Below are 57,044 nucleotides of genomic sequence, written 5' to 3' on the forward strand. Positions count from 1 at the left end.
GCGCTACGCCGACGCCAAGGTGAAGTCGCCGCTGGAATTCGTCGCCGGTGCGCTGCGGGCGACCGGGGCGGACGTGGGCCCCTCGCGCGGGGTGCTGCAGGCGTTGCGGGAGATGGGCGAGATGCCGTACGCCGCCTCGCCGCCGACGGGCTACGCCAGCTCGTCCGCCGAGTGGACCAACAGCGGGGCGATGCTGAACCGGATGAACTTCGGCCTTGCACTCGCCGCGGGACGGATCGACGGCGTGCGATTGGACCCGGCGCGATTCGTGTCAGGCGATGCGCAGCGTCAGGTGGCCGCCCTCGCCGCCGCGGTGATGCCGGGGACGACGGATGCGGGCCTGTTCCGCACCATCGCCGACGACGTGGCCGCGCAGGCGCAGCTCGACGAGCGGCAGCGCGCCGCGCGGGCGCTGGGGCTGCTGATCGGCTCGCCGGCGTTCCAGCGGAGATAAAAGCGGTGCGAAAGTGCGACAGTGCGAGAGTGCGAGAGTGCGAGAGTGCGAAAGTAAACCGGCGCGGAATCCCGGAATTCGCACGCAAACGAAACGCACTCACGCACTTTCGCACCCTCGCACTTTCGCACTTTCGCACTTTCGATCCGGCGCAGGAGCCTCGAAATGGACCCGATCAACCGGCGCGTGTTCCTGAAGGGCGGCGCCATGGCACTGCTGGCGCTGGCCCGGCCGCCCGAATTCCTGGCGCGCTCGCTGCTGGCCGAGTCGCGCGCCGCCGCGCGGAAGAAGACGCTGATCTGCATCTTCCAGCGCGGCGCGGCCGACGGGCTCAGCATGGTCGTCCCCTTCGGCGATCCGGCGTACTACGCGGCGCGGCGCTCCATCGCCATCGCCGACCCGGCGCGGCGGGGGGCGCGGGGCGCGCTGGACCTGGACGGCCACTTCGGGCTCCATCCCTCGCTCGAGCCGCTGCTGGAGCTGTATCGCCGCCGCGAGCTGGCCATCGTCCACGCGGCCGGATCGCCCAACCCCTCGCGCTCGCACTTCGAGGCGCAGGACATCATGGAGACGGCGTCGCCCGACCGACGTTCGAGCGACGGGTGGCTGAACCGCGTGCTGCGCGAGACCGACTGCGCCGAATGTGCAGGCCGCACGCTGGCCGATCCGCACGCGCACGCGGCCGACCACGCCGCGGGACAGGCGGCGCTCCGCGGCGTGGCGATGGGGGCCGAGCTCCCGCTCTCGCTGCGCGGCACGGCGCCGGCGCTGGCCATCGCCGACCTGGACCGCTTCGGCGTGGCCGGCGGGCACGACCCGTCGCTGGCCGGCACCTTCGCGCGGATGTACGGCAACGAGCACGGCGACCGGGTGAGCGGCGCCGCGGGCGAGGGGCTGGACGCGGCCGAGCTGCTGAAGCGCATCGACCCCGCACGCTACGAGCCCGCGGCCGGCGCGCGCTATCCGGGCACGGACTTCGGCCGCTCGCTGCGCCAGATCGCCCAGCTGGTGAAGGCGGAGGTGGGCGTCGAGGTGGCCTTCGCGGACTTGGGGGGATGGGACACGCACGTGGCGCAGGGCGGCGCCGACGGGCAGCTCGCCCGGCGCTTGGCCGAGCTGGCGCAGGGCCTCCGCGCGCTGCACGACGACCTGGGCGAGCGCATGCGCGACGTGGTGATCCTGACCATGAGCGAGTTCGGCCGCACGGTCGCGGAGAACGGCTCCGGCGGCACCGACCACGGCCACGCCAACTGCATGTTCGTGATCGGTGGCGACGTGCGCGGCGGCCGCGTGCTGGGCGACTGGCCCGGCCTGGCGCCCGGCCAGCTGCACGAGGGGCGCGACCTGAAGGTGACGACGGACTTCCGCGACGTGTTCGCCGAGGTGGCGGGGAAGCACCTGGGCGCCACGCACCTGGAGCGCGTGTTCCCCGGCTTCGAGGCCAGCCCCGCGCGCTTTCGCGGCGTCCTGGGCTGATCCGTAGAGAAAAGAAGGGGTTCACACGGAGGGAACGGAGGTAACGGAGGAACTCACCGTTCGCGCGGCTTCCTCCGTTCCCTCCGTTTCCTCCGTGTGAGACCCCGGTCTGCTGGAGATCACCCCCCGCCTTCGGCCTGCGCGCGCAGCTGCCTGCGCAGCACCTCCACCCACGCGGGGCGGGGGACGCCGCACTGCTCGTAGATCCCCTCCAGCTTGTCGAGCATCTCCACGCCGGCGGCGGGGCGCAGGTAGGCGGGTACCGCGCCCAGCATCTGGTCCACCAGGAAGCGCGCGGCGTCCACCGTCAGCCCCGAGCCGCCGCGCGCGGACTGCTCCACGTACCACGCGCGCAGCTTGGCCAGCGTCTTCCCGTACGGCACCACGTTGCCGGTGACCAGGTTGTACACTCCGCCGTGGCTCATCTTCACCTCGGCGGCCACCTGCCGCACGGAAGTCAGTTCCACGCGCCTGCGCAGCGCTTCGCGCAGGAGCTCGATCTCGGCGTCTCGGTCCACCTGGGCCGTCCCGGCAAGGTTTGGCGGTCCTGTCCAGTCGGCAGAGAGTTGCCAAATTGGACGTGAACGGGACCTACCTTACGCGCATCGGGCCGTCGGAACAAGGGCATTTTGCACATGAAAGTCTCCGCAGCGCACGGTTCTGGGGCAAACATGGACACCTTTGCGCATCATCTGTCGGAAACGAGAGGGGGCGCCCCCTTCGGAGCGCCCCCCTCGCATCACCCAATCTCCCTTGCTCAGGGTCGGGCGCCGGCGCGCGCGGAGAGGTGCTGGCGGATCATCTCCTGCAGCTCGGGCATGTGCTCGCGCACCGCACGCTCGCCCAGCGCGGCGCCCTGCTGCATCAGCGAGGGCGTAGCGCGCGCCAGCTTCTGGCCCACGGGGGTGCGGTAGAACTCCGCCATCTCGCGCAGCTCGGCCTCGCTGAAGGTGTTGGCGTACATGTCCGCGTAGTCGGCCTTCAGGTTGTCCCAGCTCATGTAGCGCGCGAAGAACTCGCGCAGCACCGACTCCATCCCCCGCAGCCGCGGGTCGCCCTGCAGCTGCACCTGCAGCGCGGTGTTCAGCGACGCCTCCAGCGCCTGCGGCACGCGCATGGCCACCAGCACGTCCATCGCCGCCATGCGGTGGCTGGGCGAGCGCTGCGCCGCCGCCCCGCCCGCCGCCAGCGCGACGAGGGCGAGCGCCAGCAGGATCTTCTTCATGCGGAACTCCGTCGTTTGCAGGGAGATGGCGATGCCGTCCGCGCGAAAGAACGCCTCCCGCCGCGCGGCGCGCAAGCGGGAGGCGTCGTCACGCCAGGAGCGCGACGAGTCGTGCCGGGGATCCTGAAACGTCGTTGGGGTTTCCGGGATCCATGATTTCACACGGAGGACACGGAGCCCGCATCCGCAGTGCGTCAGATGCAGCCGGCGTAGCAGGTGAACTGCTCCACCCGGGTGTCGATCTCGCAGACACACCCGTCCTCGGACATGCTCTCGCACCCCCCGGCGCAGTTCGAGTAGATCGAGCCCTGCCCGCGTACGGTCCCACGCTGTCTCGCCTCGATGCCTTCGGTGGCGAACTCCTCGACCTTCAGCGCGTCGACGTCCAGCTTCAGCTTGTGCATCGAACCTCCAGTGCGTGGATGGGAACGCACCGCGCCAACCGCCCCGGGACGGTCGTTTCTGCGTACGGTTACGTCCTGAAAGATGCGCAATTATCCGAATTTCGCAAGATCACGCGCACATTGTGGCGGAACAAGCGCAGGGAACAGCATTCGGGTGGCGCCCTGATCAGCCCTGTTCCGCCAACCAGTCCAGCGCCTGCTCGCGGGTGTCGAACGCGGGGATCTTGCGGCGGGTGAACAGGAGCACGGCCTGGTAGGCGATGCGGTGCAGCCCGCCCATCCCCACGATGGCGCTGGCCCTGACGTACGGCCCGTTGTGCGCCGCCAGCTCCTTCATCGCCTGCAGCACCGCCGAGTTGTAGCGCGCGTCCTTCACATCCGTCAGCACCAGCAGCGAGTGCGGGGGATGCTGCGCCACCACCGACTTCGAGTGCTCGATGGTGGCGATGGCCTGCTCGGGGTTCTGGATGCCGGAGTAGTCGAGCAGGAGAATGCGTTTCCCGCGGTGGTCGATGAACCGGGTGCGCTCCATGGGGTGTGTCTCCGAACCGGATGGGTCTGGCTGAAACTGCAGAGGAGATCTGCGGAGGTGATGGAATGTTGCGCCCGGCCCGCGTCGGGCGCCAGCCCTCGCGATGAAGCGGCCATGGAGATGGGAGACAACAGAAAGAGTCTCACGCGGAGACGCGGAGGCGCGGAGAACTCACCGCCGGACTGAGTTCCTCCGCGCCTCCGCGTCTCCGCGTGAGAACGATTCCGTTATCTCGTGATGGTGTCGCTGCGCCGCTCGACGGGCGCGTTCTCGGGCCAGAGGCGGTGCCGTCCCTTGAGCATGGGCGCCAGCGCTGCCAGCATCCCGCTCACCGTCTGGAAGCGCTTGGAGGGGTCGCGCAGCAGCGCGCGCAGGATCAGCTTCTCCAGCTCGGGGGTGACCTGCGAGTTGCGCTGCCGCGGCGGCACCACGTCGTGCGAGAGCTGGGGATAGCGCGTGTTCAGCTCGCGCGTGGTCAGGTTGCGCGGCGCGCCGTCGGGGTCCACGGGGGCGAGCGCCGTCTTCGGCTCGAAGTCGTCGTCCTCGTCGTCGTACCAGAAGTCCTCGTCCTCGTCTTCCTCGATCTCCTCCGTGGGCCACTTGCCCGTCAGCAGCTCGTAGAGGAGCGCGCCCAGCCCGTATACGTCCGTCGCTGTGGTCAGCGGCTCGCGCAGCACCTGCTCGGGGGCCATGTACGGCGCCGTTCCCAGCCGGTCGCCGGGGCGGCGCGCCTCCTTCCCCAGCGGCCACACCACGTCGAAGTCCAGGAGAACGGGGATGCCCTCGCGGAGATGCACGTTGCCGGGCTTCAGGTCGCGGTACAGCCAGCCGCAGCGGTGGAGATAGTGGATCGCCGCGCCCACGTGCATGGTGGCGCGGATGGCGTCGGGAACATGCAGGCGGCGCTTGGGGAGGCTCTCCAGCACGTCGAAGAGCGAAGGACCGGCAAGATATTCCATCAGGAGATAATGCCGCCCGTCCGAGTCGCCCGTGCCGAACACCTGCACGATGTTGGGGTGGCGAACCCGGCCCAGCACGCGCTCCTCCTTGCGCAGCGAGGTGGGGAGGCGGCGGTTCCGGATGTGCTCGGGGGCCACCATCTTGGCGGTCAGCGCGCACCAGTGGCGGTTGCTCCACACCTGGTAGAGCTCGGTCATGCGGCCACGTGCCAGGTGGCCGATCACCGTCAGCTCGCCCACGCGGTCGCCGACGGCCAGCGAGAACTCGGCCTTGGGCCGCGCCGGGTCGTGCTCCCACCGGCGCGCGGCCACCAGTCCCTGGTACCGCGGCTTTGCCACTGCCGCCATTCGGTTGCCTCCCAACAGGTTGCGCCTCCGGTGAGCCCGGACGCGTGAAAAGCCGCGCCAATCCTCTACATCCCTACGCAACGGGCGTACCCCGCGCGGAACCCTGGCGTTTCCGGAGGGTAGCGGATTATGCTGGAAACCGGTCCCCTCCATCCTCCGCGCGCCCGGTCCCGGGTCGTGACGTTCGCCCTTCCGCCTTCGTCCACCCCCGGGATCCCTCGCGATCCGCGCGAGGAGCAGGGACCCGATCTTCATGAGGTGCCAGATGCAGCGCATCCACGCGGCCGGATGCCTGGTGCTGTCGGTGCTCGCGCTGGGCGCGGCGCCGCTCCGTGCCGGGCAGGAGTGGACCCCGCCGTCGCGGCAGATGCCGCAGATGCCCTCGGCGGGGGAGCTGGACGGGGGGTGGAAGGGATCGCTGGGGGGATGGTTCAACGGCGTGGGGGTGCCGCTCGACCAGGTGCGGGCGAGCGGCGAGGGCGGCGGCGCGCGGCCGCGCTTCGTGCGCTTCACCGGGCAGATGCGGCCGGTGGAGGCGTGGAGCGACCGCAACGGCGACGGGCGCGCCGACATGATCGAGGTGTTCCGCGACGGTACACGGGTGTACCAGCTCGTGGACGCCGACTACGACGGCACGGCCAACGTGCTGCGCGTCTACGAGAGCAGCGGCGCGCTGGCCCGCGAGCAGCGCTACTAGCCCCCGCCCGCCGGGGCGGCCGGACCCGTCCGCCCCGCGCCCCGTGAGCGACTCCGACCTCCTGGCCGCATACCTCGCCACCGTCTGGTCCGTGGATGGACCGGACGGCGCGCTCGAGGTGCGGCCGGGCCGCATCGCGCCGCCCCCGCTTCGTCCGTCGGCGATCGTCACCGCCTACAACCCGGCCTCGCAGCCGCGCCCCGCGGAGGAGAATGACCGCGCGGACGCCGATCTGCGCGCCCGCATCGCCGCGGCGGGGGCGGAGCCGTGGCGCACCCTCGCGCGCGGGACGGGGGACGACGCCGGCGCGTGGGACGAGCCGGGGTGGCTGATCCGCGGCGACGTGCGCGGCCTCGCCGTCGCGCTGGGCGCGGAGTTCGGCCAGAACGCGATCGTGTGGATCGACGCCGCGGGAGACGTCGCCATCGTGGTCACGCGAGACGGGTTTTGCCGGACGGCGGTGGGCGAGGTGGTTCGGTAGATTGTTTGCCCTCGCGCGGCTCACCGGCACGCCCGCTCCATCGCGCCCTCCCCGGCTCGCCTGAGGCTCGCCACCCCTCCCGTACCGGGCGGGGTAGGGGGAGGACATCGGCGTGGGTGGCAGGGATTCGCGCGGCCGCAGGCGGGCCCCCTCCCCCGGCCCCTCCCCCGCTGCGCAGGGGAGGGGAGAACTCAGTGCGGGGGCGGGACTTCGCGTGAGGGATGCGCGCCCGAAGGGCCGGGACGCCGCCGCGCGTGACGAGATGCCGATGATCCGCGCGGATGCTCGGCGCGGCGGTGGCCCGGCGCGGTTGGGCACAGTTGTTTCGTGCCCTACCGCGCGCGCAGCCCGTTTTGGCGTCTCCGCGCCAAACACGCCCAGATCCTGCAGTTCAAGTCAGTTCGCCGTAATCGACCGAAATCGGATCGACATAGAGAGATGCTGGTCAAGAACCGCATGACCGCGGAACCCGTGACCGTGACGCCGGAGGACTCGCTGGCGCACGCGCTGCGGCTCACGCGCGAGCACCGCGTCCGCCACCTGCCCGTCGTCCTGAACGGCGAGCTGGTGGGGATCCTGTCGGACCGCGACATCCGCACGGCCATGCCGTCGCCCATCGAGGTGCCGGACCCCGAGCGCGCCACCATGCTCGAGCGCACGCCGGTGGAGCGGGTGATGACGCGCGAGGTGATCACCGCCGGCCCGTTCGACGCGGTGGAGGACGCGGCCGAGCAGATCTGCCGCCACCGCATCGGCTGCCTGCCGGTGGTCGACGCGCACAATCGCCTCCTGGGGTTGATCACCGAGACCGACGTGGTCACCGCGTTCGCCGAGGTGCTGGCGGCGGGCGGGCCGTCGTCTCGCCTCGAAGTCTCCGTCGCCGACCGGCCGGGAGAGCTGGCGCGGCTGCTGGCCATCATCGGCGGCGAGCTGAAGCTGAATGTGACCTCGCTGATGGTGCTTCCCGACGGCGAGGACGGGCGCAAGACGGCCATCCTCCACATCGCCACCATCGACCCGCGCGAGGCCATCGAGGCGCTGGAGCGCGCGGGCGCGAAAGTGGGCTGGCCCTCGCTGGAGGCGGATCTCAGGAAGGGGATGGAGGCGTGACCGGGCACCGCACCGCGCTGATCTGGGACCCGGAGGTCACCCGCTACTTCTTCCGCCCCGACCACCCGTTCAACCCGAAGCGGCTGGAGCTCACCGTCTCACTGATCGAGGCGATGGGGCTCGCCGGCGGCGACCAGACGCCCATCGTCGCGCCCCGCCCGGCGACGGACGAGGAGCTGCTGCGCGTCCACTCGCGCGAGTACGTCGACGCGGTGAAGCGCTTCAGCGCGGAGGGCGCGGACACCTCCGACGCGTGGCAGTGGGGGCTGGGGACGGACGACACGCCGGTCTTCCCGGGGATGCACGACGTGACCGCGCTGGTCTGCGGGGGGACGATCCTGGCGGCGGAGATGGTGATGAGCGGCGAGGTCACCCGCGCGTTCAACGTCTGCGGGGGACTGCACCACGCACATCGCTCGCGCGGCAGCGGGTTCTGCGTCTACAGCGACCTGTCCGCCGCCATCGCCTGGATCCGCGAGGCGCACGGTGCGCGGGTGATGTACATCGACTACGACGCCCACCACGGCGACGGGGTGCAGGGGATCTTCTACCGCGACCCCGAGGTACTGACCCTCTCCGTGCACGAGTCGGGGCGATACCTCTTCCCCGGCACCGGCTTCGTGGACGAGCTGGGCGACGGCGACGGCTACGGCTACTCGCTGAACCTGCCGCTGGAGGCGTTCACCGAGGACGGCTCCTGGATCTCCATCCAGCAGAAGCTCATCCCCGAGGTCGCCGAGGCCTTCCGCCCCGACGTGATCGTGCTGCAGAACGGCTGCGACGGCCACGTGCTCGACCCGCTCACCCATCTCCGCGCCACCACGAAGCTGTACGAGGAGACGGTGAGGCTGGTCTGCGAGGTGGCGGACCGCGTCTGTGAGGGCCGCGTGGTGGCCACGGGCGGCGGGGGATACGCGGTGTGGAGCGTGGTCCCCCGCGCTTGGACCCTGGTCTGGGCGGGATTGAGCGGGCAGCCGGCACCGGACGCGATTCCCCGCGAATGGCTGGAGCGCTGGCAGGGGGAGAGCCCGGAGCTCCTCCCCGAGCGCCTGCGCGACGGCGAGGGCGCGTACCCGCCCGTCCCCCGGCGCGAGGAGATCGAGGCCACGAACCGCCGCACCTTCGAGTCGCTGCGCCGGCAGGCGTATCCGCTGCTGCGCGGCTGGGGGCTGGGGTTCTGACCATGCAGGCCGCCCTCGCCGCCCACCCCGTGCCCGCCCTGTTTCCCCTTCTCCCCGCCACCCTGCGCGACAAGGAAGGCCGCGTGTTCACCGTACGGGAGCTGCGCCCCGAAGACCGCGCCGCGCTCGCCCAGTTCTACGACGCGTTCGACCCCAAGCGCGCCGCGCAGGGGCTGCCGCCGGAAGGCGAGGTGCGGATCGCGCGCTGGCTGGACCAGGTGCTGCCGAACGGGACGCACCTGGCCGTCGAGCGCGACGGCCACCTCGTGGGCCACGCCATGCTCCTGCCGACGGAGAAGGAGGGGGTGCACGAGTACGCCATCTTCCTGGCGCGCGAGGTCCGCGGCCAGGGCGTGGGCACGCAGGTGAACCACCTTTCCGTGGAGGTCGCGCGGGCGATGGAGCTGCGCGGGCTCTGGCTCTCCGTGGAGCCGCACAACCGCCCCGCGCTGCGCAGCTACGAGAAGGCGGGGTTCCGCTTCGTCCCCGGCACCGTCTACTCGCCCGAGGTGGAGATGGAGCTGGCGCTGTAGGGCCGTTCCCCTTCCGTCCATCTCCGGACACATGCGCCCGCCACTTCCCGATTGCGGAAGGGCGGGCGCTGCGCTTATGCTGGCCCGCGTTTTGATTTGCCCCGTGCGAGCGTTGTTTCCGCAGTCCGGTCCCTAACGCGGAGCCCCACCTTGAAGCGAATCGTCCACTTCGCGGCGCTGCTCGGCGCCGTCCTCGTTTCGGCGTGCGCGCCCGTGGCCGAGCCGATCGTGGCGCCGGTGCCGCGCGGCGCGGCGGGCGACACGGCCGCGCGCCCGCTGCTGCAGCCGGTGCCGGTGATCCCCGAGTTCTCGGCGGCCGTGCAGCGCGGCACCCGCAGCACCACCGGCGCGCCCGGGCCGCGCTACTGGCAGCAGCGCCAGCGCTACAGCATCGAGGCGCGGGTGTCGCCCGACTCGCTCAGGGTCAGCGGGCGCGAGCGGGTGGTGTACATCAACCGCTCGCCCGACGCCATGCGCTTCGTGGTGCTGAACCTCTACCAGAACCTGTTCCGCAGCATCACCGGCGGGCTGAACATGACCCGGGTGGCGGCGCAGGGGCAGGAGATGGCGAAGCTCACCGCCGCGCAGAAGGAGCAGAACCTGGCGGGGGTGAACGTCTCCACCGGCTGGTACGAGGATGGGACGCTGGGGCGCATCTACCTCCCGCGCCCGCTGGCCTCGGGCGACAGCGCGGTGTTCGAGTTCGAGTGGAGCTTCCGCGTGCCGCCGCTGACGGCGCCGCGCACCGGCTTCGAGGACGCGCTGGGCGGGCGGGTGCTGCAGGTGGCGCAGTGGTATCCCCAGATCGCCGTGTACGACGACGTGATGGGCCCCGACGTGACGGGGTACACCGGGAACGCCGAGTTCTACCTGGACTACGGCGACTTCGACTACTCCATCACCGCGCCCACGGGATGGCTGGTGGCGGCCACGGGGGTGCTGCAGAACCCCGAGCAGGTGCTGACGCCCGAGGTGCGGCAGCGGCTCGCGCAGGCCATGCAGCAGGACTCTCCCGTGCGCGTGGTCGGCCAGCAGAACATCGGGCGGGGGACGGTGCAGGGGACCAACGGGATGGTGACCTGGCGCTTCCGCGCGGAGAACGTGCGCGACGTGGCGTGGGCCACCAGCAACCGCTACTTCTGGGACGCCACCCGCGGCGCCATCCCGCAGGCGGGCGGGGCGACGAAGTTCATCCCCGTGTACTGCTTCTACCGCCCCGGCGCGCCGTTCTGGGACCGCGGCGTGCGCCACGGCGACCACGCCATCGAGTTCCTCTCGCGCGAGCAGGTGCCGTACCTCTATCCGCAGATCACGGTCACCGAGGGGCCGATCTACGGGATGGAGTACCCGATGATCGTGTTCGTCGGACGCCCCACGCAGGGCGAGAAGGACCTGTACGCGGTGATCGCGCACGAGGTGGGGCACGAGTGGTTCCCGATGATGGTGGGGGGCGACGAGGCGGTGGCGGTGTGGATGGACGAGGGGATCAACACCTACCAGGAATCGCTGGCCTTCAACGACTACTGGCGCGGCACCGACCACTTCAACGAGCAGCGCGGCTTCTACATTCCCGTGGCCGGCAAGCGCGGCGACGCGCCGCTGATGCGCAACGGCGAGTCGCTCGACAACGAGACGCTGGGGATCGCGGGCTACTACAAGCCCGGGCTGGTGATGCGCGCGCTCCGTGCCGCCCTGGGCGACGACGTGTTCCACCGCGCCATGCGCACCTACATGGACGAGTGGATGCTGAAGCACCCGTATCCGTGGGACTTCTTCAACACCTTCGAGCGGGTGTCGGGGCGCGACCTGGACTGGTTCTGGTATCCGTGGTTCTTCACCAACGCCACGCTCGACCTGGCGCTGGGCACGGTGACGCCGGCCGCGGGGAACGTGACGGTGACGGTGCGCGACATGGGCCAGGTGCCGGCCCCCGCCTTCATCGTGGTGACGACGGACGCGGGCGTGGTGCGGCAGACCATCCCCGTGGAGCGCTTCCTGAACCCGCCCAACCAGCGCTCGGTGACGGTGACCATCCCGGTGCAGGGGCGGGTGACGCGGGTGGAGATCGACCCCGAGCAGCAGTTCCCGGACGTGAACCGACGCAACAACACCTGGGTCGGGCAGTGACGCGTTTTCGGTAGATGGCGATCGTGCGGAAGGGCGGCTTCCAGCGCGGGGCCGCCCTTCCTTTGATCTCACGCGGAGACGCGGAGACGCGGAGGTCACGGGGATGCTCCTCCGCGTCTCCGCGGCTCCGCGTGAGTCCAGATGTATGCTTCGGACGGAGATGTAGCGTGTTGAGGAAGACGATGATGCTCTGCGCGCTGGCCACCGCCGCGTGCTCTCCGGCGACGCGCCCTGCCGAGCCGGCGCCCGCAACGGTAGTGATGGATTCGGCGCAGCGATGGAATCTCCGCCCGGTGCCGATGAGCGACGCGTACCGGCGCGGGCTGCGTGCGGGCACGCGCTCCGCGACGGGCGAGCCCGGCGCGCGCTACTGGCAGCAGTCCGTCTCGTACCGCATCCGCGCGGAGCTGGACCCGCGGACGACGGAGCTGCGCGGGTCGGAGCGCATCGTCTACCGCAACCGCTCGCCCGACACGCTGGCCACCGTCGTCCTCAACCTCTACCAGAACATCTACACCGAGAACGCGGCCCGGAACCGCCGCGCGCCCAACACCGGCGGCGTGGCCCTCGACCGCGTCGCCGTGCAGGGGACCGCGCTCCGCGAGCGCCCCGCCGCGGCGACCGTTTCCGTGACATCCGCGTCGCCCGCCGGTTACGAGGTGGCGGGAACGATCGCGCGCCTCGACCTCCCGCGCCGCCTGGCGCCGGGAGACAGCGCGGTGCTTGAGATCGACTGGCACCAGAAGGTGCCGCCCGCGCCCACCTTCCGCACCGCGTGGGAGGACGCGCTCGGCGCCCGCGCGTTCGTGGTCGGCCAGTGGTATCCGCAGGTCGCCGTCTACGACGACCTGCGGGGATGGGACGCCACGCCATACCTGGGCGACGGCGAGTTCTACCTGGAGTACGGCGACTTCGACGTCGACCTCACCCTTCCCGCCGGGTGGATCGTGGGCGCCACCGGCACGCTGGCCAACGCCGCCGAGGTGCTGTCGCCGCAGACGCGCGAGCGCCTGGCCCGCGCGGCGGCGAGCGACAGCGTGGTCCACGTCGTCACCGCGGCGGACCTCGCGCCGGGGGCGGCGCTGGCGCGCGGCGGCGGCGGACGGCTGACATGGCGCTTCACCGCGCGCAACGTACGCGATTTCGCCTTCGCGGCGAGCGACCGCTACCTGTGGGACGCGGTCCGCGCGACCGTCCCCGACTCCGCCGGCGGCGAGCGCGCGGTCACCGTCAGCGCGCTGTATCGCCCGGGCGCGCAGGGGTGGGAGCAGGCGTGGAGATACGGCCGGCACGCCATCTCCTTCTTCAGCCGTCTCGTCGTCCCCTATCCCTATCCGCAGGCCACCATGGCGGAGGGGCCGATCGGGGGGATGGAGTACCCCATGCTGGTCTTCATCCCCCGTCCTTCGGAAGCGGCGGACCTGCAGTCGGTGATCGCGCACGAGCTGGGGCACGAGTGGTTCCCCATGCTGGTGGGCTCGGACGAGGCGTCGTACGCGTGGATGGACGAAGGGATCACCAGCTACCACGAGGACCGCGCGGCGGAGAGCTTCTTCCCCGGCACGCAGGTCACCGGCGTCAACGCGTACCTGCGCGTGGCCGGGCACGACGCCGAGGTGCCGCTGATGCGCCATACCGACCTGGTGACGCCGTACGGCGCGCGCACCGTGGCCGCGTACAGCAAGCCCGCCGCCGTGCTCGTCGCGCTGCGCACGGTGCTGGGGGACAGCACGTTCAACCTCGCGCTGCGCGAGTACGCCCGCGCCTGGTCGTACCGCCACCCCCAGTCGTGGGACTTCTTCGACACGGTGGAGCGCGTGGCCGGGCGCGACCTGGACTGGTTCTGGTATCCCTGGTTCTTCGAGACGGGCGTGCTGGACCAGGCGATCGAGTCCGTGCGTCCGGTCAGCGGCGGCGTGGAGGTGGTGATCCGCGACCGCGGCGACAATCCCATGCCCGTCTACGTCGCCGCGACCTCGGGCGAGGGGATGGTGACGGAGCAGGAGGCGCCGGTGGAGGAGTGGCTGGCGGGTGGCGGCCGGCGGACGATGACGGTGCTCCTCCCCACCTCGGGCGCGGTGACGCGGGTGGAGATCGACCCGCGCCGGCGCTTCCCCGACGCCGACCGCGCGAACAACGTCTGGACGCCGCCCGCCGCGCCGTAACCGGCAGCCGTCGAGCGACACTCCCCACGCCGGAATCGCCCTCTCCTCGAACCCGCATCAGGCGCGGGGAGATGGAGGGGCGATTCCGAGTCGATTCCGGGTCGATCTGCGTGCGCGCACCGCAACTTCCTGCGGCACAGAGCCGTAGGAGGATTCGCCCCGCCATCGATACACGGGGACAGGGATTTATCCCGAACCGTTCCTCCACCGGAACCCGATGAGCACATCCACCCTCGCACCCCCGGAAGCGCCGTCCGGCACCGCGCTGTCCGCCGCCGGCGCGGCGGCGTTTCCCCGCCTCCCGGTCACGCTCGCGCCGGCGCGCAGCCTGTTCACCTACTACGCGCTGTCGTCGCTGCTGGCGGGGCCGTTCTTCTTCGTTCCCATGCTGGTGCTGTATTTCCGCTATCACACCCTGCGGTACGAGGTCGAGGAAGAAGGGATCACCATGCGCTGGGGGATCCTGTTCCGGCGCGAGGTGTCGCTCACCTACGCGCGCATCCAGGACATCCACCTGGTCAGCAACCTGGTGGAGCGCTGGCTGGGGCTGGCGCGGGTGCAGGTGCAGACGGCCAGCGGAAGCGCCAGCGCCGAGATGACCATCGAAGGGGTCCCGCAGTTCGAAGCCGTGCGCGACTTCCTCTACGAGCGGATGCGCGGCTCCCGCGATCGGACCTCCGTCACGGCGGGCGCCCCCTCCGGTACGGTGCCGGGGATGGATCAGCTCACCGAGGTGCTGCGCGAGATCGCGGCCGAGGTTCGGTCGCTGCGGACCGCGCTCCCGGCCCCGCGAGAGACGGAGGCGCGCGATGTTTGACCCGATCAAGGCGTGGGTGCTGCGGCTGCTGCGCGTTCCGGCCGAGCCGCAGGTGCCCGCGGGCGGCCGCCTGGTGCGCGTGTTCCGCGCCGGGAGCGCGTACTATCGCTATCGCCTGGTGCTGTGGGGGATCAAGCAGTTCGGGGCGCTCGCGGGGCTGGTGGGAAGCCTGCTCTTCGCCGGCTTCCTGAGCGGCGAGATCGGCCACCCGGTGGCGTCGCTGCTCCTGCGCGCGGCCGAGGTGCTGGCGTGGGCCGCCTTCCTGGCGCAGCTCCCCTTCGGCCTCGCGGTGCTCCGGCTCGACTGGGAGATGCGCTGGTACATCCTTTCCGACCGCAGCCTGCGGATCCGCGAGGGCGTCGTGGGCGTCCGCGAGAAGACGATTACCTTCGCGAATATCCAGAACATCTCCATCCGGCAGAACCCGCTGCAGCGGCTGCTGGGGCTGGCCGACGTGCAGGTGACCACCGCCGGCGGCGGCGCGGCCGGCGCGCACGGCTCGCACGGCGGGCTGGGCGAGTCGATGCACGAGGCCTACTTCCGCGGCGTGGACAACGCCGAGGAGATCCGCACGGTGATCGCCGAGCGCGTGCGCCTGCACCGCGACGCGGGGCTGGGCGACCCCGACGAGCCGCACCCGCTGGTCCCGCCGGCCGCGGGGGAAACGCCGGCGGCCCCGGACGTGCTCGCGGCGGCGCTGGAGCTTCGCGACGAGATCCGCGGCCTCCGCCGCGCCCTGGCTCCCGCGCGCGCCCCGGGCTGACGTCGCGCACCGCCCCCGATCCCGTACGTGGCCCTCGCGCAACCCTCGCGTGGGCCACATCTTTTCTGCAATCCGGGCGTCAACGACAACCTCGCAGAGCAGGCAGGACCCAGCAGATGAAGACCCACCCCATCATCCGCGCCGCGGCGGCCGCGGCGCTCGTGCTCGCCTCCGCCTGCGGCAGGGACGCACCCGCGCGCACCGACGGCACCGCGGGCGGCGACACCACGTCCGCGGCGGCGAAGGACTCGGCCGCCGCCACCGCCTCGCCCGCGTCGCCCGGGAGCAACGCCCAGGGCGACGTGCGCGACAACGCGCCGGCGCAGATCCGCGGGCTGTACATCAACGCCTACGCGGCCGGCTCGCGCACCCGCCTGCCGCAGCTGCTGAAGATCGCCGACGAGACCGAGATCAACGCCTTCGTGGTCGACGTCAAGGACGAGAAGGGGATCCGCTACAACACCGCCATCGACCTGGCGAAGCAGCTGGCGCAGCCCGGCGAGGTCACCATCCGCGACCTGAAGACGCTGGTGGACACGCTGCACGCGCACCACATCTACGTGATGGCGCGCATCGTGGTCTTCAAGGATCCCATCCTCAGCAAGGCCCGGCCGGACTGGAGCGTGAAGGCGCCCGGCGGCGGGCTGTGGCACGACAAGAAGGCGAACACCTGGGTCAGCCCGTGGGACCCCAACGTCTGGAACTACAACATCCAGATCGCCGAGGAGGCGGCGCGCGCGGGGGTCGACGCCATCCAGTTCGACTACGTGCGCTTCGCCGAGCCGTACCGGAGCCTGCCGGCGCAGGTGCACCCGCTGGCCAAGGGCGACCGCAGCGACGCCATCGCCGCCTTCCTGAACGAGGCCAAGCGACGGCTCCACCCGCTGGGCGTGATGGTGCAGGCCGACGTCTTCGGCCTCGTCCCTAACGACCCGGGCGACGTGGACATCGGGCAGCAGTGGGAGACGGTGGCCAGCACGGCCGACCACGTGAACCCGATGATGTACCCGTCGCACTATCTCCCGACGCACCTGCCGGGCGTGCCGAAGCCGGACCTGATGCCGTACCAGACCATCTTCAAGTCGGCGGGGATGGCGCGGATCCGCAACGACCGGCTGCGCGAGGTGGGGGTGACGCCGGCGCGGGTGAACGTGTGGCTGCAGGCGTTCAACGCCACCTGGCTGGGGCGCAACCACCAGGACTACGGCCCGCAGCAGCTGCGCGAGCAGAAGCAGGGGGTGTACGACGTGGGCTTCGACGACTGGATCCTGTGGAGCCCGGGGTCGCACTACGAGCAGGTGGCCGCCGGGCTGGAGCGCGAGACCGTCTCCCGCCGCAAGCCGCAGTACGCGCCGCCGTCCGAGGTGCTGGCGGCGGTGAACCTGTTCGACCGGCAGGGCGTGCGCGCCGCGCGCGACAAGGCGGCGCAGCAGGCGCGCGGCCGCATCGGCGATCCGGCGGCGGCGCAGGCGGCGCGGCAGGGCCGCCCCGAGCCCAACGCGCCGCCCACGCGCGTCACCCCCGGCCAGAACGCCCCCGCCGAGGCTGCGCCGAAGGGCACTGGCGGAACGCGGTGACGCCTGCGGCAGGGAGATGACGGAAGGCCCGCGGAGATGCTTTCTCCGCGGGCCTTCCGCTTCCCGGGCGGCGGGGAAGATTCCCCGGCGGCGCCTAGTAGTTGTACCCGCCGACCTCTTCGGGCTCGACCTCGACGCCCAGCCCCTCGGCGATGCGGTTGACGAAGTTGTAGTACGCCACGATCAGGTTCACCGCCAGCACGTCGTCGTCCGACAGGCCGGCCTGGCGCATGGCCTCGATCCGCGCGCGCCCCACGGTGGAGGGCTCGCGGGTGAGCGCCTCGGCGTAGTCCAGCATCGCGCGCTCGCGCGCCGACAGCCCCTCGATGGCGCGCCAATCCTCGCCCACCTGCGCCACCCGCCCCTCGTCCTTCCAGTACGCCTGCAGCGCCGCGGCGTGGTGGCTGACGCAGTAGCGGCAGCGGTTGGTGGCCGACACCACCACCGCCACCAGCTCGCGCTCGGGCCGGGTGATGCCGCCGGGGCCGAACATGGTGGCCATGTACAGGTCCATGTGCGCCGTCAGCGCGCGCGGGCTGAGGCTCTGCACCTGCATGATGGTCGACAGCTTGCCGCGGTCGCCGGTGATGCGATTGTATACGACGCGCAGCTCGTCGTCGGCGGCCTCGGGGTCGACCATCCGGATCCAGGGCATGACTTCACCGGTTTGCGAGTGACAAAACGATCTCCGCCGCGGGGAGGGCGCGGCGGAGTGCAGGAAAGATAGATGAAAAACGTCGTCAGGAAAAGGCCGAATCTGTTTCTCCCCGCGATTGATCCACACATTTGCTCATCTTCTAACCTGAATCACCATAAGCACGGACAGATCTCATACTGGATCTCCGGATCAACTGTGTATTGGAGGAAAGAATGTCATTCCGAAGGCGCCGCGCCGCCCTGTCCTCCATGCCGAAGTCGTGGCGCCTGAGGAATCTGTGGCAGGCTTCCGAGCCACAGGCCGCCTGTCGCTCGGACGCAGGCCACAGATTCCTCGGGCGCCGCCTGGCATCCGCACGGTCGACAATTCGGAGCAGCGGCGCCGCTCGGAATGACATCCGAGCGGAATGCACAATCAAATGCGGCAGCCGGTATCACAGCCAGTCGCCGAGATCCGTGCTCCCGACGCCGTCCTGAGCGTTTCCGTCGCAAACTGAACAGAACGCAACCCGTTGTGGCGCCGGGATCTCGGCAGCACCAGATCTGCGGGTGCGACAAGGTTTCGCGGAGGGCCTCCGGGTGCTAAATTGCGGGCCACCATCCGCCCGGCATCTTCCGCTCTTCCGCGCGTCCAGAACGTTCGTGAGCCGTACCCGCAGAGCCGACGCCGCACCGCAGCCCGTAGGCGACCTGGTCGCGCGCTTCCTGGACCGGTCGGGGCTGGCCGCCCGCGTCGAGGCGGCCACCGTGCTCACCGACTGGCCGCAGCGCGTGGGGCCGCAGATCGCCGCCGTCACGCAGCCCACGGGGCTGTCGGACGACACGCTGTTCGTCTCCGTGGCCACCAGCGCGTGGATGATGGAGCTGAACCTGATGAAGGGCGAGCTGATCAAGCGCGTGAACACGGGGCGGAAGGAAGGGCGGATCCGCCACATCGTGTTCGTGATGGCGGGGTGACGGAACGCGCGTAAACGCAGGTTTCGCGCGAACTTCCGCGTGTCCCAGGTGTACTGGGACGCACACGGCAAACCAGTAGAATCACAGCCACGAGGGGGGCATGGCTTCCAGCTCCGCAGCCCACGAGTACAACGCCGGCCAGATCCAGGTCCTGAAGGGGCTGGAGGCGGTCCGCAAGCGCCCGGGGATGTACATCGGGTCCACCAGCGCGCGCGGCCTGCACCACCTGGTGTACGAGGTGGTCGACAACTCGATCGACGAGGCGATGGCCGGCCACGCCCGGCGCGTGGACGTGACCATCCACGCCGACGACTCGATCACCGTGGTCGACGACGGCCGCGGCATCCCGGTGGACATCCATCCCACCGAGAAGGTGCCGGCGGTGGAGCTGGCGCTCACCGTGCTGCACGCCGGCGGCAAGTTCGACAACGAGGGCGAGGGCTCGTACAAGGTGTCGGGCGGCCTGCACGGCGTGGGCGTGTCGGTGGTGAACGCGCTGTCGGAGTGGCTGAAGGTGGCCGTGCGGCGCGACGGCCAGGTGCACGAGATGGCCTTCGCACGCGGCGACAAGACGCGGGAGCTCACCGTCACCGGGAAGACGAAGGAGCGCGGCACCACCGTCTCCTTCAAGCCCGACCCGCAGATCTTCGAGGAGACCACCTACTCCTTCGACACGCTGTCGAACCGGCTGCGCGAGCTGGCCTTCCTGAACCGCGGCGTGCACATCACGCTCACCGACGAGCGGCCCACGCTCGAGGGCGGCGAGGTGCGGCGCGACGAGTACCACTACGAGGGCGGCCTGCGCGAGTTCGTGGAGCACCTGCGCGGCACCCGCAAGCCGCTGCACCCCGAGGTGGTGTACATCGAGGCCACCCGCTCCGAGGCCGAGATCGAGATCGCCTTCCAGTACGACGACGGCTACAACGAGAACACGTTCACCTTCGTCAACAACATCAACACGCACGAAGGCGGCACGCACCTCACCGGCTTCAAGAGCGCGCTGACGCGCACCATCAACGACTACGCGCGCCGCGTGGGGCTGTTCAAGAAGGGCGGCGTGGAGGGGCTCTCGGGCGACGACGTGCGCGAGGGGCTGACCTGCGTGATCAGCGTGAAGGTGCGCGAGCCGCAGTTCGAGGGGCAGACCAAGACCAAGCTGGGCAACAGCGAGGTCAAGGGCGCGGTGGAGAGCACCGTCAACGAGAAGTTCAGCGAGTACCTCGAGGAGCACCCGGGCGTCGGCCGCGCCATCATCGAGAAGGCCATCAGCGCCGCCCGCGCGCGCGAGGCCGCCCGCAAGGCGCGCGACCTCACGCGCAAGAAGAGCGCGCTGGAGACGGGGGTGCTTCCCGGCAAGCTGGCCGACTGCTCGAGCAACAACCCCGAGATCGGCGAGCTGTACATCGTCGAGGGCGACTCGGCCGGCGGCAGCGCCAAGCAGGGGCGCAAGCGCGAGTTCCAGGCGATCCTCCCGCTGAAGGGGAAGATCCTGAACGTGGAGAAGGCGCGCTTCGACAAGATCCTGTCGAACGACGAGATCCGCGCCATCATCACCGCCATCGGCACGGGGATCGGCGAGGACGAGTTCAGCCTCGAGAACGCGCGCTACCACAAGATCATCATCATGACCGACGCGGACGTGGACGGCAGCCACATCCGCACGCTCCTGCTGACCTTCTTCTTCCGGCAGATGCGGCAGCTGCTGGACGCGGGCTTCGTCTACATCGCCCAGCCGCCGCTGTACCTGGTGAAGAAGGGGAAGCAGGAGCACTACGCCTACAGCGACGGCGAGCGCGACGAGATCCTGGCGCGCCTGCGCGGCAACGGCGATGGCGGCGGCAGCGAGCGCGGCGTGCACGTGCAGCGCTACAAGGGCCTGGGGGAGATGAACCCCGACCAGCTCTGGAAGACCACGATGGACCCGGACACGCGCACGCTGCTGCAGGTGTCGATGGAAGACGCCGCCGAGGCCGCGCAGATCTTCGAGACGCTGATGGGCGAGGAGGTGGAGCCCCGCCGCCTGTTCATCGAGCAGAACGCCAAGTACGTCAAGAACCTGGACGTCTGACAGCCGGGGATTCGAGGGAGACGAGAAGGCCGGGACGCGCGTCCCGGCCTTTTTCGTACGATCAAACAATCAAGGAGATCACACGGAGGGAACGGAGGAAACGGAGGACTGAACTGAGTTCCTCCGTTTCCTCCGTTCCCTCCGTGTGACATTCCTCTTTGAGATCATCCGGGACCGAGCCTACGCCGGCTTGGCGATGAGGACGTCGCGCGCGTCCGCGTCCGCCGCGACGAAGGCGAGGAGCCGCGCGCCCTCCTCCTCCACCGCGCGGCGGTCGGGTGGGGCGAGGGGCAGGAACGGGTGGACGTGCAGCGTCGCCGCGCCGCCCTCGCGGCGGATCTCCCACGCGCCGGCGACGAAGCCGTCGATCAGGAAGCAGGGGAGCACCCGGTTCACCGCGAACAGCCGCTTGCGGTGCTCGTCCGCCACGATGCGCGAGCGCTCGGCGTGCGAGAGGTAGACGTTGTCGTAGTCACCCAGGAAGCGCGGCGGCGCGGGGAAGTCGGGGTCCGGCAGCGGCGCGTGGGGGAGATCGAACAGCTCGCGGCCGTGCTCGTCGCGGAAGGTGCGCAGCCGTGGCCGGAGACGATCGAAGCACGCTCGCAGCCCCGTCAGTCCCGACCAGGTCTGCGCGTCGGCGATGGACGCGGGGCCGAACGCGGCCAGGTACCGCATCACCGCAGCGTCGGGAGAGGCATCCTCCGACATCGGGCGGCCGAGCCACGCCTCGGCGGTGGTGTGGCGCGCCGCGCCGCCGCGGCCCCACACGCCGCGCGGCGGCACCTGCACGAGCGGGACATAGGCGCGCACCGCGTAGCCCAGCGCGGCGGGATCGCGGTCCGGCCAGCGCTCGGCCAGCACCCTGCCGATCTCGTCGAACGTGCGCGGCGTCTCCTCCGCGGCCGCGCGGCCGGCGGCGGCCACCTCGGCGAAGTCGATCCCCGGCAGGCGCTTGCCCCAGTTGCCGCCGAAGCTGCGGACGAGCGCGGGCTGCATCACCGGCCGCAGCGCCAGGCAGTCGCGCGCCGTCACCAGGTGGATGGTCGAGCGCATCAGCGCGATGCGGACCACGGCGCGCTCCAGGATCAGCCGCGACAGGTCGTCCGCCTCGAATCCCTGCAGCCGCGACCACAGGCCGATGTACGGCGGGTTCGTCATCTGCCCCTGCATCCCCACCAGCTGCTCGATGGCGTGGAGGACGGGGAGGGTGACGCGCTCCAGCAGCATCTGCCGCACGAGCAGCGCGCGGTTCAGCGCCCGCCGCCCCAGCACCTTGCCGGACCCGCGGTGATTCCGACCGGAATCAGCCTTCGTCTTCGAGGATGACATCGCGGAGGGGATGCGGTGGAGAAGAATCGCCGCCGCAACACTACGCGCGGCGCCGATCCGCTGCAATCGGCGCCGCGCACTCAGCATTCAGCACTTCAAGCTCACGGCCCCAGCAGGCAGTCGCAGAACCCGCGCGTGCCGCCGACGCAGACGCCGGTGGAACCCGGCAGGCTCTTCTTGCAGTTGGCATCGCAGCGCGCCGGGTCGCAGTGGCGCGCGCCGGCGGTGGGGCCGGACGGCGACGCCATCGCGCTCACCGCGCCGAAGCCGAGCGACGCCGCGACGGCCGCGGCCAGCGTCCAGCGGTGGATTCCTCGCATCCCTCTGCTCATCTCCTCCTCCCCGTTTGGGGAATCCGTCACAGGATGCAGCGGCAGAAGTTGCCGACGCAGCTTCCCACGCCGCCGATCGAGTCGCACCACGCCGCGCACTCGTCGGGGTCACACGCACGCGCGTTGGCCGACGCGGCGGTGGGCGACGCCATCGCCTGCGCCGCGCCGAAGCCGAGCGACGCCGCCACCGCCGCGGACAGGGCCCAGCGCCGGGCGCTTCGCACCGTTCTGCTCATCTCTCCTCCTGGCTCACGGGTGACCGGAATCGTGCGGCATGACGGGGACGCCGCACCGCGGACCGACGTTCCACCCCGCACGTCACTGGATCGGGCCGATGAAGCAGGAGCACATCCCGCCGGCGCAGTTGCCGCCGTCGTACCCGGCCGCCTTGCACTGGCGGCTGCACTGGCCCTGGTTGCACTGGCGCTCACCGGCCACCACGGCCGCGCCCGGCGCCGCCAGCGCCTGCGCGCCGCCGAAGCCGAGCGCCGCCGCGATGGCGCCGCACGCCAGCGCCCGCCGTACCTTCGTCATCGCCACCTCCGCTGCGAGATGTAAGGCGCGGTCCGCCGCGGCACCGGAGCGAGCGCGCCGCGGCGGACCGGGTCGGGGGGTCAGAGATAGCAGCTGCACCCGCCGCCCGAGTTGCAGAAGCCGCCGTGGAACCCCAGCGCCGAGCAGATCCGCGCGCAGGTGGCGTCACTGCACGCCCGGGGCGCCTGCGTGGCGCGCGCCGGCTGCGCGAGCGTCTGCGCTCCGCCGAAGGCCAGCGCGGCCGCGATCATCGAGGTGAACGCGAGCTTTCTTGCACGTACCGTCATTCTTCCACCTCCTGCATGGTTCCGCCGCCGGACGCCGCCGCGCGGGATTGCCGCGGCGCGCCCGGCGGCGTTGCGGCGGGCGGGCGCCCGGCGCGCCTGCCCGCCGTTTCCCGTCGCACCGCCGTCATGTCCGGGGTGCTCCGGCCGTACACCGCGGGGACGCTCACAGCGCGCAGGCGCAGCCGCCGCCGGGCGTGCACGTCCCCGAGAACGCGCCGATCGCCTTGCACAGCCGGTCGCACAGCTGCGGGTTGCACTTCCGCGCGGCGCCATCATCCGGCGCTGCGGGAACCGCCACCGCCTGCGCGGTGCCGAAGCCCAGCGCGGCGGCTACGCACGCGCCCAGCACCAGCGCTCTCGTCTTTCTCATCTCGACCTCCTGCGATACAAGGGATTACCGGAACCTCTCACCTCGCCGGTGTCCTGCTCCGTGCCTCGCCGCAGTGGCGTGGGCGTGATCCTCGCGTGCGCAGGGAGGGTTGTGCCGCCACGCGGGGTGCGCGAACTTGGGGCGCTCCACCGGCCGCCAAACCTGCCGGAAGATGCGTGCCGCGGCGTAAAACGCGCTGAAATGCCCGCATCCTGTTCTGTGTCAACGGGTTGCGGAACACCAACACCAGGGAGGCGAGCGTGGCCGACGAAGCGATGACGACGACCCCGTCCGGGCTGCAGTACCGCGACGACGTGCCCGGCACCGGCGCCGAGGCGAAGAGCGGCGACCACGTGGTGGTGCACTACACCGGCACGCTGATGGACGGCAGCAAGTTCGACAGCAGCCGCGACCGCGGGCAGCCCTTCCACTTCCCGCTGGGCGCCGGCCGCGTCATCCGCGGGTGGGACGAGGGCGTGGCGGGGATGAAGGTGGGCGGGCGCAGGACGCTGGTGATCCCGCCCGAGCTAGGCTACGGCTCGCGTCCGGTGGGGCCGATCCCGCCGAACTCCACGCTGCAGTTCGACGTGGAACTGCTGGACGTGCACGGCGCCCACTGACGCCTCGCGCATCGCCGGTGGCGGAGCGGGCCTCGTGCGCCGCTCCCGCCGCCGGTGGCTGCAAAATGGTGCATCGCGAACGTGGTCAGTCCAAACGTGGCGTAAACCATGTCCCCCAAAGGGGTTGTGGATTGGCTCGTATCCGGCGGCAGATTTTCCCCAGCTTGACAATCTGCTCCGTTGGCGGTAACTCTCGCCTACGGGCAGGCGGCGGGGAAGCCTCGCCGTATCGGCGGGAGGTTCCCGCCGGATAATCTACCCGCCGTGGCTTCGCAGGCGGGTTTTCTTTCTTCCACACCCGAGGGATTTCATAGCAATGGGTCAGACCGCGATCTTCGTGGACGGCGGATACTTCGACCGCGTGTCGCGCGACTGCGGGTCGCCGCGCATCGACTTCGGCAAGCTCGCCACCGAGCTGTCGCGCCCCGACGACCTGCTGCGCACCTACTACTACCACTGCCTCCCCTACATGAGCCCGGTGCCCACACCGGAAGAGGAGGAGCGGTACGCGGGGAAGCAGCGGTTCTTCAGCGCGCTCAACCGGCTGAACCGCTTCGAGGTGCGCGAGGGGAAGCTGGAGTACCGCGGCACCGACCGCGAGAGCAACCGCCCGATCTTCGAGCAGAAGCGGGTGGACATCTACCTGGGCGTGGATCTCGTCATGCTGGCCACCAAGCAGCGGATCCACCGGGCCATCCTGATCACCGGCGACAGCGACTTCCTGCCGGCGATCCGCGCGGCCAAGAACGAGGGCGTGCTCATCCATCTCTACCACGGCACGGGGCCGCAGCAGCCGCACCGCGACCTGTGGGAAGAGGCGGACGACCGCACCGTCATCACCCCCGACCTGCTGAACACCTTCCTGCTCACGGAGCGTCCGCAGCAGCAGGAGCGCGAGGGCGGGTTCGAGCGCGGCGAGCGCAGCTTCAGCGGCGGAGAGCGCCCCGAGCGGCCGGTGCGCACGCAGCGCCCCATCTACACCAGCCCGTCGAGCTTCGCCCGCGAGTCGTATCCCAGCGGCCGCGGCTGGCCCGAGGGGCTGCCCGTGGTGGACGAGGACGAGGAGGCGTAAGGCCTTTCCGCCTGTCGGAGACGACGAGCGCGCGGCCGGTCACCGGCCGCGCGCTCGTTTCTCTTTTGAACGGATCGGGCTCACACGGAGGGAACGGAGGGATGCGCGTTTCCTCCGTTCCCTCCGTTTCCTCCGTGTGATGCCTTCTTCTCCCGGGATCACTGCGGCGGCAGCTCGTTCGGCGGTGCGGCGGTGCAGCGGCCGCCAGAAAGGGTGACGTTCGGCGGCATGCGCATCTCGCACGTGGAGGCGAGCTGGTTGGCGCGGTTGTACGCGTCCTCCGCGCGCGCGAGCTCCGCCAGCTTGGCGAAGAGAGCGGCAGAATCCGTCCTCGCCGCGCAGTAGACGATGTACTCGCGCGGGCCGCCGCACGGCCGGCTTCCCACCGGCGCGGTGCGGCACTGCCCCGCCGCGCATCCGTCCGCGTGGGCCAGCGCGCGGGCCTCCCGCTCCAGCCGCGCCATCGTCCCCGTGTCGCTCGCGGCGGGAATCGGCTCGGCCGCGGCGCTGCCGGCGGGCGGGGCGGGCGGCCGCGAGCGATCCCCCGGCTCCGGCGACGGCGTGCACGCGGCGATGCAGGCGATCGCGAGCGCGGCCGGAATCTTCATCTTCATGGAGATCTCCTGTCTTCGATCTCCCGCGCACTCGCCGCAGGGCGCGGGCCGCGGCGAAATGACGGCGCCGGGACGATGACTCGCCCCGGCGCCGATTCTCCATCTCCGTGAACTCCGTGACCTCCGTGAGAGGCTTCTCCTGGGTCAGGGTGCCGCCGCCGTCTTCTGCTGCCGGATCCAGCGCTCGATCTTGTCGCGCAGCATGGGGAGGGTGACGGTGCCGTCCTCGAGCACGCGGTCGTGGAAGGCGCGGATGTCGAAGCGCGGCCCCAGCTCGCGGCGCGCCTGCTCGCGCAGGTCGCGGATCAGCAGCATCCCGGTCATGTACGCCGTGGCCTGCCCGGGCCACACGATGTAGCGGTCGACCTCGTTCTCCACCGCCGTGCGGTTCTCGGCGGTGTGCTTCAGCATGTAGTCGATGGCCTGGTCGCGCGTCCATCCCATCACGTGCATCCCGGGGTCCACCACCATCCGCGCCGCGCGCAGCGCCTGGTTGGAGAGGAGCCCCATCCGGTCCATGTCGCCGCTGAACAGCCCCATCTCGTCGGCCAGCTCCTCGGCGTAGAGCCCCCACCCCTCGCTGAAGCCGGAATTGCCGAGCAGGCGGGTGATCATGTGCGCCGCGGGCCGCTCCTGCGCCAGCGCCAGCTGCAGGTGGTGGCCGGGGATGGACTCGTGGAACGCGGTGGACTCGATCGGCACCCGGCTCTGCTTCTCGGGCTCGAAGGTGTTGATGCGGAACCGTCCCGGGCGGCTGCCGTCCTGCGCGGGCGGCTCGTAGGCGGCCGCGGGGGCGGAGCGCTCCTCGAACTCCTGGTAGGGGACGATGACGACGTCGGCCTTCGGCAGCGTGCCGAACCAGCGCCCCATCGCCGCCTTGGCGCGGTCGATGGCGGCGGTGGAGTAGTCCACCACCTGCTGGCGCGAGCGGAAGGTGTACGTGCTGTCGGTGCGGAAGCGCTCCAGCAGCGCGGGCACGTCGGAGGTGTGGAAGCTGCGCTGGGCGATGCGGCTCATCCGCGCCTGGATGCTGTCCATCTGCTCGAGGCCCGTGCGGTGGATCCACTGCGGCTCGAGGGTCAGCGTTGTGAACGAGCGGACGGCGGCGCGGTAGCACGCCTCGCCGTTGGGCAGCGCGGAGACGCCCACCGCGTCGCGCGCCCTGGCCAGGTACTCGTTCGCCAGGAAGTCGCGGTACCGGCGCGCGGCCGGGTTCAGCTGCGTGGTGATCAGCTGCGCCCACTCGCGGCGGAACGCGGCGTCGCTGTCGCGCTGGGCCACGGCGTAGAAGGGCGACTGCTCCACCGTGCCGGCCAGCATCGCGTCCATCTCCTCGATCACCCGGCGGACGTTACCCTTGGGCGCCGAGTAGCCCTGCCGCAGCCCCTCGCGCAGCGCCGCGACGTCGTTGTCGACGTAGCGCGGCACCATGGCGAAGCGGGCGAGCGCGGCGCGGCGCAGCTCGGGCGTGCCCACCGGCTGGATGGCGGCCAGCTGCGGGATCTGGATCTGCCACCCGGACAGCTGGTTCACCCCCCAGAGCTCGTTGTGGCAGACGCGCGACTGCCGGTCGCCCTCCATCTGCTCGCGCAGGAAGCCCAGGGTGATGTACTCCGCGCGGCCGCGCACGTCCTCCCAAGGCAGCGCCATCACCCGCGCGCGGAAGGCGTCGTCTTCCTGCTCGTAGCGGCGCCGCGCGGCCAGCGAGTTGTCGGAGAGCTGGTCGTGGCTTGCGCCGGGAAGGCCGAAGAAGGTGCCGATCTCGGGGAAGCGGCGCAGGCCCACGGTCATGAACTCGTCGGCCAGCGTGTTCACCATCGCGGCCACGGAGTCTGCGTGCGTGCGCGGCGCGGCGGGCGTCTGGGCCTGCTGCGCGCCGGCGGGCGCGGCGGCCAGCACCGCCACGGCCGCGAGCCAGCGGTAGTGTGCGTTCATGGGATCTCGCTTGTCTGGACGGACGCGCGGCGATGCACCGCGCCAGGGAGTGCGGTTGCCGCTACGCTTCGCCGCGAAGGAAAGATTCAGGAAGGAAAGGTATGTCGGGCGGGGGATGGAGAGGAGGGTCGCGATATAAGGATGGCGTAGGAAGCCGACTCCTCGTCCGCGGATCGAGATGCCGTGGGTTGGAGTCCGCGGGTTGAAACCCGCGGCTGGAACTTCAAGAAGTCCGCCTTCGCGGACTGGCGGGCGCGATCTTCGGTGTAGCGACGATCGATCGCACTCAGCACTTGGGACTTGGGACTTGGGACTCAGGACTCAGCCCTCCGCCACTTCGCACATCCCCACCCGCCCACTTACATTCCGCCATCACCCCGGCCGACCCATCCGATGACGCTTTCGCCGACGTTCGACGAGTTCGCCGCGCTCGCCCGCTCCGCCACCCTGGTGCCGGTGTGGCGCGAGCTGCTGTTCGACACCGACACCGCGGTCACCGCCTACGCCAAGATCGCGCGGCCGCCGTTCGGCTTCCTGCTCGAGTCCGTCGTGGGCGGCGAGACGTGGGCGCGCTGGACCTTCCTGGGCACCGAGCCGCGCGGCGCCTGGAAGCTCACCGGAAGACGGGTGGAGACGTGGGCGCCGGGCGAGGGGTGGACGGACCGCGGCGAGTCGGCCGATCCGCTGGGCGACTTCGACCGCATGCTGAAGGCGTCGGAGCCCGCGCAGGTCCCTGGGCTGCCGCGCTTCTGGGGCGGCGCGGTGGGCTTCTTCGGCTACGACGTGGTGCGGCTGATCGAGCGGCTCCCGGACGAGAACGCGGACGCGCTCCCCGTCCCCGACGCGCTGTTCATCCTCACCGGCACCGTCGTCGCCATCGACAACCTCTTTGGCCGCGCTCGCGTGATCGCCGCGGTGGACACGGCGGGCGCGGACGAGGCCGAGCTGCGCCGCCGCTACGACGCCGCGGCGGGAGAGATCGACGCGCTCGTCCGCCGCCTGCGCGAGGGCCAGGCGCCGCCGCCGCTGGAGCTGCGCGCCGATCCTCCGGCGGACCCGCACTTCTCCAGCAACCTGACGCGCGGGGAGTACGAGCAGGGCGTGCGCCGCGTGCAGGAGTACATCCGCGCGGGCGACGCCTTCCAGGTGGTCCTCGCCCAGCGCCTCACCGTCCCCACGGACGCGGCGCCGTTCGACCTCTACCGCGCGCTGCGGACGCTGAACCCCTCGCCCTACCTCTTCTACCTGGACCTGGACGGCTTCCAGCTCGTCGGCTCGTCGCCCGAGGTGATGGTGCGGCTGGAGGAGGGGACGGTGACGGTGCGCCCCATCGCCGGCACCCGCCGCCGCGGCCGCGACGCCGCCGAGGACGCCGCGCTGGCCGAGAGCCTCCTCGCCGACACCAAGGAGCTGGCCGAGCACCTGATGCTGCTGGACCTGGGGCGGAACGACGTGGGACGCGTGGCCCGCTTCGGCAGCGTGCGCGTTCCCGCGCGCATGGTGGTGGAGAAGTACTCGCACGTGCTGCACCTGGTCAGCACCGTGGAGGGCGACCTGCGCGACGGGCTCTCGGCGGTCGACGTGTTCCGCGCCTCGTTTCCCGCGGGCACCGTCTCGGGCGCGCCCAAGGTGCGGGCGATGGAGATCATCGACGAGCTGGAGACGGTGCGCCGCGGGCCGTACGCCGGCGCCGTGGGCCACTTCTCCTGGGGCGGGAGGGCGATGGACACCGCCATCGCCATCCGCACCGTGGTGGCGGAGGGGGGACGCGCCCACGTGCAGGCCGGCGCGGGGATCGTGGCCGACTCGGACCCGGCCACGGAGTACGAGGAGACGCTGAGCAAGGCGCGGGCGCTGCTGCGGGCGCTGCAGCGGGTTGCGGCTCGGTGACGCGCCCCTTGCGCCGTTTCACCGGACGTTTATTAGTATCCTCAAAATCCCACACGCCGGAACGGCGGCGGGAACGGGACGGACGCTTCCTTGACAGGTTCGAACGCCCGTTCTATTAATCCGTGTCACCTCGAAAGCTCAAATCCCCGCCAAGCCGTGGCTTACGCCAACCTGTCGGGGGTCCCCGGCCCAGGCGGCCGGCACGTCGGCCACCGCTCCCGAAAGCCAGCACCGTGCCCGCGCTCCATCCTGCTCCGAATCCCGTGTAACGGCCCCGTCACGCCCGGGTGCGTCCGGGCGTTGTAATTCGTCTGCAGGCTCCACGCGCTCCATCCACCCGTTCGAAAGGAGGCGGCCAGCGAACCCAGGTTTCTTCGCAGAGGAGACGTCCTGTCCGCAGGCGGCATAGCGCCGCACGGCGGCGGTCTCCGCGAGACACCCCGGCGCGGGCCGCGGCGCTCGTGAGCGCCCTTCCGCAATCGCCGGGACCCCCCATCGTGGCGGGCCTCAGAGGCATGGGCCCGCCGGAAACCCAGGAGGACGTGTAATGAGCAGACTCCGCTGGCTATTCGCGGCGCTGGTCGCGGTAGCCTTCGCGCCGGTGTCGCTGCTGGCCCAGGAGCCGGCGACGGTGTCCGGCCGCGTGACCAACGCGTCGGGCGCGCCCGAGAACGCCGTGATGGTGCGCATCGACGCACTCTCGGTGGGCACGACCACCAGCGCCGACGGCAGCTACCGGCTGGTGGTGCCGGCCTCGCGCGTGCGCGCGGGGCAGCAGGTGACCATCACCGCGTCGCGCGTGGGGCTGGCGTCGTCGTCGCGCCAGATCACGCTGAACCCCGGCGCCAACCTCACCCAGAACTTCCAACTCGGCGCCGACGTGCTGCGCCTGGGCGAGATCGTGGCCACCGGGCAGGGCACCGCCACCACGCGCGCCCGCGCCACCGCCACCGTGAACACGGTGAGCAGCCAAGCCATCGAGGAGAGCCGCGAGAACAACGTGGTGGCCGCGCTGGCCGGCAAGGCGCCCAACGTGCTCGTCACCTCGACCTCGGGTGACCCGGGCGCCGGCGCCTACATCCAGATCCGCGGCGCCGCCTCGGTGTACGGCGGCACGCAGCCGCTGTTCGTGGTCGACGGCACGCCCATCGACAACCGCTCCACGCGCATCGAGGACTACGCCAACCGCGACCCGAGCTCCGGCGGCACCACGGGCACCACCGTGACCAACCGCGCCGCCGACATCAACCCCGCCGACATCGCCGACATCCAGATCCTGAAGGGCGGCGCCGCCACGGCGCTGTACGGGTCGCGCGGCGCCAACGGCGTGGTGCTGATCACCACCAAGAGCGGCCGCGCCGGGCAGACCCGCGTGAGCTTCAACGGCAGCTACTCGAACGACGAGGTCAACCGCGTCGTTCCGCTGCAGACCCAGTACGGCCTGGGGCTGAACACCTGCCCCACCGACCGCACCCTGCCCTGCAGCACCACCAGCGGCTCGGCGACGGGCGTGCGCTCGTGGAACATCGCGCTGCCGGGGAGCACTCCGGTGTTCGACCACGCCAACGAGGTCTACAACACCGGCAACCACTGGGAGACCAACCTCACCCTGTCGGGCGGCGGCGAGCGTACCACCTACTACATGTCGGTGGGCCGGCTGGCGCAGGACGGCGTGATCGTGGGCCCGCAGGCGTACGACCGCACCACCCTGCGCCTGAAGGGCACGCACCAGTTCGCCGACAACGTGACGGTAGGCGGCAACTTCGCCTACACCAACGGCCAGGGCGACTTCGTGCAGCAGGGCTCCAACATCTCGGGGATCCAGCTGGGCGCGCTGCGCACGCCCCCCGAGTTCAACAACCTGCCGTACCTCGACCCGGTCACCGGCTTCCACCGGTCGTACCGCTGCTCGGCCCAGTCGTGCACGGGGTCGCTGGAGAACAACCGCGGCTTCGACAACCCGTTCTGGGTGGCCAACGAGATGCCCAACACGAGCAGCCTGAACCGCTCGTTCGGCAACGTGAACGTCGACTACTCGCCGGCCAGCTGGCTGCGCCTGAGCTACATCCTGGGCGCCGACTTCTCGAGCGACGACCGCCGCGCGCTCTTCCCCAAGAGCTCGTCGGACACGCCCGAGGGGAAGGTGATCCGCGCCAACCTGCGCAACTTCCAGATCGAGAGCCGGTTCCTGGCCACCATGAACCGCAACTTCGGCGACAACGCGGTGGGCAGCCTGTCGCTGGGCCAGAACCTGAACCACAGCGAGTTCAACCGCTACCAGACCAACGCCTTCAACCTCATCTACGGCACCGACCAGCTCGACTTCGCCATCACCAAGGTGCCCGACGAGTACAAGGAGGTCACGCGGACCGACGGCTACTTCGCCAACGGCGAGCTGACGCTGTGGGACCAGCTGACCGTGAGCGGCAACCTGCTGTACGAGGGCGGCTCCACCTTCGGCACCGAGCAGCAGCGCTTCTGGTACCCCGGCGCGGGCTTCAGCTGGCAGGTGAGCAAGCTCCCGGCGTTCGACAACCTGAGCTTCGTCGACCAGTTCAAGGTGCGCGCGAACTTCGGCGTCAGCGGCCGCCAGCCGCCGGCATACGTCGACCGCAGCTCGTTCAACCAGGCCACCCTGGTCGACGGCTGGGTGCAGAACGCCGGCTGGACCACCATCTACAACGGCAAGGACGGCGTGCAGACCCAGGGGACCCTGGGGAACTCGGCCATCAAGCCGGAGCGCAAGACCGAGTACGAGGCGGGCTTCGACCTGGGCATCCTGGGCGGCCGCGCGGCGCTGGGCTTCACGTACTACAACCGGGTCACGAAGGACATGATCCTGGACGTGACCCTGCCCCCCAGCAGCGGCTTCACCGACCAGTTCCAGAACGCCGGCCGGGTGGACAACCACGGGATCGAGCTCACGCTGGACCTGAACCCCATCCAGCGCGACAACTTCTCCTGGAGCATCAACACCCAGTACTCGCGCAACCGGTCGTGCGTGAAGGAGCTGACCGGCTCGGACTTCGTGGTGCTGAACGGCTTCTCGGGCACCGGCGGCTCGTACGCCGCGCTGGTGCAGCCGGGCATCGACGGGGCCGAGTGCCATCCGTTCGGCGTGTTCTACGGCGGTGACTTCGTGCGCTTCGGCCGCGGCGAGGTGGTGGGCGGCACGGACATCGACGCCACCTACGGCGGCCCCGCCGGCGCCGTGTTCCTGGGCTCGGACGGCTTCCCGCGTCTCTCGGGGACCTCGCACGTGGTGGGCGACCCGAACCCCAGCTGGACGGGGAGCATTCGCAACACCTTCACGCTGTTCGGCAACCTGCGGGTGTCGGGGCTGCTCGACATCAGCCAGGGGGGCGAGATCTGGAACGGCACGCGCGGCGCGCTGACCAGCTACGGCACGCACGGCAGCACGCTGGCGTGGCACGGCGCGGGGATCACCACCGCGTTCGGCAGCGGCTTCATGGACCAGTTCACCTACGCGGGCCCCGGGCTGGGCAAGCAGGTGATCATCGACCGCCGCTGGGGCCAGGCCGGCATCGGCAACGGCTTCAACGGGCCGTTCGTGCAGTTCCTCGAGGACGCCAGCTTCGTGAAGCTGCGCGACGTGTCGGTGTCGTACACGATCGACCAGCCGTGGCTGAAGCGCCGCTTCGGGATGAGCAGCATGAACCTGACGCTCTCCGGCCGCAACCTGAAGACGTGGACCGACTACACGGGGATCGACCCCGAGTCGAACCTCACCGGTCAGAGCGTCGGCCGCGGGCTGGACTACTTCAACAACCCGCAGACGCGTTCGTGGGTGATCTCGGTGAACCTGAACCGCTAACCCACGGAGACACGGACAAACCATGCGAAACCTGACCCAACTCGGCCGCGCCCTGAGCGCGGCCGCGCTGGCCGCCTCGCTGGGCGCGTGCTCGGACTTCATCGACAACGTTCCCGGCAACGAGAACGTGGTCCAGAACGCGTCGGTGAGCCAGCTCCTGACCTCGGTGCAGCTGCGCACCTGGCTCTTCAACGAGGGCCACGTGGCACGCGCCACCTCGGTGTGGCTGAACCAGCTGTCGGGCATCGACCGCCAGTTCTCGAGCCTCGACCAGTACGTGTACAGCGAGGACGAGTTCGACAACGAGATGAGCGGCCTGTACGCCGGCAGCGGGCTGCAGGACCTCCGCCTGGCGCGAGCCAAGGCCGACTCGCAGAACCTGACCGCCACCAGCGCGGTGCTGAAGATCCACGAGGCCTTCCTGTTCGGCATGGCCGCCAGCATGTGGGGCGACCTGCCGTACTCGCAGGCCGGCGGCGGGGCCGTGGCGCCCGAGTCGCCGGTGGACGCGCAGGAGGCGGTCTACGCCTCGGTGCAGACGCTGCTGGACCAGGCCATCACCACGCTGAGCGCCGCGCCGTCGGCCTCGGACCTGGCGCTGCTGGGTGACCGCGACCAGTCGTTCGCGGGCAACACGGCGGCGTGGCGGCGGGTGGCCCAGTCGCTGAAGGCGCGCTACTACATGCACTGGGTGGAAGCCCAGGGCGCGGGCGGCGCGGCCGCCACCGCGGCCAACACCGCGTGCGCCGGCAACTGCCTGACCAAGGCGCTGGCGGCCGCCCAGGCCGGCATCAACTCGGCCGCGGGCGACTGGAACTCGGTGCACACCGGCGCGTCGACGGAGCAGAACTGGTGGTACCAGTTCAGCAACGAGCGCTCGGGGTACATGGCGGCCGGGCGCCTGATGGTGGACTCGCTGAAGGCGCGCGGCGACGGCCGGCTGACCGTGTACTTCGCGGGCACCCCGGCCAGCATCACGGGCTCCAAGCCGGGCGAGAACAACGGCGCGGCGTCCACGCTCAACCTCGACGCGGGCGGGATCGCCGCGGCCGACGCCGGGATCGCGCTGGTGACCTGCGCCGAGACGCAGTTCATCATCGCCGAGGCGCAGTATCGCCTGGGCGCGGCCCCGGCCACGATCTACACCGCGCTGAACGCGGGCGTGGCCTGCGAGCAGGCGCGCCACGGGACCAGCGCCATCGCCGCCGTTCCGGCGCTCACGGGCGCGGCGCTGTTCCACGAGATCATGATGCAGAAGTACTTCGCGCAGTTCCTGAACATGGACGCGATGAACGACTACAAGCGCACCTGCCAGCCGAACGTGGCGGCGGCGGTGAAGGTCGGCTCGCCCGTCCAGAACGACCCGATTCCGTCGCGCCTGCTGTACGGGCAGTCGGAGCGGCAGGCCAACAGCGACAACCTCAGCGCTCCGGGCACCGGCAACAACGGGATCCGGAACCGCAACGACCCGATCAGCTGCGCGTCGGTCACGGGGCTGGCCGGCGCCTGACGGCCGGGGTTCATGCAGCACACGAGGCCGGTCTCGCCCCCGGGCGGGGCCGGCCTCGGCTTCACGCGTAAGGGCGCCGTGGCGGCGGCCGTACGCCCGGCACGGCACCCAGGAAGGATGGTTCGCATGCGATCGGTTTCGGTGCTCCTGCTCCTGTCCATGGCGCTCGGCGGCTGCTACTCGTACGCGCCGGTGGACACCAACACCCGGCCGTCGCCCTCCAGCGACGTGCGCGTGCGGCTGTCGCGGCCGATGGACTTTCCCATCAGCGACGTGACGGTGCGTGACGTGGTGGAACTGCGCGGCGAGGTGGTGCCGTCGCAGGACACGGCGATGACGCTGTCGGTGTTCGGGCTGCGCTCGCAGACGGGGTACGGAGTCGACGCCTCGGGCGAAACGGTGAGCTTCCCGCGCACCGCCGTGGTGGGGCTGGCGCAGAAGCGGATCTCGCCCTGGCGGTCGGCCGTCTTCGGCGCCCTGCTGGTGGGCGGCGCGGTTGCGCTGCGCGCCACGGGCGTGATCAGCGGCAACGGCGGCAGCGGCTCCGGGACCGGGACCCAGAAGTAGTTTCCGGATTCGCCCACCAACGGAGAACGGCCGCTCCCGCGGGCTTCGCGGGGGCGGCCGTGCTGTATTCACACCAGGATGGGGATGGCCTCTCATACCAATTCCGAGGATTCAGTGTTCATTCCGACATCCTCAAAACAATGGCTCACACGGAGGAAACGGAGGTAACGGAGGAACTCCGATCGCGTTCAGTTCCTCCGTTGTCTCCGTTTCCTCCGTGTGAGACTCTTCAGTTCAGGAGCATGGGAATGCTCGGTAAATCCTGAGAAACGGTATCATGGAGGAAATTTGCCGTTCGCGGCGATCTCCCAGTCTTCCATGAGATGATAGAAGGAAGAATCTCACGCAGAGCAGCAGAGGGAGCAGAGAACCGACCGTCGTTCTCTGCTCCCTCTGCTGCTCTGCGTGAGTCCATTCCTCTTCCGGATGATCAGCCCCCGCCCGGCGTCGGCTACGCGCGCTCCTTCAGCCAGATGAGGACCACGCCGCACTCCGAGCCGGGGCGGCGGAACTCGACGGGGACCTCGGAGAGGCGGCGGTAGACCTCGATCCCCTCCACCTCGTCGGGGCGCACGTCGTTGGGGACGCCGGCGAAGTCGGGCTGGTAGCTCACCCCGTCGAGGTAGTACTGCACGGGGCAGTCGCCCGGCTCCCAGCGCGGGTCCACGCGGTACATGGCGGGGGTGGCGCCGTTCATGATCAGCCGGTCGCCGCGCGAGGTGTTGGCCACGCGCACGCCGGGGATCTCGCGGAAGATGTCGGTCAGGCGCCGCGGCTTGCGCCGGTCGATCTGCTCGCGGGTGACGAACGACCCGCGCCCGCGCTCCATCCGCTGGTAGAAGCGCTGCAGCGGGGGACTCATCGGCGGGCGCTGGCTGGTGGCCCGCACCTGGCCCAGCGCCACGGGCGCGGGGGTCAGCGCCACCTCGAGGGTGGCGGGGCCGGACGCCACCTCGCGCCGTTGCTCGTCGTAGCCCAGGCGGCGCACCAGCACGGTCTCGCGGTCGCTGCGCAGCGGCAGGAGCGCGCGCCCCAGGCTGTCGGTGCTGGTGCGGGTGTTCCCCACCCACACCTCGGCGCCGCTCACGGACGATCCGTTCGACGAGTCGGTGACGTGCACCACCAGGAAGCGGTCGCCGGCGGATCCGGCCGCGGGCTGCTGGGCGGGCGCGGGCGAGGCGAGCGCGATCAGGCCGCCGCAGCAGGCGGCGAGCACCAGGAGTGGTGGACGGGTCCAGGCAAGGCGCATGGCGACCTCCCCTGCGGGGTGTTCCGGCCCCCGGCTGACAGCCGGCCGGAAGAGCGGATCAAGCATAAAGCGAGCCGCTCGTGGATCGGCGGAAACACGGCGTTTTCGGCTGTGCCGCCGTCAAATTCCGTCTCGTTGCGGGGCGCCGCCGCCACGGTGCGGACGGACGCGGCGCCCCGGTCCCCCGCCCCTCAGCGCCGGGCGGCGGAGGTCCAGACGACCACCGTGCCGCACGCCGCCGACGAGTTGCTGCGGAACTCCACCGGCGTCTCGGCGAGGCTGCGGTACACCTCCAGCGCCTCGATCAGGCTGACCGGCACGTCGCTGGAGATGTCGCCCTCGACGCTGGGGTAGAAGAGCGCGCCGTCAACGTAGAACTGCACCTGGCAGTCGCCGGCGCCCGAGCGCTGCGACGCACCCTGCGCGTCGGCGCCCAGCCCGGCGAGCGCGGGCGTGGGGGCGTCGGGATCGCCGGCGCCGCGCTCCCGCGCGCGGTCGGCGGCGCGCTGGTTCTCGATCGCCACCTGCGGGTTGTAGGTGCGCGAGCCGATCTGCCCCACGGCGCGCGGGGCGACGGCGCCGGCCATCTGGATCTTCAGCCCGCCGCGGCCGTCGTCCACCATCCGCACCCCCGGCATCCCCATGAACACGTCCACGGTGCGGTGCGGGTTCTTCTGCGCGATCTCGTCGCGCGTCATGAACACGCCGCGCCCGCTCCGGCGACGGCGGACGAAGTCGGCCAGCGTCGCACGCCCGGTGGCGGTCACGCCGGGGAGGCCCACGGCGTCGCCCGGGCTGGCGCTGGCCGCGGCGACGGCGCCGCCCGCGGCGGGGACGAGGACCAGGTCGCGCTGCAGCGGGGTGCCCGCGGCCAGGCGCACCTCGGTGCGGCTGCCGGGGCCGGCGGTGAGGGTCACCGACTGCCCCTCGGGAACGCCGCAGAGCGCGAATCCCCCCGCGTCGTCCGCCGCCGTCGCCACGTAGCCCGCGGCGCGCCGGGCGGCGCCGGTTCCCGACGCGCCCCAGGTGGCGCGGACGGTGGTGCCGCCGCCCGAGCCCTGCGGCGCGCGCAGCGAGCCGATGATCACCCCGCGCAACGGCTGCGCGCCGAGGTCGGGGCACACCGCCGCGGCCACCGTCGCCAGGCCGGGGACGGCGAGCGGGACCGGCGTGGTCTTCCCCGCCTCCGCAGCCACCGTCGCCGGGCGGACGGAGGCGGCCACGGGGCCCAGCCGGAAGTGCGTGAAGGCGACGGTGTAGGTGCCGCCGCGCAGCCCGCCGATGCGGAAGCGGCCGGCGGAGTCGGTCACCGCCTCGAACGAGGTGCCGGAGACGTAGACGCGCGCGCCGGAGAGCGGCGCGGCGCGGGTGCTGTCCCACACCACGCCCTCGATCGCCGCAAGCTCGCCCGCGCCCATCGCCGGCGCGCCGTTCTGGGCGGTGGTGGAGACGACCTCGCCGCCGTCCTCGCGGATGGCGAAGAGGCGCGCGTTCTCGTAGGCGGTGTAGATGTCGGCGTCGCGGCCGGGGGTGGTGCGGGCGCCCTGCTGGATCTCGACCTGCGGCATGCGGATGGACCAGCGGCGGACGATCCACGGGCCGTCGGCCAGCCGCGCGTACTCCACCGTGCCGCCCAGCCGCGGGTGGCTGACCGGGGTGGGGAGGCCGGTGTAGGTGTACTCCACCCGCCGCAGTTCGGCGGTGGCGCGGTCGAGCCAGAGCACGCCGCGGATGTCGGGAAGGCGCCGCCCGCCCACCGGCTCGAACGCCACGCCCACCAGCGAATCGCCCGCGGCGCCGTCGTCCGACAGGCGCAGGCAGTGGTCGTCGAGGAACTCGTCGGAGACCAGGACGGACGGGTCGGGACCGTAGTAGAAGGTGCCCTCCGCCGTGTTCTGCACCCATCCCTTCGCGGAGAGCTCGGCCGCGGGCGGGCTGGCGAAGGGGTGCGCGGCCACCGCGCCGGTGTCGCGGCGCGACTCGCGGATCACGCGCTGGCTGCGGGGATCGAGGTCGCGGTCCCACCGGGCCACGCGGTAGCGGAAGAGGCGCTGCTGCTGCCCGTAGGCGGCGGAGTTGAGCGCCTTGCGCGCCTCCTCCCACACCGTGGCCGTCTCCACCCCCGTTCCCGGGCGCACGGCGCAGCGGCGGGCGGCGGCGCTCACCACGATCTCGCCCAGCCGCAGCGGCGCGCCCTCGAGCTCCAGCCGCCGCTGTACCGTCTGTCCCGCGGCCAGCTCGAACGCGGGGGTGACGGTGGCGGCGAAGCCCACGCGCTCGGCGCGCAGCGTGTAGCGCCCGGCGGCCGGCGCGCGGAGGGCGAAGGCGCCGGAGCGGTCGCTGAGCGCGCCGGCGACCTGCTTGCCGGACGCGTCGAGGAGGACGACCAGCACCTGCCCCACGGGCGCGCCGGCGCCGTCGACGAGGCGGCCCTGCACCGCCTGCGCGGCGGCGGGCGCGGCGGCCAGGAGGAGCGCGGAAGCTGCGAGAAGGGTGGAGCGGAGACGCATTGCTACGGGAGATGTGGGGTTTCCGCGTGGCGCCGGCCTGGGATGTAACGAACCGGCCGGACGCCGTCTGACGTGCGCACGTACGCGCGCGCGAGGGAGATGCCGCGCCGCCGCTTCTGCGTGAGGGATGCGCGCCCGGAGGGCCGGGACCCCGGCGGGGCGGCGGCGGCGATGCCGGATGATGCGGGACGAGACCGGGCGGCGACGAATCCGCCGGGGGCCCGGCGCGGTTGGGCACAGCGGTATCGTGCCCTACCGCGCGCGCAGCCCGGCCCCCGCGCAGCGGGGGACACGCCCGCATCCCGCAGTTGTCCGTTAAAGTTAAGCGGCTACTCGATTTGGCGGTAGCTCAGAAGATCTGGAGATTGACGGTCTCGCCGGGCGACACGTTGATGTTGAAGGTGCGCGCCACCGCGTCGCTGCCGATGGGGTCGGCGATGAAGCGGAGCGAGGTGGCCGTCTGGATGAACGCGACCGGGATGGTGAGCCGCGCGCTGGACACGGCCTGCACCGTGCCCAGCCGCTGCTGCTGCAGCCCGTTGCTGACGTAGAGGGTGTACGCCAGGAAGTCGCGGTTCACCACCGCCACCGTGGTGGCCGGCGGGCGCGGGCGCGGGTTGTTTCCGCTGCTGCCGCCGCCCCCGCACGCGGCCAGGGCGAGCGCCAGCAGCACGGCCAGCGTGGCGGAGAGGGTCGCTCGCCGCATGGGTTCCTCCCGCGCCGCTCAGTTCGACCGCGTGAACTCGAACGAGACCGACACCGTGGCCGACGCCTGCTTGGTGTAGGTGACGGTGCTGGCCGTGTAGTTGCCCGAGTAGTTGTCCTCGAAGCGCGGCTTGAAGGTGATGGAGCCGCCCGACGCGCTCACGTCGCCCACGGTGTGGGCGCTGGTGGTGACGGTGGTGTCGGGGGTGGTCAGCCGGCTGCGGATGATCTCGTCGAAGCGCCCGTTGTCGAGCAGGACCAGGTCGCCGCTGAGCACGACCACCGTGGTGCCCGCCGGCGTGCCGGGAAGGGTGTACGGTGGCACCGTGCCGTTGATGCGGGTCAGCTCGTACGAGCCCGCGGCCGACGCGTCGAAGGTGGTGGAGTCGCTGCAGGCAGAGAGCACGAGGGCGATGCAGCCGAGCGAGCTCAGCGTGCGGCGGATCCCACGAGCGGGCATGGCGTCTTCTCCGGGTGCATGGGTCGGGCGCGCCGGGCGGCGCGTTGGTTCGGCAGCATAACGTGTGGGAGCGGTGCTTTCTTACTCCCGTGGGGCGATTCGGTTTCGGTCCGTCCGCATCTGCGGCGTGCGATGCAGGATTTCGCTGCAATCTTCGCGCGCGCGGGGGTCATTTCGTCGTGCCCGTGGAGAGCGTGAGATGCGGCGCGGCGTCCGCACTTTCGCGCCGCCCGATTGCCGTGCATGATGCGCGTTGATGCTGTCCTGTGATGGGACAGACGACTTCACCTGTGAGGACGATGGCGATGCATCCACGCGCCGAGATGCTGGTCCGCGAGCTGGGCCTGCAGCCGCACCCCGAGGGCGGCTTCTACCGCGAGGTGTTCCGCTCCGCGCGCCGCGTGCAGCCGTTCGACGCGCGGCCGGCGAGGAGCGCGCTGACGCTGATCTACTTCCTGCTGGCGGACGGCGGCGCCAGCCGGTGGCACCGCGTGGCGTCGGACGAGGCGTGGAGCTGGGTGGAGGGCGACCCGCTCGAGCTGCTGCGCATCCCGCGCACGCTCGACGGCCTGTCGCGCCAGGTGCTCGCCGCGCCGGGGGAGGGCGCCGAAGCGCTGGCGGTCGTCCCCGCGGGCGAGTGGCAGGCGGCGCGCACGACGGGTGCGTACACGCTCGTCACCTGCGCGGTGGGCCCCGGCTTCGACTTCGCCGACTTCCGCATGATGAGCGACGATCCCGCCGCCACCGAGGCCGTCCGCGCGCGCTTCCCCGACGCGGCGGCGCTGATCTGAATCCCCCTGAAAAGAATGTCTCACGCAGAGGAGCAGAGGCAGCGGAGAACTAACCTCCGCTGCCTCTGCTCCTCTGCGTGAGACCTGTCGTGCGTCAGAATCCGGAGCCGTATCTCCGTTCAATGAACGCGCGGGCGGGTTCAATGGACGTACACTGAACGTGGCGCGCGCACCCTGCCGAACCGGTTCGGGCGGGACTCAAACGCTGTCGGGAGAATGGGTTGGGCGATCGAACCGCCGACACATGGCGGCCGGAACGCCCGATGCCCCTCCCGTCGCACGCCGCGGCCACGCACCGGCCGCGGCGCGTGAGGCCACGTCCATCCTCCTGACCGGAAGGCACGCATGCGCACCGTTCGCCGCGCCCGACCGTTTCTCCTCTGCCTGCTCGCGCTGGGGGCGTGTGGCAGGACCCACGGTCCCTCCCCCGACCGCAGCGAGGTCGCCACCACCTCCGACACCGTCGTTTCGGGGATGCAGGTGATGGAGCCGCCCGCGCCGGTGGCCGCGACCGCGCCGCCCGTCCCTGCGGACGGCTACGCGCTCCAGCGGCAGGAGGAGTTCAACCGCGAGCAGTACAGCCCCATCCAGGAGAACGAGTTCCGCGACGCGGCGGCCAACCCGCTCTCCACCTTCGCCATCGACGTGGACGCGGCCTCGTACGCCAACGTCCGCCGCTTCATCCTGGGCGAGGGGCGGATGCCGCCGCGCGACGCGGTGCGCATCGAGGAGCTGGTCAACTACTTCGACTACGACTATCCCGACCCGCGCGGCGACGCCCCCTTCTCCATCACCACCGAGGTGGCGCCGGCGCCGTGGAACCCCGCGCACCGGCTGGTGCACGTCGGCCTGCAGGGGCGGCGGATGGAGGCGGCCTCGCTTCCGCCCGCGAACCTGGTCTTCCTGGTCGACGTCTCCGGCTCGATGGACGAGCCCGGCAAGCTGCCGCTGCTGAAGGACGCGTTCGCGCTGCTGGTGGACAACCTGCGCCCGCAGGACCGCGTCTCCATCGTGGCCTACGCCGGCGCGGCGGGGCTGGTGCTGCCGCCCACCCCCGGCGGCGCGAAGGACCGCATCCGCGACGCCATCTCCACCCTGACGCCGCAGGGCTCGACGAACGGCGCGGAGGGGATCAAGCTCGCCTACCAGCTGGCGCGCGACGCCTTCATCCGCGGCGGCAACAACCGCGTGATCCTGGCCACCGACGGCGACTTCAACGTGGGCGTGAGCAGCGACGCCGAGCTGGTGCAGCTGATCGAGCGCGAGCGCCAGTCGGGCGTCTTCCTGACCGTGCTGGGCTTCGGGACGGGGAACCTGCAGGACACCAAGATGGAGCAGCTGGCCGACAAGGGGAACGGCAACTACGCCTACGTGGACGGGATCGACGAGGCGCGGCGGGTGCTGGTGGTGGAGATGGGCGGAACGCTCTTCACCATCGCCAAGGACGTGAAGGTGCAGGTGGAGTTCAATCCCGCGCGGGTGAAGGCGTACCGGCTGATCGGCTACGAGAACCGCCTGCTCGCGGCCGAGGACTTCAACGACGACCGCAGGGACGCCGGCGAGCTGGGCGCGGGCCACAGCGTGACCGCGCTGTACGAGGTGGTGCCGGCGGACGCGCCCGACAACCCCGCGCGCGGCACCGACCCGCTGCGGTACCAGACGCCCCGCGCGCGGTCGTCCGCGGCGGGGAGCAACGAGCTGCTGACGGTGAAGCTGCGCTACAAGGCGCCCGACGGCGACGCCAGCCGCCTGCTGGCGCATCCGCTCGTCGACCGGGCAACGCCGCTGGCCCGCACCTCGCCCGACTTCCGCTTCAGCGCCGCGGTGGCGGAGTGGGGGATGCTGCTGCGCCAGTCGCGCTTCCGCGGGGCGGCCAGCTACGGCGCGGTCACGTCGCTGGCCCGCGGCGCCATCGGCGACGACCGCGGCGGCTACCGCGCCGAGTTCCTGCGCCTGGTCCAGGTCTCGCAGCGCTTCGCCTCGCGCGAGCCCGGGGGTGATGATGACGGCGAGGTGACGGCGCTCGATCGCTGAGGCGGGCGGGCGATAGGCCTCACGCGGAGACGCGGAGGACGGGGGAGATACTGGTCATCTCCTCGTCCTCCGCGCTTTTTACCAGGCCAGGAATGAAGAAATCACACGGAGGAAACGGAGGAAACGGAGGACTGATGTGAGTTCCTCCGTTCCCTCCGTTTCCTCCGTGTGATGCATCTGTTCAGGAGCGATTGAGAACGCAAAGGGACTCGATCACCCCGCGAAGGTGCGGAAGTAGTCCTCCAGCCGCCGCGTGCCGTACGTGGGGGCGACGCAGTCCACCTGGCTGACCACGGCGCCGAAGGCCAGCAGCGCGGCGATGCGGCGGTTGAGCGGCTTCAGCACCGCCGCGGCGCCACGGAACACGCCGGGCGGCACGTGCGTCAGTTTCCCCGGCGCCGGTCGGCCGACGGCGCGGAAGGCGAGCTCCACGATCTCCGCGCGGGTGAAGACGTCCGGCCCCCCGACGGCGATCTCCGCCGCATCTCCCGCCACCGCATCGGCGCACACTTCCGCCAGATCGGCCTCGTGAATGGGATTGGTGCGCGCCTCGCCGCCGCCGATCACCACCCCGCGCCCCCGCTTCGCCATCTTCGCGATCTCGCCGAAGAAGGAGAAAAAGCCCGTCGGCCGCACGATCGCGTGCTCCATCCCCGACGCGCGCAGCTCGTCCGCGAAGCGCTCGTGCGCGCCGGTGTACTCCAGCGCCCGCATCCCCTGCGCGCCGTGGACGGAGACGTAGACGAACCTGCGCACGCCGGCCGCGCGCGCCGCGGCGAGCAGGTTCGAGTTCCCCTGCCAGTCGACCTCCAGCGGGCCGCGCCGGTCCCCGAACCCGCCGAGGCGCATCGACGCGCCGGCGCAGGAGAACACGACGTGGACGCCCGCGCACGCCGGGCCGAGCGTCGCCGGGTCGAGCAGGTCGCCCTGGACCGCCTCGTCCGCGGTGGCGTCGAGCCGCTCCGGGCGCCGGGCCAGCGCGCGAACGACGTAGCCGCGCGCCTTCAGCTCCTTTGCCACGCACCGCCCCAGGTGCCCCGAGGCGCCCGCCAGCAGCACCCGCTCCATCCCCGCCTCCGTCGTCCGTGTCTCCGTCCGCCGTCCCGCCGGGCGCGCAAATTCCGCCGCACGGAACGCGGGGGTGATCGGAAGATCCCCGCATCCCCCGTCATCGTTTTCCGCACCGCCATGTCAGGAGAATCCCGATGGTCCGGGAGACGTCAGAAGAGCGAGATCTGGTCTCCGATCTGGCCCGGGTCCACGGGCGAGATGCCCAGGCGGCGCTGCAGGTCGCGCGCGGAGGCGGGGGAGTGGCCGGCGAAGTGGTTGTTCGCGTAGCCGTGGACGGTGACGCCGCGCAGCTGGCGCAGCACCCCGGCCCACTCGTCGATCTCCGCCGTCCGGTCCACCTGGACGTGCGAGAAGTCGGTGAGGTCGCGGTTCGGCCCCATCCACCGCAGGTAGTGGAAGTCCGCGGTGGGCCTGGTCGCCAGCTCCAGCACCGTCTCGCGCGGGATCCAGCGCCCGTCGCTGAGCGCCAGCGCCACGTTGTGCTCGGCGAGCATCGAGAGGAGGTCGTACAGCACGTCGGGGCGCGTCCACCGCTGCTGCCGCACCTCCACGGCGAAGCGCAGGTCGCGCGGCAGCCTGGGCACGAACGCTTCCAGCGCGTCCCAGTCCGCCGGCGAGAACTCCGGGCCGAGCTGCACCAGGATCGGCCCCAGCTTGGGCCCGAGCAGGCGGGCACGGTCGAGGAAGAGCTCCGTCTCCGCCTCCGCGCGGCGCAGGTGGCGCTCGTGGGTGATCTCCTGCGGGAGCTTGAGGGCGAAGACGAAGTCCGGCGGCGTGCGCTCCGCCCACCCGCGCACCGTCTTCGCCGGCGGGATGGCGTAGAAGGTGGAATCGACCTCCACCGTGCCGAACGCCTGCGCGTAGAGCGACAGCATGTCGGCCGGGCGGGTGCCCTCGGGATAGAAGGGCCCCACCCACGCCGCGTAGTTCCACCCCTGCGTGCCGATCAGCACCCGGTCCGCCACGCGCATCCTCCGTTCACGTCCGTGGACGCGGACGATGCGGCGGCGCGGCGCGGGGCGCAAGGGAGAAGGGGAGAAAGAGGGTGGAGATGAGGATGCCGACCGAGAGATCGCATCGCAACGCGGAGCGGTCCGCGATGGATTCGCCGCGGGGTGAAACTTCCGGCGCGGGGGGCGCGTACGGCCCTTCGGCCCGGCGGAACCCGCCTTTCTCTCGCAGTCCCCAGAACCGGAGCGCGTACGATGGAGCAGAACGGAAGCAAGCTGGAGCGGATCCTCAAGTGGATCGTGCTGGTGATCCTGGCGGTGGTGGCGCTGAAGATCGTGTTCAGCATCCTGGCCGTGGCCTGGGTCCTCGGCGGGTTCCTGCTGACCAAGGTGCTGCCGCTGGTGCTGCTGGTGTGGCTGGTGCTGAAGCTCGTCCAGTGGTGGAAGGATCGCAACGGCGGCGAGACCGTCACGGCCGAGGCTACGGTCGAGGAGTACTGAGCTCCGGCGCGGGTCGCCGGGCCGCACGCATACCCAGGACCGACGCCGCGGGGGCGCTCTCACGAGCGCTCCCGCGGCTCGCGCTTTCATCCCCCGGCTCCACGACCTTCTGGCCGTGGAGCCGAACCGTGCCTATCATGCAAGGCACTCCCCCCGAAACCGACGCACCATGGCCACGACCGCACCCACGCCGTCGCCGCTCCTGCGCGGCTGGCTGGAGCAGCTCGAGCGCATCCGCCGCGACGCGGCGGAGCTCACGGACGGGATCACCGACGCGCAGTTCGCCTGGAAGCCCGGGCCCGGCAAATGGTCCGTCGGGCAGATCGTGAACCACCTCGTCGTCTCCGGCGCGAGCTACCTCGACCGCATCGCCCCCGCGCTGGCCGACGCCCGCGCGCGCGGCCTCCACGATCGCGGAGACTATCGCCCGAGCCTGATCGGCGGGCTGATGGTGCGCTCGTTCGAGCCGCCGCCGCGGCTGAAGCTCAAGGCGCCGCGTATCTACCGCCCCGCCGACGCGGGTCCCGCGCTCGATCGCGAGACGGAGTTGGCGGCGTGGCGCGCGCTGCACGACCGCTTAGAGGCGCTGGTCGGCGAGGCGGCGGGGCTGGACCTGCGCCGCATCCGCATCGTCTCGCCCGTCACCTCGCTGGTGCGGATGAACGCGGGCGACTCTTTCATGATCGTGCTTTCGCACGAGCGGCGGCACCTCTGGCAGATGCGGCGCGTGCGCGAGAGCCCCGGCTTTCCCGCCGGCTGACCCGCGCTCGGGTCCCGCAGGCAGAACGGCCGGCGGCCCGCGCGATGCGGCCGCCGGCCTCCCGTTCCTCCGTGCCCCGGTGACGCTCCCCACGCCCCGTCGGGGATCTCCCCGTGGCCGCTTCCCCGATCTCCGGCCACACTACGCCGTCGCGTTCCGCCTCAGTTCAGCCAAGTGCGCTCGGGCTTCCCTCGCGCGCGGGCGGCCTCGCGCAGCTCGAACAGCTCGCGCGCGAACGCCCGGGCCGCCGTGGCGAAGGCGCCGCGCTCGCGCAGCTCGGTGGGCGGCGCGCCCATGAACTGCCGGAGCGCCGCCTTGAGGCTGACCTCGCTGGCGTAGCCGCAGGCGCGCGCCACCTGCGCCACCGTGCGCCGATGGTCGTCGAGCAGCTCGGCGGCCAGGAGGAGACGAAGCCATGCCATCAGCCTGCGCGGCGGCGGAAGGTCGGCGCGCGCGAACCAGCGGGGGACCGTGCGCTCGTTGACGCCGAGCGCCGCCGCCAGCTCGGGCGCCTGTCCCCCCGCCGCGACGGTCTCCGCCGCCGTGGTCAGCAGCGCGCGGGCGCGGCCGGGCACGCCGCGGGGGAGCGCGCGGCGCAGCAGGCGGTGGACGGTGCGCGCCTGCACCGCGGCAACGCGCCGGGCCAGCGCCGGCTCGCTGTCCTCGCGCCCCAGCGCGATCACGTCGGCCACGCCCCAGGCCAGCAGCGTGCGCAGGTGCCCCTCGTGCTGCGGCTCCACCCGGAAGGCGGCCACGACCGTGGCCGCGGGGTGCGACTCCAGCAGCGCGCGCAGCTCCGGCGCCGGCGCGCCGGCCCGGCTCGCGGCGAAGGGATCGACCACCGACACCGCCGTTCCCGGCGCCGCGCCCAGTGCATCGGCCAGCGCCGCCCAGCCGGCCACGCGCACCAGGCGGAAGGCGCTTCCCTGGACCGCCGCCAGGCGCTCGCGCAGCGTCTCGTCGTCGTGGAGAAGGAAGAGCGGCCTGACAACCTCCTGCATGTTACGTCTCGAAAGGGGGTTAGTTTCACGACACAGCTTGACTGGCCGCACCAAAACGAAGCACCTTATGCGGCCCTGCCCCCATACCCCAAGTCACTCCAGGAGGACGGAATGAAGTTCCGCAAGCTTCTGCCGCTCGTCGTTGCCGCGCTGACCCTGGCCGCCTGCTCGGCCGATGCGCTGACCGGGCCCACGCGCACGGCGCCCGCGCATCGCGACGAGAGCAACGGCAGCGGGATGCTGGGCGGCGGCGGTAACCTGATGGGAGAGGGGAGCGGGATGCTCGGCGGCGGCGGCTGAGCACGGGCACGGACGGGGCGGGAGCGGTGTGCGCGCGGCCTTTATACGGCGCGCGCCGCACCGTCCTCGCCCCGTCGGGCGGCGGTGGCGTCAGGCCGCCGTCGCCGCGGCGTGGCGGGTGAGCGAGGCGCGCACCTGCACCGCCAACTCGTCGGCCTGCCGGGCCAGCTCGACCGGCTCCGGCGGCGCCGTGCGGCGAACGGCACGCCCGTGGCGCGCGGCCTCGAGCTGCGCCTCGGCGATCATCAGGGTGCGCGCCTCGTCGCGCTCCGTCGCCAGCTCTAGGGCCGCCCGCGCCGCCTCCTCCCCGCGCGACCACTCGCCCAGGCACACGTCGCCCTGCGCAATCAGCACCAGCGACTCCGCCGCGTTCTCGGCGCACACCGGGAGCGCGGTCAGCGGCAGGGCCTCGCGGCGTGCGGCCTCGTAGCGCGCCCGCTCGCCGGCGCCGGCGGCCGCGCGGACCACGTTGGCCAGCGCCATCAGCCGCTCCGGGCCGTCCGGCAGGCAGGGGAGCGCCACGTCGAAGATGGACAGGGCACGCGCGAAGCGGCCCTGCTCCGACCAGAAGCATCCCAGGTCGTGCGCCAGCGCGGGAAGGCGCGAGTGGCCGTCGCCGTACGCCCGCAGCGCCTCGCCGGCGTGCGCGTAGCCCTCGTCCATCCGCCCTGCGTCCACGCTGAACACGAACAGGTGGTGGTGCGCCGAGCCCTCCAGCGCGTGCAGCCGCCGCTTGCGCGCGGCGCGGAGCGCGCGGTGCATCACCGCGTTGGCCGCGGGATAGTTGCCGGTGCGCATGTACTGCACGCCCAAGCCGATGAACCCCCAGGTGTAGCTCTCCCAGTCGCGCCCGCGCGCCAGCCGGATGGCGCGCCGGAACCACCCCTCCGCCTGCGCGTGGCGCGCGGCGTCACGGGCCAGGCGCGCGGCCTCGAGCGCCAGCCGCGGGTCGTCGGCCATGGCCACCGCGGCGGCGTGCGCGAACGCCAGCCGCGAGCGCGGGGCCGAGCGGCGCTCCGCCCAGCGCGCCAGCGCCCGCACGGCGAACACCAGCCGGGCCGGGTCGGCGCGCTCGGGGTCGTCGGCCATCTGCGCCAGCGTCAGCAGCGGCCCCCAGAGCTCCTGCTCGGGCGCTGCGGCCAGCAGCGCCCTGCGGCGCAGCTCGCCGGCGCCGGGCGCGAACAGCCGCCGGCGCGCGCGGGCGGGCGTCTCGGCCCAGAGCATGAAGTCGCGCAGGGCCCACCACAGCAGCACGCCCATCGGCTCCGGGATCTCCTCGAGGAGGTCCGCCCCCTCGGCCGCGTCGGCCAGGTGGGGGATGGGTGGAGCGGCGCGGCGCACGCGGGGATGGGCCGCGCGCCCGGTCGGCAGGGATGCCTTCATCGGGCTCCGTTGGCGTGGCGCGGGCGCCGTGGCCCGCGATTCGACGGGGTGTACCGCGTTTCCGGCCATAAAGTATGTCGCCGCCTGCTGAATGACCAGAGTCTCCGTCCGCGCCGGCGCGCGGACCCTGTCCGACCCGGACGCCCGAGGGGCTAACGGCTCCCCGGCATGCGCGGCGGGGCGGTCGACCACATCAGCTCCACCTCGTCGGGCGTAAGCCCGTAGGCGCGCACCACCAGCTGCGAGACCCGCCGCTCCAGCCCCGCGGCCTTGGCGCGCACGGCGGTGAGCCGCGGCGCATAGTCGGCGTGCGCGTTGCGCAGCATCCCCACCTCGCGCGGGGCCAGCGGCTCGGCGTGCTGCGGGCGATGGCGGCGCACGGCGTCGACGAAGGCGCTGGCGCTCAGCTCCGCCCACGCCAGCAGCTCCGCGTCGGGCATGCCGGCCGCGTAGTCCGAGCGCAGCCAGGCCATCATCTCCCACGTCATCGTCCGCTGCTCGGCGGTGAGCTCCACGATGCGCTCCACGCCGGCGTCGATCTCGGGCTTCAGCCCGGGCGGCGGCGGGGCGATGGGGAGCGCCTCGACGGCGGACGGGGTCAGGCGGAGGACGTCGTCGCGCCCGTGCAGGGCGCTGCGCCAGAGCCACGTCCACGCCACCGGCGAGTTCGCCACGGCGAGGAGGTAGGGATCGGCCGTGGGCCAGGCACAGGCGTTGGCCAGGACGCAGGCCTCCGCCGGCGCCACGGCGAACTGCGGCTGCAGGGCGCCGTCGGCGTGCACGATGCGCGGCCCGCCGTGCTCGCGCTCGGTGCGCGGGCGCAGCTCCCACCAGTAGCGTCCCTGGTCGTGGCGGGCGCGCAGGCGTTCTTCCCACGGCCTGAGGTGCGCGTGCAGGGTGGGGAAGGAGCGCGCGAACAGGTGCTCGGCGTCCGCCTCGGCCGCCCCGGTCCACGGCCACCCCTGCTCGTCGGAACTGGGGATGGCGATCAGCCACGCGCCGCGCCACTCCGCCGCCCAGCGCTCGATGTCGCCGGCGCGGATCAGCGGGCGCAGGAACGACGCGGCGCCCGCGTGGCCGCGCACCAGCCGCTCGCGCGTGTCGTGATCGACGACGAACGCGTCGTTCAGCCCCGTGCGGATCCCCGCCACCGGCGCGGCGCCGAGGTATTCGGCGAGCGGGATGCCGGCCGCGGCGATGCGGTCGATCAGCCGCTGCACCTCGGGCCGCTCCAGCGACCAGGGCGCGCCGCCGAAGCGTCCCCGGGGGACGGCGTAGGAGTGCGCGGCGGCCCAGCTCGCCAGGCGCGGCTCGGGCCCGGCGTCGGCGGGAAGGACGGTGACCTGCGTCTCGCCCGCGCCGGCGCGGCCGTCGGCGCCTGGGCGGCGGGCCACCACCACGCAGGCGGCGTCGGGCTCCACGCGCACGGCGGCGGCGCGGAAGTCCACCAGCCGCTCCATCTCCGCGCGCTCGGCCAGGAAGCGGCGCAGCCCCTCGGCCGGACCGGAGCGCATCCACCGCTCCGCGGCGGCATAGGCGACGCGGCCGCCCCGCCGCAGCACTCCCATCCCCATCTGCCAGAAGTAGACGTGCAGGTCCGCCGCTGCGTCGTACACCTCGGCGAACGCGGACGCGAGGTGCGGCCGCAGCGCCGCGCCATGCTCGCCGCGCGACGCGGGGGGACGGCCGATCACCGCGTCGAAGCCGGGATCCTCGCTCCAGGTCGCCGTCTCCGCGTCGACGAAGGCGGCGGGGAACTCCAGGTCCCAGTGGAAGAAGCGGTGCTCGCCGGCCAGCGCGGCGGCGCGCTCCAGCGCCTCGGCGTGCGCGCGGCCCAGCTGCGTCCGCCCCCCGCGCGCGGCCTCCACCACCTCGTCGGCGTGCAGGCTGGCGATCTCCTCGGCCAGGCGGTTGCCGAAGGCGCGGCTCATCCACACGTCCAGCAGCCGCCGGTACGGCGCGAGCGACGCCTCCAGCTCCGCGTGCCGCCGCGCGCCCTCGGCGGCCTCCGCGGGACTCGCGTCCGCGGACGCGGTCACCTCGCGGATGGCCGACGCGGCGCGCAGGAGGCCGCGGAAGGGGCCGCCGAACGCGTCGAACTGCCCCTGCGGGTTCTCCTCCATCGCCCGCTGCAGGTCGGCCACGCGCGCGCCGGCCAGGGCGTTCCCGCACTTCAGGTGATGGTCGAGCCGCGGGAGCGGGGCGCCGGGGACGAATCCCGCGAGTGACAGGGCCAGCCGCGCCGCCTCGACCGCGGCGGGATCGACGTCGACGCCGAAGACGCAGCGCCGCACCACCATCCGCCGCAGCAGCGCGGTGTCGTCGAGCCGCGCGGGGTCGGGCTCCAGCCCCTGCGCACGCACGCCTGCGGCCACCGCGGCGCGCACCTCCGCCACCCGCGCGGAGAGCGGCCCGTGCGGCATCTCCCGCAGCAGCGCGGCCAGGCGGGTGGTGACGAGCTCCGCCGCGTGGACCAGGAAGCGCCCGCTCCCCATCGCCGGGTCGACGATGCGCAGGGAGAGGAGCGCGTCCACCGCGCGGTCCTCGAGCGACGCGGCCTCGCGCGCCAGCCGCGCGGCGGACTCGGGGGGCGCGTCGCCCAGGCGCTCGCGGCGAACGGCCGCCTCCTGCACGGCGGCGCGGTAGGCGGCCTCGCGCTCGGCCAGCGCCGGGGCCACGGCCTCGGCGACCACGAAGTCCACGATCCACCGCGGCAGCGCGCCGGAGGGCGACGCCTTGCGCTCGCCGCGCGGGTCGACGAGGAGGGGGCGGCCGCGCTCGTCCGCGGCGAGACGCAAGCCGTGGACGCCGTCGAGCACGCCCGCCACCTCGTCGGGCCCCAGCGCCGAGAAGTCGTACGGCCGCCCCTCCGCGTCGCGCGACAGCTTGTCGAGCGCGGGGACGAGGAAGAAGTCCGAGACGGTGTGGTCGCGGAGGAAGCGCCCCGCCGGCGTGTCGGCGGTGAAGATGCCGCCGTACGCGGCGAGGCCCAGCGACGCGCTGCCGCGGCCCACCAGGTCGAAGACGGCGGTGAGGTCGCGCCAGATGTCGGCGGACTGCGGCGAGAGCGGCTGCCCGGGCGCGCGCAGCGACGCCAGCCGCTCGCGCATGGCCGCCATCCCGTGGCGTGCGTACGGCCCGTCGCGCGGCAGGAGCCCGCGCGCCTCGGCGCTCAGCAGGAAAAGGACACGCGCGAGGAGGAGGAGGGTGCCGGCGAACACGTCGGCGAGCGATGCCTCCGTCTCCTGCGCCACGCCGCGCCGGCGGCGCCCGTCCACGAACCCGGCCGCCAGCCGCTCGAACACGTCGGCCGACACGGCCAGCCGCAGCGCGCGCTCCACCGCGGCCGCATCGGCGGGCGCGCGCACGGGCGCGGGCGGCGCGGCGGTCGTCACGCGCGTCTCCGGGCGACTGCAGTCCGGAGTCGCGGGCGCGCGCGTACGGGCGTGTGCAGGTCGTGCATCAGGATGTGGCCGGGAAAACGGCGGGGGGATGGACCGACAGCCCGGAATGTCAGCGCGAAGGGGGAGGAAGTCAACGGGGATGTTGGAGACACTTGTTTGCAGGAAGCGGGCCGGCGCCGCCACTTCTCCCTGAAATTCCCGTTGAAAGGATCACCCCGTCCGCCGCTCTCGCCGTCCGTCCTCCGATCAGGGCAAACATTTGTCCCCCGCGCAGGCCGGGCGATCTCCCCGCCCGGCCGCCGGCCTCGTCAACCGGAACGGTCGCAAGGCATTGGGACGCATCCGCATAGGCGGGTCCGGCATAATTCAAATGTTTATACGCGGATCATGGCCCGATATCTTCATCCGCGGCCTCGCTGATCGGGGAAGACTCCCCACACGGCTCACGATCTCCCACTGAGGAAGCGAATCAAGATGAAGACGACGGGCTATCTGGCCGCGGCGCTGGCGGCGATCACCCTGACGGCGTGCGGCGACGGCACGGGAAGCGATCTCACACCGGGCTCGCTGGCCTTCACCTACGAGGGTGCGCGGAGCGGATCGTACAGCGCCAGCGGCACCTTCGAGCGCGCCAGCGACAGCACCTTCGCCAAGCAGCCGTTCGCCGTCGGCGCGAAGGGGAGCGACGGCGCGAACGCGTTCGTCAGCATCCTCTCCTACCTGCCGGTGACGGCTGCGACGGGACACATGGTCCTCTTCGCGCTCCCGAACGTCACCGCGCCCACCACGCTGAACGTGGACGCGGGGTGCGCCACGGCGGAGTGCCCGGCGATCGCCGTCGTCTTCGACACCAACCCCGACGAGAGCGAGGACGAGGCGGACTTCTACGTCTTCGAGAGCGGCACCATCGAGGTGACGTCGGTCTCCTCCAGCCGCATGCGCGGCACCTTCAGCGGCACCGCGACGGAGTTCTTCGGCGACCAGTCGATCACCGTCACCAACGGCACCTTCGACGTGCCGCTGGTGAACCCGCGCTTCCTCCTCACCCGCACCCTCCCCGCGGCGCGGATCGAGAGCCGGCAGCGCTGAGATCTCCCCATCGGACGAAAAACGGCCAGGTCTCACGCGGAGCAGCGGAGGCAGCAGAGCAGCCTCCGCTGCTCCGCGTGGGCGTCTGGATCAGATGGAGACGCCCGCGAGGAGGTCGACGCTGAGCGCGTCCACCAGCTCCGCGGCCAGGTCGGGAACGTCGCGCTCCTCGCCGGGCTCGGGACGCGGCGGAGCGGTGGACACGCCCATGCGCACGGTACGCAGCGAGCCCAGCACCTGCTCGGCCGCGGCGCGATGCTCGGGCTCGTCGTGCTGCGTGGCCACGCGCAGCGCGTGGGTGGCGGCCAGCTGCCCGCGGTCGGGGTCGCCCAGCACGGCGGCGCCCTCGGCCAGCGCGACCAGCGCCTGCGCCACCGCGTCGTGGTCGGGGTGCTCGTCCACCAGCCGCCACGTCTCCGACCACATGGCCGCGAAGGCCCGACGGTCGCCCAGGCCGGCGGCCGCGCGCGCCATGCTGGCCACTACCACGCGCTGCTCGGCCACGCGGTCCACGTGGTTCAGCACCGCGCGGAAGACGCGGAGCGCCTCGTCGTAGCGCTCGTGCCGCAGCCAGAAGCGCGCGACGTCGCTCGCCAGGTCCACCAGCCGGGGGTGGCGGCGCCCGTACGCCCGGAATGCGCGCCACGCCCACCCCTCGGCCTCGTCGTCCAGCCCGTGAGCCACGGCGATGCAGAACAGGTCGTGCATCGCCTGCGGCCGCACGTCCCACAGCGCGTGCCGCCGCCCGATGCGCAGCGCGCGCAGGAACCAGTTGCGCGCCGCGCGCACGTCGCCGCGCTCGAGGTTCACCGTTCCCAGCCCCAGGCACGCGAGCCCGTAGTAGCGCCAGTCGCGGGCGCGGCGCGCCAGCCCCAGCGCGCGCCTGAACCACGTCTCCGCGCGGCGGTACTCGGCGTTGCGGCGGGCGAGCTGGCCCACCTCGTAGGCGGGGCCCGGCTGCTCGGGCGTGGCCAGCGCGGCGCTCTGCGCGAAGGCCAGCGCGGTGCGCGGCAGTCCCTGCTTCTCGGCCCAGCGGCTCACCGCCTCGCAGGCGCGGGTCACCTGCGCGCCGGCGTGGCGCGAGCGGCTCTCCAGCGCGCGGCCGATCGTCTCCAGCGGCAGCCGCAGCTCGCGCAGCGTACCCAGCGCCGCCATGCGCTCGCGCCGGCGCCGCCCCTGTCCCGACGCGAACAGGCGAACCCGGCCCTCGGGCGCGGTGGTGGACCACAGGTCCACGTCGCGCGTAACCTGCCACAGCGCCACCCCCAGCCCGCCGCTCACCTCCTCGAGCACGCGGTGCCCCTCGAAGGGCTCGCCGGCGGCGGTCAGCCCCGGCGGCACGATCCACAGGCGCCCCGCACGCCTGCCACGCTTCGCAAGCCGCTCCTCCGTCATCTTTGGTGCTCCGGACGTCTCGTTGGTCAGACATATACCACGGCCAAAAAGACACGATAACGATCGTCCGGGCAGTGCGCTATTGCACGGGGTGCATTCGAAAGTGAACAGGCCGGAAAAACGGAAAGTCGGCCGGATCTGACCGGAAGAAAGCCATGGGCGGCGCCGCATCACGGCAACGGGTGGTTCTCGGGAGAGAGAAAGAAGTGGACGAAACCACGAAATCGGGACCCTGAAAAAACCGGTACGAACCGTGTGGAAGTGCGCCAGAGTTCCCGTAGGCGGCGTAGATGTAAAGGTTTACGGTTTAGGCACGAGTGGCGCGACAGCGGAACGCCTTCGTGTCCACAGATGCGCGGAGCCCCTCCGCCGGGTGGGCGGAGGGGCTCCGGATCGCCGTGACGGCGGAGGCTTACTTGCCGAAGATGCCGATGCCGTAGCGGCAGGGCTCCGCGCTGCAGCGGGCCATGGTCACCTTCACGCGGTACGTGGACGAGCGGCGGGGCTCCACCGACACCACCGGGTAGTCGTCCACCTGCAGGTCGCTGTCGATCTCGCGGCCGGCCGGGTCGTACAGGGTGAGGTCCAGGTCGGTGCAGTCGTTGTCGCAGGCGCCCATGATCTGGTACAGGGTGCCGATGTCCAGGTTGACCTCGACGAACTCGCTCTCGCCGTTGTCGAGCGAGCCGGTGAAGATCCGGTGCGTCATGGTGTAGCCCCGGCTCTCCACCGCGCGGCCGTACTGCTGGAGGAGGCGGCGCACCTGCTGGGTCCACTCGTCCTGCTGCCGGGGCGTGGCGGCGGTGGTCGAAAGGAACATGCCGGCAACGGCGGTAAGGACGATGGCAACGCGCTTCATGAGGGTCCTCCTGCGGGTACGGTGAGGTAAGCAGCCGCGGATGGGGCGGCGGGATGGTGGGCGGGGGGAGGGAGCCTGGCCGTGAAGAAATCACCGACGGCCATGTGGCTCTTCAACTTGCATCGGGAACAACTGCGTGTCAACTGCTCCCGCTCCCCGGTGCAGCCGCCGCTCCGTTCGCCATCGAACGCAGTTTTTCGCGCGGCGGCATCGACGCTCGATCGAGCGCGGAGGATGTCGCCGCGCGCGCTCAGCCGGCGTTGCGGGTGGCTTCGCTGCGGACGGGGCGGAAGGTGGCGTCGCGGTTCAGCCCCATCTCCTGCTGCTCCGCGGGCGACGAGCCGGCGGGCGAGCGCCCCGTCGTCGGGCTTCATCGCCATCGCATGGGAGTATCGAGATGCGGGGCGGCGGACGGCGGCCTCGCGCGCGTGGTGATCACGCAAGCGGCGCTCCCGGCAGGCGCGTCCTGCCCCGCGGCGGAATGGCGCGGGGACGCGGCGGCCCGTATCTTTCCATCCCTTTTCGAGATGCTGTTCCATCCGGCGCCCCGGGGGTCGGGCGCGGCGGAGGGCAGGAGGTCCGCACCATGGCAAGCACCGTCACCAACAAGCTCGTGGCCGTTCCCACGGGGCCGCGCGAGCCCGAGCCGGCGCACGAGCAGCGCAACCCCGGCACCCTGCTGGACCTGGACTGGGTCGCCGAGGTCCGCGTCAACCGCAGCGCCGTGGAGCGCCGCGCGGGCACCATCGGCACGCGCCGCACGGTCAAGAAGGACTGGCAGGCCGCCTGGCTCCTGCGCGCCATCACCCTGATGGACCTGACCACGCTCTCGGGCGACGACACCGCCGGCACCGTGCGCCGCCTGTGCGCCAAGGCCCGTCAGCCGGTGCGCGAGGACGTGCTCGAGGGGCTGGGCGCGGCCGGTCTCCCCGTGCGCTGCGCCGCCGTCTGCGTCTACCACCGCTTCGTGGAGGTCGCCGTCGAGGCGCTGCGCGGCTCGGGGATCCCCGTCGCCGCGGTGTCGACCGGCTTCCCCGCGGGGCTCTCGCCCTTCCGCCAGCGGATCGAGGAGATCCACGCCTCGGTCGACGCGGGCGCGGAGGAGATCGACATCGTCATCACCCGCGAGCTGGTGCTGACCGGCCAGTGGGAGGCG

Annotated in this window: 52 protein-coding genes (2 of these 52 cut by a window edge); 27 read left to right on the forward strand and 25 right to left on the reverse strand. The window is 71.8% G+C overall.

All coding sequences use genetic code 11. The annotated features are described in order from the left end of the window. Positions 1-454, forward strand: the 3' end of a protein-coding gene (locus VF092_16720; protein HEX6748943.1) for a DUF1800 domain-containing protein. 1,589 nt of this gene lie to the left of the window's left edge; the window shows 454 of its 2,043 coding nt (coding positions 1,590-2,043); the start codon falls outside the window, past its left edge; it ends in the stop codon at positions 452-454. A 165-nt stretch (positions 455-619) separates the two neighbouring features. Further along, positions 620-1,930, forward strand: a complete 1,311-nt coding sequence (locus tag VF092_16725; GenBank protein ID HEX6748944.1) for a DUF1501 domain-containing protein — start codon at positions 620-622, stop codon at positions 1,928-1,930. Between the two features lie 119 nt (positions 1,931-2,049). On the opposite strand, the gene VF092_16730 is transcribed toward VF092_16725, so the two are convergent. From VF092_16730 to VF092_16750, 5 genes are all read right to left on the reverse strand, one after another. Further along, the gene (locus VF092_16730) at positions 2,050-2,448 is read right to left on the reverse strand and encodes a hypothetical protein (GenBank protein HEX6748945.1); all 399 of its coding nucleotides are present in this window, start codon (positions 2,446-2,448) and stop codon (positions 2,050-2,052) included. Positions 2,449-2,687: 239 nt separating this feature from the next. Beyond that, entirely contained in the window at positions 2,688-3,155 is a 468-nt protein-coding gene (locus VF092_16735) for a DUF2059 domain-containing protein (protein ID HEX6748946.1), read from the reverse strand. 194 nt (positions 3,156-3,349) lie between these two features. Next, positions 3,350-3,559: a hypothetical protein gene (locus VF092_16740; GenBank protein HEX6748947.1), complete on the reverse strand. Its 210-nt coding sequence runs from the start codon at positions 3,557-3,559 to the stop codon at positions 3,350-3,352. A 166-nt stretch (positions 3,560-3,725) separates the two neighbouring features. After that, the gene (locus VF092_16745; GenBank protein ID HEX6748948.1) at positions 3,726-4,091 is read right to left on the reverse strand and encodes a hypothetical protein; all 366 of its coding nucleotides are present in this window, start codon (positions 4,089-4,091) and stop codon (positions 3,726-3,728) included. A gap of 227 nt (positions 4,092-4,318) precedes the next feature. Continuing rightward, positions 4,319-5,398, reverse strand: coding sequence for a serine/threonine-protein kinase (locus VF092_16750; GenBank protein ID HEX6748949.1), 1,080 nt, complete (start codon positions 5,396-5,398; stop codon positions 4,319-4,321). A gap of 265 nt (positions 5,399-5,663) precedes the next feature. Between VF092_16750 and VF092_16755 the strand changes: the two genes are divergently transcribed. The 10 genes from VF092_16755 (at position 5,664) to VF092_16800 (ending at position 16,849) form a co-directional block, all read left to right on the forward strand. Further along, positions 5,664-6,095, forward strand: coding sequence for a hypothetical protein (locus tag VF092_16755; protein ID HEX6748950.1), 432 nt, complete (start codon positions 5,664-5,666; stop codon positions 6,093-6,095). 43 nt (positions 6,096-6,138) lie between these two features. Then, on the forward strand, positions 6,139-6,576 hold the full coding sequence (locus VF092_16760) for a DUF3293 domain-containing protein (protein ID HEX6748951.1): 438 nt from the start codon (positions 6,139-6,141) through the stop codon (positions 6,574-6,576). A gap of 456 nt (positions 6,577-7,032) precedes the next feature. Beyond that, positions 7,033-7,686 (forward strand): CBS and ACT domain-containing protein, encoded by a 654-nt coding sequence (locus tag VF092_16765; protein HEX6748952.1) that lies wholly within the window; start codon positions 7,033-7,035, stop codon positions 7,684-7,686. Next, positions 7,683-8,867, forward strand: a complete 1,185-nt coding sequence (locus tag VF092_16770; protein ID HEX6748953.1) for an acetoin utilization protein AcuC — start codon at positions 7,683-7,685, stop codon at positions 8,865-8,867. The genes VF092_16765 and VF092_16770 overlap by 4 nt, the downstream gene beginning before the upstream one ends. Positions 8,868-8,869: 2 nt before the next feature. Further along, the gene (locus VF092_16775; GenBank protein HEX6748954.1) at positions 8,870-9,400 is read left to right on the forward strand and encodes a GNAT family N-acetyltransferase; all 531 of its coding nucleotides are present in this window, start codon (positions 8,870-8,872) and stop codon (positions 9,398-9,400) included. 150 nt (positions 9,401-9,550) lie between these two features. Then, positions 9,551-11,527 carry a M1 family metallopeptidase gene (locus tag VF092_16780; protein ID HEX6748955.1) on the forward strand — a complete coding sequence of 659 codons (1,977 nt, stop codon included), beginning with the start codon at positions 9,551-9,553 and terminating at the stop codon, positions 11,525-11,527. 170 nt (positions 11,528-11,697) lie between these two features. Continuing rightward, positions 11,698-13,692, forward strand: coding sequence for a M1 family metallopeptidase (locus VF092_16785; GenBank protein HEX6748956.1), 1,995 nt, complete (start codon positions 11,698-11,700; stop codon positions 13,690-13,692). 217 nt (positions 13,693-13,909) lie between these two features. Further along, on the forward strand, positions 13,910-14,509 hold the full coding sequence (locus VF092_16790) for a PH domain-containing protein (protein HEX6748957.1): 600 nt from the start codon (positions 13,910-13,912) through the stop codon (positions 14,507-14,509). Next, the gene (locus VF092_16795) at positions 14,502-15,272 is read left to right on the forward strand and encodes a PH domain-containing protein (GenBank protein ID HEX6748958.1); all 771 of its coding nucleotides are present in this window, start codon (positions 14,502-14,504) and stop codon (positions 15,270-15,272) included. The genes VF092_16790 and VF092_16795 overlap by 8 nt, the downstream gene beginning before the upstream one ends. 116 nt (positions 15,273-15,388) lie before the next feature. Continuing rightward, entirely contained in the window at positions 15,389-16,849 is a 1,461-nt protein-coding gene (locus VF092_16800) for a putative glycoside hydrolase (GenBank protein HEX6748959.1), read from the forward strand. Between the two features lie 94 nt (positions 16,850-16,943). On the opposite strand, the gene VF092_16805 is transcribed toward VF092_16800, so the two are convergent. Next, positions 16,944-17,504 carry a peroxidase-related enzyme gene (locus tag VF092_16805; GenBank protein ID HEX6748960.1) on the reverse strand — a complete coding sequence of 187 codons (561 nt, stop codon included), beginning with the start codon at positions 17,502-17,504 and terminating at the stop codon, positions 16,944-16,946. A 644-nt stretch (positions 17,505-18,148) separates the two neighbouring features. Here VF092_16805 and VF092_16810 point away from each other — a divergent pair. Together VF092_16810 and gyrB are read left to right on the forward strand one after the other, a co-directional pair. Continuing rightward, positions 18,149-18,463 (forward strand): DUF721 domain-containing protein, encoded by a 315-nt coding sequence (locus tag VF092_16810; GenBank protein ID HEX6748961.1) that lies wholly within the window; start codon positions 18,149-18,151, stop codon positions 18,461-18,463. A 100-nt stretch (positions 18,464-18,563) separates the two neighbouring features. Further along, the gene (gene gyrB / locus VF092_16815) at positions 18,564-20,531 is read left to right on the forward strand and encodes a DNA topoisomerase (ATP-hydrolyzing) subunit B (GenBank protein HEX6748962.1); all 1,968 of its coding nucleotides are present in this window, start codon (positions 18,564-18,566) and stop codon (positions 20,529-20,531) included. A 180-nt stretch (positions 20,532-20,711) separates the two neighbouring features. Here the strand turns inward: gyrB and VF092_16820 are convergent, their stop codons facing one another. The 6 genes from VF092_16820 to VF092_16845 all read right to left on the reverse strand — a co-directional run bounded on the left by VF092_16820 (position 20,712) and on the right by VF092_16845 (position 23,383). Further along, positions 20,712-21,860: a winged helix DNA-binding domain-containing protein gene (locus tag VF092_16820; GenBank protein ID HEX6748963.1), complete on the reverse strand. Its 1,149-nt coding sequence runs from the start codon at positions 21,858-21,860 to the stop codon at positions 20,712-20,714. Positions 21,861-21,961: 101 nt separating this feature from the next. After that, complete coding sequence (locus tag VF092_16825; GenBank protein ID HEX6748964.1) at positions 21,962-22,192, reverse strand: hypothetical protein; 231 nt, start codon at positions 22,190-22,192, stop codon at positions 21,962-21,964. Between the two features lie 26 nt (positions 22,193-22,218). Beyond that, positions 22,219-22,428: a hypothetical protein gene (locus VF092_16830; GenBank protein ID HEX6748965.1), complete on the reverse strand. Its 210-nt coding sequence runs from the start codon at positions 22,426-22,428 to the stop codon at positions 22,219-22,221. 82 nt (positions 22,429-22,510) lie between these two features. After that, positions 22,511-22,726, reverse strand: coding sequence for a hypothetical protein (locus VF092_16835; GenBank protein HEX6748966.1), 216 nt, complete (start codon positions 22,724-22,726; stop codon positions 22,511-22,513). An 80-nt stretch (positions 22,727-22,806) separates the two neighbouring features. Continuing rightward, positions 22,807-23,013 (reverse strand): hypothetical protein, encoded by a 207-nt coding sequence (locus VF092_16840; GenBank protein ID HEX6748967.1) that lies wholly within the window; start codon positions 23,011-23,013, stop codon positions 22,807-22,809. Positions 23,014-23,176: 163 nt separating this feature from the next. Next, positions 23,177-23,383 carry a hypothetical protein gene (locus VF092_16845; GenBank protein ID HEX6748968.1) on the reverse strand — a complete coding sequence of 69 codons (207 nt, stop codon included), beginning with the start codon at positions 23,381-23,383 and terminating at the stop codon, positions 23,177-23,179. Positions 23,384-23,643: 260 nt separating this feature from the next. On the opposite strand from VF092_16845, the gene VF092_16850 reads away from it, so the two are divergent. Both VF092_16850 and VF092_16855 read left to right on the forward strand, forming a co-directional pair. After that, entirely contained in the window at positions 23,644-24,003 is a 360-nt protein-coding gene (locus tag VF092_16850; protein ID HEX6748969.1) for an FKBP-type peptidyl-prolyl cis-trans isomerase, read from the forward strand. 316 nt (positions 24,004-24,319) lie between these two features. Further along, positions 24,320-25,075 (forward strand): NYN domain-containing protein, encoded by a 756-nt coding sequence (locus tag VF092_16855; protein ID HEX6748970.1) that lies wholly within the window; start codon positions 24,320-24,322, stop codon positions 25,073-25,075. Positions 25,076-25,233: 158 nt separating this feature from the next. On the opposite strand, the gene VF092_16860 is transcribed toward VF092_16855, so the two are convergent. Further along, on the reverse strand, positions 25,234-25,689 hold the full coding sequence (locus VF092_16860; protein ID HEX6748971.1) for a hypothetical protein: 456 nt from the start codon (positions 25,687-25,689) through the stop codon (positions 25,234-25,236). A 144-nt stretch (positions 25,690-25,833) separates the two neighbouring features. After that, a complete protein-coding gene (locus VF092_16865; GenBank protein HEX6748972.1) occupies positions 25,834-27,624 on the reverse strand; it encodes a DUF885 domain-containing protein in 1,791 nt (596 codons plus the stop codon). A gap of 393 nt (positions 27,625-28,017) precedes the next feature. Between VF092_16865 and trpE the strand changes: the two genes are divergently transcribed. From trpE to VF092_16885, 4 genes are all read left to right on the forward strand, one after another. Beyond that, the gene (trpE, locus tag VF092_16870; GenBank protein HEX6748973.1) at positions 28,018-29,514 is read left to right on the forward strand and encodes an anthranilate synthase component I; all 1,497 of its coding nucleotides are present in this window, start codon (positions 28,018-28,020) and stop codon (positions 29,512-29,514) included. Positions 29,515-30,061: 547 nt separating this feature from the next. Next, on the forward strand, positions 30,062-33,349 hold the full coding sequence (locus tag VF092_16875; GenBank protein HEX6748974.1) for a SusC/RagA family TonB-linked outer membrane protein: 3,288 nt from the start codon (positions 30,062-30,064) through the stop codon (positions 33,347-33,349). 22 nt (positions 33,350-33,371) lie between these two features. Then, positions 33,372-34,859 (forward strand): SusD/RagB family nutrient-binding outer membrane lipoprotein, encoded by a 1,488-nt coding sequence (locus VF092_16880; protein ID HEX6748975.1) that lies wholly within the window; start codon positions 33,372-33,374, stop codon positions 34,857-34,859. A 126-nt stretch (positions 34,860-34,985) separates the two neighbouring features. Beyond that, positions 34,986-35,426, forward strand: coding sequence for a hypothetical protein (locus tag VF092_16885; GenBank protein HEX6748976.1), 441 nt, complete (start codon positions 34,986-34,988; stop codon positions 35,424-35,426). Between the two features lie 451 nt (positions 35,427-35,877). On the opposite strand, the gene VF092_16890 is transcribed toward VF092_16885, so the two are convergent. The 4 genes from VF092_16890 to VF092_16905 form a co-directional block, all read right to left on the reverse strand. Next, a complete protein-coding gene (locus tag VF092_16890) occupies positions 35,878-36,675 on the reverse strand; it encodes a TonB-dependent receptor plug domain-containing protein (protein ID HEX6748977.1) in 798 nt (265 codons plus the stop codon). Between the two features lie 191 nt (positions 36,676-36,866). After that, entirely contained in the window at positions 36,867-39,185 is a 2,319-nt protein-coding gene (locus tag VF092_16895) for a carboxypeptidase regulatory-like domain-containing protein (GenBank protein ID HEX6748978.1), read from the reverse strand. Positions 39,186-39,534: 349 nt separating this feature from the next. Continuing rightward, on the reverse strand, positions 39,535-39,891 hold the full coding sequence (locus VF092_16900; GenBank protein ID HEX6748979.1) for a hypothetical protein: 357 nt from the start codon (positions 39,889-39,891) through the stop codon (positions 39,535-39,537). Between the two features lie 18 nt (positions 39,892-39,909). Next, entirely contained in the window at positions 39,910-40,350 is a 441-nt protein-coding gene (locus tag VF092_16905; protein ID HEX6748980.1) for a hypothetical protein, read from the reverse strand. A 299-nt stretch (positions 40,351-40,649) separates the two neighbouring features. Between VF092_16905 and VF092_16910 the strand changes: the two genes are divergently transcribed. Both VF092_16910 and VF092_16915 read left to right on the forward strand, forming a co-directional pair. After that, positions 40,650-41,141, forward strand: coding sequence for a cupin domain-containing protein (locus VF092_16910; protein HEX6748981.1), 492 nt, complete (start codon positions 40,650-40,652; stop codon positions 41,139-41,141). A gap of 345 nt (positions 41,142-41,486) precedes the next feature. After that, a complete protein-coding gene (locus tag VF092_16915) occupies positions 41,487-43,175 on the forward strand; it encodes a VWA domain-containing protein (protein HEX6748982.1) in 1,689 nt (562 codons plus the stop codon). 213 nt (positions 43,176-43,388) lie between these two features. Here VF092_16915 and VF092_16920 read toward each other — a convergent pair whose 3' ends face one another. Beyond that, entirely contained in the window at positions 43,389-44,243 is an 855-nt protein-coding gene (locus VF092_16920) for an SDR family oxidoreductase (protein ID HEX6748983.1), read from the reverse strand. 152 nt (positions 44,244-44,395) lie between these two features. Beyond that, positions 44,396-45,211: a DUF72 domain-containing protein gene (locus VF092_16925; protein HEX6748984.1), complete on the reverse strand. Its 816-nt coding sequence runs from the start codon at positions 45,209-45,211 to the stop codon at positions 44,396-44,398. A gap of 240 nt (positions 45,212-45,451) precedes the next feature. On the opposite strand from VF092_16925, the gene VF092_16930 reads away from it, so the two are divergent. Together VF092_16930 and VF092_16935 are read left to right on the forward strand one after the other, a co-directional pair. Further along, on the forward strand, positions 45,452-45,697 hold the full coding sequence (locus VF092_16930; protein ID HEX6748985.1) for a hypothetical protein: 246 nt from the start codon (positions 45,452-45,454) through the stop codon (positions 45,695-45,697). A gap of 169 nt (positions 45,698-45,866) precedes the next feature. Then, entirely contained in the window at positions 45,867-46,457 is a 591-nt protein-coding gene (locus VF092_16935) for a DinB family protein (protein HEX6748986.1), read from the forward strand. 161 nt (positions 46,458-46,618) lie between these two features. Here the strand turns inward: VF092_16935 and VF092_16940 are convergent, their stop codons facing one another. After that, positions 46,619-47,458: a helix-turn-helix domain-containing protein gene (locus VF092_16940; GenBank protein HEX6748987.1), complete on the reverse strand. Its 840-nt coding sequence runs from the start codon at positions 47,456-47,458 to the stop codon at positions 46,619-46,621. A gap of 111 nt (positions 47,459-47,569) precedes the next feature. Between VF092_16940 and VF092_16945 the strand changes: the two genes are divergently transcribed. After that, on the forward strand, positions 47,570-47,758 hold the full coding sequence (locus tag VF092_16945) for a hypothetical protein (GenBank protein ID HEX6748988.1): 189 nt from the start codon (positions 47,570-47,572) through the stop codon (positions 47,756-47,758). Positions 47,759-47,848: 90 nt separating this feature from the next. Here the strand turns inward: VF092_16945 and VF092_16950 are convergent, their stop codons facing one another. After that, positions 47,849-49,141 (reverse strand): hypothetical protein, encoded by a 1,293-nt coding sequence (locus VF092_16950; GenBank protein HEX6748989.1) that lies wholly within the window; start codon positions 49,139-49,141, stop codon positions 47,849-47,851. Positions 49,142-49,293: 152 nt separating this feature from the next. Further along, entirely contained in the window at positions 49,294-52,536 is a 3,243-nt protein-coding gene (locus VF092_16955; GenBank protein ID HEX6748990.1) for a hypothetical protein, read from the reverse strand. A gap of 483 nt (positions 52,537-53,019) precedes the next feature. On the opposite strand from VF092_16955, the gene VF092_16960 reads away from it, so the two are divergent. Further along, positions 53,020-53,634: a hypothetical protein gene (locus VF092_16960; GenBank protein ID HEX6748991.1), complete on the forward strand. Its 615-nt coding sequence runs from the start codon at positions 53,020-53,022 to the stop codon at positions 53,632-53,634. A gap of 90 nt (positions 53,635-53,724) precedes the next feature. On the opposite strand, the gene VF092_16965 is transcribed toward VF092_16960, so the two are convergent. Both VF092_16965 and VF092_16970 read right to left on the reverse strand, forming a co-directional pair. Then, positions 53,725-55,029, reverse strand: coding sequence for a tetratricopeptide repeat protein (locus VF092_16965; protein ID HEX6748992.1), 1,305 nt, complete (start codon positions 55,027-55,029; stop codon positions 53,725-53,727). A 412-nt stretch (positions 55,030-55,441) separates the two neighbouring features. After that, positions 55,442-55,888 carry a hypothetical protein gene (locus VF092_16970; GenBank protein ID HEX6748993.1) on the reverse strand — a complete coding sequence of 149 codons (447 nt, stop codon included), beginning with the start codon at positions 55,886-55,888 and terminating at the stop codon, positions 55,442-55,444. Positions 55,889-56,474: 586 nt separating this feature from the next. On the opposite strand from VF092_16970, the gene deoC reads away from it, so the two are divergent. Beyond that, positions 56,475-57,044, forward strand: partial view of a deoxyribose-phosphate aldolase gene (gene deoC, locus VF092_16975; protein HEX6748994.1) — the 5' portion only. Its footprint extends 447 nt past the window's final position; only the first 570 of its 1,017 coding nucleotides appear in the window; the start codon lies at positions 56,475-56,477; its stop codon lies beyond the right edge, outside the window.

Source organism: Longimicrobium sp., assembly GCA_036377595.1.
GTDB lineage: Bacteria > Gemmatimonadota > Gemmatimonadetes > Longimicrobiales > Longimicrobiaceae > Longimicrobium.

Coding starts and splice junctions, on each gene's coding strand:
- VF092_16865 (HEX6748972.1), bottom strand. CDS start 27,624: ATGAACGCACACTACCGCTGGCTCGCGGCCGTGGCGGTGCTGGCCGCC.
- VF092_16795 (HEX6748958.1), top strand. CDS start 14,502: ATGTTTGACCCGATCAAGGCGTGGGTGCTGCGGCTGCTGCGCGTTCCG.
- VF092_16845 (HEX6748968.1), bottom strand. CDS start 23,383: ATGAGAAAGACGAGAGCGCTGGTGCTGGGCGCGTGCGTAGCCGCCGCG.
- trpE (HEX6748973.1), top strand. CDS start 28,018: ATGACGCTTTCGCCGACGTTCGACGAGTTCGCCGCGCTCGCCCGCTCC.
- VF092_16905 (HEX6748980.1), bottom strand. CDS start 40,350: ATGCCCGCTCGTGGGATCCGCCGCACGCTGAGCTCGCTCGGCTGCATC.
- VF092_16935 (HEX6748986.1), top strand. CDS start 45,867: ATGGCCACGACCGCACCCACGCCGTCGCCGCTCCTGCGCGGCTGGCTG.
- VF092_16940 (HEX6748987.1), bottom strand. CDS start 47,458: ATGCAGGAGGTTGTCAGGCCGCTCTTCCTTCTCCACGACGACGAGACG.
- VF092_16750 (HEX6748949.1), bottom strand. CDS start 5,398: ATGGCGGCAGTGGCAAAGCCGCGGTACCAGGGACTGGTGGCCGCGCGC.
- VF092_16860 (HEX6748971.1), bottom strand. CDS start 25,689: ATGAAGATGAAGATTCCGGCCGCGCTCGCGATCGCCTGCATCGCCGCG.
- VF092_16735 (HEX6748946.1), bottom strand. CDS start 3,155: ATGAAGAAGATCCTGCTGGCGCTCGCCCTCGTCGCGCTGGCGGCGGGC.
- VF092_16835 (HEX6748966.1), bottom strand. CDS start 22,726: ATGACGAAGGTACGGCGGGCGCTGGCGTGCGGCGCCATCGCGGCGGCG.
- VF092_16890 (HEX6748977.1), bottom strand. CDS start 36,675: ATGCGCCTTGCCTGGACCCGTCCACCACTCCTGGTGCTCGCCGCCTGC.
- VF092_16920 (HEX6748983.1), bottom strand. CDS start 44,243: ATGGAGCGGGTGCTGCTGGCGGGCGCCTCGGGGCACCTGGGGCGGTGC.
- VF092_16800 (HEX6748959.1), top strand. CDS start 15,389: ATGAAGACCCACCCCATCATCCGCGCCGCGGCGGCCGCGGCGCTCGTG.
- VF092_16855 (HEX6748970.1), top strand. CDS start 24,320: ATGGGTCAGACCGCGATCTTCGTGGACGGCGGATACTTCGACCGCGTG.
- VF092_16830 (HEX6748965.1), bottom strand. CDS start 22,428: ATGAGCAGAACGGTGCGAAGCGCCCGGCGCTGGGCCCTGTCCGCGGCG.
- VF092_16805 (HEX6748960.1), bottom strand. CDS start 17,504: ATGCCCTGGATCCGGATGGTCGACCCCGAGGCCGCCGACGACGAGCTG.
- VF092_16950 (HEX6748989.1), bottom strand. CDS start 49,141: ATGAAGGCATCCCTGCCGACCGGGCGCGCGGCCCATCCCCGCGTGCGC.
- VF092_16885 (HEX6748976.1), top strand. CDS start 34,986: ATGCGATCGGTTTCGGTGCTCCTGCTCCTGTCCATGGCGCTCGGCGGC.
- VF092_16915 (HEX6748982.1), top strand. CDS start 41,487: ATGCGCACCGTTCGCCGCGCCCGACCGTTTCTCCTCTGCCTGCTCGCG.
- VF092_16970 (HEX6748993.1), bottom strand. CDS start 55,888: ATGAAGCGCGTTGCCATCGTCCTTACCGCCGTTGCCGGCATGTTCCTT.
- VF092_16820 (HEX6748963.1), bottom strand. CDS start 21,860: ATGTCATCCTCGAAGACGAAGGCTGATTCCGGTCGGAATCACCGCGGG.
- VF092_16930 (HEX6748985.1), top strand. CDS start 45,452: ATGGAGCAGAACGGAAGCAAGCTGGAGCGGATCCTCAAGTGGATCGTG.
- VF092_16790 (HEX6748957.1), top strand. CDS start 13,910: ATGAGCACATCCACCCTCGCACCCCCGGAAGCGCCGTCCGGCACCGCG.
- VF092_16900 (HEX6748979.1), bottom strand. CDS start 39,891: ATGCGGCGAGCGACCCTCTCCGCCACGCTGGCCGTGCTGCTGGCGCTC.
- VF092_16880 (HEX6748975.1), top strand. CDS start 33,372: ATGCGAAACCTGACCCAACTCGGCCGCGCCCTGAGCGCGGCCGCGCTG.
- VF092_16725 (HEX6748944.1), top strand. CDS start 620: ATGGACCCGATCAACCGGCGCGTGTTCCTGAAGGGCGGCGCCATGGCA.
- VF092_16765 (HEX6748952.1), top strand. CDS start 7,033: ATGACCGCGGAACCCGTGACCGTGACGCCGGAGGACTCGCTGGCGCAC.
- VF092_16740 (HEX6748947.1), bottom strand. CDS start 3,559: ATGCACAAGCTGAAGCTGGACGTCGACGCGCTGAAGGTCGAGGAGTTC.
- VF092_16875 (HEX6748974.1), top strand. CDS start 30,062: ATGAGCAGACTCCGCTGGCTATTCGCGGCGCTGGTCGCGGTAGCCTTC.
- VF092_16910 (HEX6748981.1), top strand. CDS start 40,650: ATGGCGATGCATCCACGCGCCGAGATGCTGGTCCGCGAGCTGGGCCTG.
- gyrB (HEX6748962.1), top strand. CDS start 18,564: ATGGCTTCCAGCTCCGCAGCCCACGAGTACAACGCCGGCCAGATCCAG.
- VF092_16895 (HEX6748978.1), bottom strand. CDS start 39,185: ATGCGTCTCCGCTCCACCCTTCTCGCAGCTTCCGCGCTCCTCCTGGCC.
- VF092_16755 (HEX6748950.1), top strand. CDS start 5,664: ATGCAGCGCATCCACGCGGCCGGATGCCTGGTGCTGTCGGTGCTCGCG.
- VF092_16965 (HEX6748992.1), bottom strand. CDS start 55,029: ATGACGGAGGAGCGGCTTGCGAAGCGTGGCAGGCGTGCGGGGCGCCTG.
- VF092_16775 (HEX6748954.1), top strand. CDS start 8,870: ATGCAGGCCGCCCTCGCCGCCCACCCCGTGCCCGCCCTGTTTCCCCTT.
- VF092_16825 (HEX6748964.1), bottom strand. CDS start 22,192: ATGAGCAGAGGGATGCGAGGAATCCACCGCTGGACGCTGGCCGCGGCC.
- VF092_16840 (HEX6748967.1), bottom strand. CDS start 23,013: ATGACGGTACGTGCAAGAAAGCTCGCGTTCACCTCGATGATCGCGGCC.
- VF092_16745 (HEX6748948.1), bottom strand. CDS start 4,091: ATGGAGCGCACCCGGTTCATCGACCACCGCGGGAAACGCATTCTCCTG.
- VF092_16960 (HEX6748991.1), top strand. CDS start 53,020: ATGAAGACGACGGGCTATCTGGCCGCGGCGCTGGCGGCGATCACCCTG.
- VF092_16945 (HEX6748988.1), top strand. CDS start 47,570: ATGAAGTTCCGCAAGCTTCTGCCGCTCGTCGTTGCCGCGCTGACCCTG.